Raw genomic sequence first — 56,798 nt, forward strand, 5'->3', positions numbered from 1 at the left:
ATCGGGAGGTGGGCGCCGTGTTCCTGGGCACTCACTACCCGAGGCTGGACGACAAGGGCCGACTGACGCTGCCTGCGAAGTTCCGGGACGCGCTAGCGGGGGGTCTCATGGTCACCAAGGGCCAGGACCACTGCCTCTACGTGTTCCCTCGGGCCGAGTTCGAACAGATGGCGCGCAAGGTGGCGGACGCTCCTTTCACCAACGAGGCCGTCCGCGCCTACCAGCGCTACCTGTTCGCGGGGACCGACGAGCAGCGGCCGGACGGCCAGGGTCGGGTGTCGATCGCACCGGAACTGCGCCGTTACGCGGGGCTGACCAAGGAGTGCGTGGTCATCGGCGCGATCAACCGGCTGGAGATCTGGGACGCGCAGGCGTGGCAGAGCTACCTCGACGAGCACGAGGACAGCTACGCGACGGCCCGCGAGGAGGTGCTGCCCGGCGTCTTCTAGACAGGCCGTTGTTTCGAGGTTTCGGGTGCCGTGAGGCCTCGGTCCGCTCGGCTATCGGCCCTGGCGCACCTTCCCCGGCGCCAGGTCCGACGGGCGGGCGGGGACCTGACGACACCCGAATTTCTTGTCTTGCCAGAATTTCTTCATCGTGTTGAGGGGGGACCATCCAGGGAGGGGGCGTGGTGGAGCGAGCGCGGCACGTGCCGGTGCTGCTCGACCGCGTCCTGGACCTGCTGGCCCCGGCGTTGGCCGATCGGGACGCCGTGTTCGTGGACTGCACGCTCGGCCTGGGCGGGCACTCCGAGGCGGTGCTCCGGGCACACCCCAAGGTGCGGTTGATCGGCCTGGACCGCGATCCGCAGGCCATCGAGCTGTCGCGGGAGCGGTTGGCGCCGTTCGGCGACCGCGTGGAATTCGTCCAGACCACCTATGACGGGATCGCGTCGGCGGTCGGTGGCGCGAAGGTCGACGGGATTCTGATGGACCTCGGGGTGTCCTCGCTGCAACTGGACGCCGAGGACCGCGGGTTCGCCTACTCCAAGGACGCGCCGCTGGACATGCGGATGAGCGCGGGCACCGGGATGACGGCGGCCGACGTGCTGAACACCTACGCGGTCGAGGACCTGACCCGCATCCTGCGCGACTACGGCGAGGAGCGGTTCGCCCGCAAGATCGCCGGCGCCGTGGTGCGGGAACGGGAGCGCGAGCCGTTCACCACCAGCGGTCGGCTGGTGGAGCTGCTCTACGACGTGGTGCCGGCCGCGACGCGGCGCACGGGTGGTCACCCGGCGAAGCGGACGTTCCAGGCGTTGCGCATCGAGGTGAACGAGGAGCTGGAGTCACTGCGGTCGGCGTTGCCGGCCGCGCTGTCGGTGCTGGCCGTCGGCGGGCGGATCGTCGTGGAGGCCTACCAGTCCCTGGAGGACCGGATGGTCAAGCGGGCGTTCACCGCGCTGGCCACGTCCACGTCGCCGCAGGACCTGCCGGTCGAACTGCCCGGCCACGGCCCCCAGCTGAAGCTGGTGACCAGGGGCGCGGAGCAGGCGAACGAGCAGGAGATCGAGGAGAACCCCAGGGCCGCCTCGGTGCGGTTGAGGGCGGCGGAACGCATCCGGGAGGCGACATGACCGCACCGGCACGGACCGGCGGCGGTGTGCCGTCCCCGGCCAGGCCCGCCAAGCCCCGTGAACGCGCGCTGAAGGCCGTGCCGGCGGAACGCCGCCGGTCGCCCGCGGCGGAGCGGGCCTACGCGCGGCGTGCGCAGCGGGCTTCGGCGTCACGCGGTCCGGCGGTGACCCGTCAGCCCGTGGTGGCGCCCAAGGCGCCGTTCGTGGTGATGGTGATGGTCGTGCTCGGCGCGGGCATCGCGGCGATCATGTGGCTGTCGACCCAGGCCACCGCGGACTCGTACCGGCTGCAGGACGCGCGGGCCGAGGAGACCCGGCTCGCCCGGCAGGTCGAGCAGCTGCGGCAGGAGGTCGCGCTGGCCGAGTCGCCGCTGGAGCTGGCCGAGGCCGCGGCGAAGCTCGGGTTGGTCCCGGCCGGCGACCCGGCGCGGTTGCGGCAGCTGCCGGACGGGTCGGTCGAGGTGTACGGGAAGCCGTCGGCCGTCCAGCCGCCCACGCCGTCCACCACGCCTTCCGCCGCGCCGCAGACCCAACAGCAGACGACACCGCCCGCCCAAGGCCAGACCGCCCAAGGCCAGACCGCGCAGTCGGGCCAGCCGTCGGGTCAGGGCGGACAGCAGGTCACGGAACAGCCGGTACCAGGAGGTCAGTGATGCCGGGGCCCAGCCGGGGCAGGCCCGTGCGACGCCCGTTGTCCGTCCGGGGGCCCGCCCCCAAGCGACGGCGCGGCGGCAACAGCCGGGTCCGCCTCACGGTCGGCCGGCTGCTGCTGGTCGGCGCGCTGCTCGCCGCGGGCGTCAAGTTGGTGCAGGTCCAGGGCTTCCAGGCGGAGGCCCTGTCCGCGCAGGCCCAGCAGCAGCGCGCCACCAAGATCGACATCCCGGCGGCGCGCGGCTCGATCCTGGACCGCAACGGCAACCAGCTGGCGTTCAGCGTGGAGGCGCGCGCGCTCTACGCCGTGCCCCAGAAGATGCGCAAGGACTGGGCGGCGGCGCTGGAGGCCGACCCGGACATCGGCAGCTTCGAGGACCGCATCGCGGACATCGCGGCGTTCATCGAACAGACGCTGGGCAAGGAGGTCGCCGGGCAGAAGACCGACCGGGACACCATGCTCGCCAAGCTCTCCCAGGACACCACGTACATCAAGTTGGTCGACGACGTCGACCCGGGCAAGGCCGCCGTCATCACGGACAAGTACTACGACATCGGCTCCGAGTACCGGGCCGTCCGGGTGTACCCGAACGGCGAGCTGGCGTCGAACATCATCGGCGCGGCGAACTGGCGCGAGGACCAGCAGCCCCCCGCGACGCACGGCCTGCTGGGGTTGGAGATCGCGCAGGACAACCTGCTCGCCGGCCGCAACGGGCGGCGGGTCGTGGACACCATGCAGGGCAACGACAACGTCGTCATCCCGGGACCGGGCCGGTCGCAGGAACTGGCCGCCGCCACACCCGGCAAGAGCCTCGAACTGACGCTGGACGTGGACACGCAGTACGCGGTGCAGCGCATGGTCACCGACTACACGACCAGGTCGGCGGCGCGCAGCGGGTCCGCGGTGGTGCTCGACACCCGGACCGGCGAGATCCTGGCGATGGCCAACGACAAGACGTTCGACCCGAACGACTTCGGCAAGTACACCGAGGACCAGTTGCGCAACATCGCGGTCACCTCGGTGTTCGAGCCCGGTTCGGTGAACAAGATCGTGACCGCGGCGACGGCCGTCGAGGACGGTATTTACCAGCCGGACAGCGTGCTGGAGGTCGACGGCAGCATCAAGGTCGCCGACCGGGTGATCAGCGACTGGTGGGCGCACGGCCCGCTGGACATGACGTTCACCGGCGTGTTCGCGAAGTCGTCCAACGTGGGCACGCTGATGACGGCGCAGAAGATCGGGCAGGACCGGTACGCCGACATGCTGGCGAAGTTCGGTCTCGGCAAGCGCACCCAGTCCGGTCTGCCCGGCGAGGAGCCGGGATATGTGCCGCCGCTCAACCAGTGGTCCGGTTCGACGTTCGGCAACCTGCCGATCGGCCAGGGCCTGAACATGACGTTGCTCCAGATGACCGGGATGTACCAGGCGATCGCGAACGACGGCGTGCGCATCCCGCCGCGCATCGTGCGGGCCGAGGTGTCGGCCGACGGCAGCCGCAAGGAAGCGGAGCAGCCGGAGAGCGTGCGGGTCGTGTCGCCGCAGACGGCCAAGACGGTGCGTGACATGTTCCGCGCGGTGGTGCAGAGCGCGCCGGGACAGAGCGGGACGGGCACGCCGGCGGCGCTGCCGGGGTACCAGATCAGCGGGAAGACCGGGACGGCGCAGCAGATCGACCCGAAGTGCAAGTGCTACAGCAGCTCGGAGTACTGGATCACGTTCGCCGGCATCCTGCCCGCCGACAACCCCAGGTTCGTGGTCGGCATCATGCTCGACAACCCGACCGCGAACGGCCTCCAGTCCGCCGCGCCGCTGTTCCACGACATCGCGTCGTACCTGTCGCAGCGCTACCAGGTGCCTCTGTCGGCCGAGCAAAGCCCCGTTGTGCCTCTCGTGCGCTGACGATCGCGCTACCGTCGCGGGATGTCTTTCACGCGGTGCGGTTCAATCCAGCGCCCCTGCGATAACACGACGGTTTTCCGGAATCCATCACTCTCCGCTTCCTCCGCCCCCGCCTCCTTCTGAGAATCTCGGTCCGGTTTCATCGCCGAACCCGTAGTACCGGCTGCCGTCGTCGCTGCCGCCCCTGCTGCCGTGCGCGCGCGAACGGCGGTGCGGGTCGGGGATCTCCACGTCGCGTCGGACCTCGTCGTACGTCCTGTGCAGGCGTTCGGCGATCTGGTCGACGTCCCACTTCCACTCCCAGTGCAGGCGCCGGCTCACCTCCCTCATCACCATGTCGGCGGCGTGTTTGAACTCGTTCTCCTCGTCCCACAGGAGGTGGAGTTTTCGCCGGGCATCTTTGACGAGGTCTTCCGGGTCGACGCCGTGGGTCAGCCGGAACTGTTCGCGGTACTCCCGCACCGCCTTTTCGGCGGCCTGTCGGCAGGATTCCAGCAACCCCTCGTCCCACCGGTGTTGTTTCGTCCGGCGGCGCAGTCGGCCGCCTCCCCACTCCAGCACCCGATCCGGCACCAGCCGGGGTGACGTCGGCCTCGGCTGATTCCGGACCCACTCGTCGTGCGCCTGTTGTCTCGCGGCCTCGCGCACCTGCTTCACGGGCTCGGTCAACGCGTGCAGTGCGGCTTCCGCGGCTGCTACCCGATCCTTGGTCGGCGGCTGGGCCTTCGCAACGCGCGCGGCTTCGCCGCGCCGCAGTAGCTCGTCTTCTCCCCAGGATTCCGGTGAATCCTCAGGTGGTCTGGCCGCCATGTGCCCGACTCTGCCGGCTGTGGACCGCGCCGCGGTAGGTAAAACCGGTCCCGAGTGGACGTGCCGGGCGAACACTCTCCGTGCGCCGGTAGCCTTCCGCGCGTGCCTGCCAAGCTAGAGGGCAAGGTCGCGACCGCTCCGCCTCGCCCTTCCCGCACCCAGCCCGTCGCCGTGGCCGAGCTCGCCACGACCATCGACGCGCACCTGACCGCCCCCGACCGGGCACACGTCCAGGTCGGCGGCGTGACGTTGCGCGCCCAGCACGTCCGGCCCGGTGACCTCTTCGCCGCACTTCCGGGCACGCGGGTGCACGGGGCCGACTTCGCCGCCCAGGCCGTCGAGAACGGCGCGGTGGCCGTGCTGACCGACGCGCAGGGGGCCGAGAAGGTCCACGGTGTGCCGGTGCTGGTGCACCCGGACCCACGCGGAGTGCTCGGCCGACTCGCCTCCCACGTCTACGGCGACCCCTCGACCAAGCTGAACGTGTGGGGGGTGACCGGGACGTCCGGCAAGACCACCACGAGCTACATGATCGAGTCGGTGCTCCGCGCGGCCGGTCGCCGCACCGGGCTCATCGGCACGGTCGAGACGCGGGTCGGCGGCAACCGGCTGGACAGCGCCCTCACCACCCCCGAAGCCCCTGACCTGCAAGCCCTGCTGGCCGTGATGCTCGAATGCGGCACCACGGACGTCACCATGGAGGTCTCCAGCCACGCGCTGCGCCTGGGCCGCGTCGGCGGCGTGGGGTTCGCGATCGGCGCGTTCACCAACCTCTCCCAGGACCACCTGGACTTCCACCCCGACATGGAGGACTACTTCCGGACCAAGGCCGAGCTGTTCGACGGCCGGGCCCGCACCGAGGTGGTCTGCGTGGACGGCGAGTGGGGTCCCCGCCTGGTCAAGGACCACACGGTCACGGTGGCCACGACCAAGCCCGCCGACTGGACGGCCGCCGACGTCACCGTGTCCGCCACCGGTGAGCAGACCTTCACCGCGCACGGCCCGGACGGCGTCACGATCGACGTCGAACTCCGCATCCCCGGTGACTTCAACGTCGCCAACGCCCTGCTCGCCATCGCCTGCCTGCACACCCGGCAAATCCCGCACGAAGCCATCCGCGAAGGCCTGAGGAACGTCCAAGTCCCCGGACGCATGCAGCGTGTCGACGAGGGCCAGGACTTCACCGCCGTGGTGGACTACTCGCACAAGCCCGTCGCCGTCGCCCTCGCCCTCGACGCGGTCCGCGCCCGTGCCACCGGCCGGATCATCACCGTCCTGGGCTGCGGCGGGGACCGGGACCGGGGCAAGCGGCCCCTCATGGGCGAGGAAGCCGCACGGCGCAGCGACGTCCTGGTCGTCACCGACGACAACCCGCGCAGCGAGGACCCGGCGGAGATCCGGGCCGCGATGCTGGGCGGCGCGCTGGCCGTGCCGGACGACGAACGCGGCGAGGTGGTGGAGATCGGCGACCGCCGCCGTGCCATCGAGCACGCGGTGTCCCTCGCGCGCACCGGCGACGTCGTCGTCGTCGCGGGCAAGGGCCACGAGACCGGCCAGGAGATCGCGGGCGTGGTGCACCCGTTCTCCGACGTGGACGCACTGACCGAAGCCATCAGAGGAGCCTCGCGGTGATCGAGCTGAGCCTGGCCGAGATCGCCGAAGTGGTCGGCGGCAGGCTGCACAACGCCACCGGTGCCGAGGTGGTCACCGGCAGCGTCGAGTTCGACACCCGCAAGCTCACGCCCGGCGGCCTGTTCCTGGCACTGCCCGGTGAACGGGTCGACGGCCACGACTTCGCCGCCCGGGCCGTGGCGAGTGGCGCGGTCGGCGTGCTGGCGGGCCGGGAGGTCGACGCGCCCGCCGTCATCGCGCCGCCGGTCGACAAGCTTTCGGGCGGGACGGACGGCGGCAACGCCTACGTCCTGTCCGGCGACACGGACGGCGTGGGCGCGGCGGTGCTGGCGGCGCTGGCCAAACTCGCCCGCCACGTCACCGACCGGCTGGAGAACCTGACCGTCATCGGCGTGACCGGCTCGTCCGGCAAGACGTCCACCAAGGACCTCATCGCGGAGGTGCTCGCCCCGCTCGGCCCGACCATCGCGCCGCCCGGCTCGTTCAACAACGAACTGGGCCACCCGTGGACGGCCCTGCGCGCCGACGAGAACACCCGTTTTCTGGTGCTGGAGCTGAGCGCACGCGGAGTCGGGCACATCGCCGAGCTGTGCCGGGTCGCCCCGCCGCGCGTCGGCGCGGTCCTCAACGTCGGCAGCGCGCACGTGGGCGAGTTCGGCTCCCGGCAGGGCATCGCCCAGGCCAAGGGCGAGCTGGTCGAGGCGCTGCCCGAGGACGGCATCGCCGTGCTGAACGCCGACGACCCGCTGGTCGCGGGCATGGCCGACCGGACCAAGGCGCGCGTCGTGCTGACCGGCGAGAACAGCACCGCGCACGTCCGCGCGAAGGACATCGAGCTGGACGAGCAGGCCCGCGCCCGCTTCACCCTGGTCACCCCGCAGGGCGAAGCGCAGGTCAAGCTCGCCGTCCACGGCCCGCACCAGGTCGGCAACGCCCTCACCGCCGCCGCGATCGCCCTCGAACTCGGCGCCACGCCCGAGCAGATCGCCCAAAGCCTCGGCAACGCCGAACGAGTCTCCGCGCATCGCATGGCGGTCTCAGAACGTCCTGACGGTGTGACGATCGTCAACGACGCGTACAACGCCAACCCGGAGTCGGTGCGAGCGGCACTGAAGTCGCTGGCCACCATCTCCCGGGCCGCCACGCCCGCCCGCCGCAGCTGGGCGGTGCTCGGTCCGATGGCCGAATTGGGTGCGGATTCCATCCGCGCGCACGACGAGATCGGACGGCTCGCGGTCCGCTTGGACATCAACAAGCTGGTCGTGGTCGGTCAGGACGCCCGGGCGATGCACCAAGGGGCGCACCTGGAAGGATCATGGGGAGAAGAAGCGATTTTGGTGCCCGACGTGACGGCGGCCGTCGAGCTGCTGCGCGACCAGGTGCGGCCCGGTGACGTCGTCCTGGTGAAGGCATCCAACTCATACGGCCTGTGGCGGGTTGCCGAGGCTCTCCTGGAGGCGGTCAGCAAGTGAAGAGCATCCTCATCGCGGCGGCCATCGCGCTGATCGCGTCGATCATGCTGACGCCGTACCTGATCAAGATCTTCTCCCGGCAGGGTTTCGGCCAGGAGATCCGCGAAGAGGGACCGCAGAGCCACAAGACCAAGCGCGGCACGCCCACCATGGGTGGCGTCGCGATCCTGGTCGCGATGTGGGCGGGCTACCTCGGCGCGCACCTGGTCAACTCCATGTCGGCGTCGGCGTCCGAGCAGACGCCCAGCGCGTCCGGCCTGCTGGTGCTGATGCTGACCACGTCGCTCGGCGTGGTGGGCTTCCTGGACGACTTCATCAAGATCCGCAAGCAGCGCAACCTGGGCCTGAACAAGACCGCGAAGCTCGTCGGCCAGTTCCTCGCCACGATCATCTTCGCCGTGCTGGTCATGCAGTTCCCGAACAAGGACGGGCTCAACCCCGCCTCGGTGAACCTGTCGTTCGTGCGTGACATCACCGTGGTGTCGTTCGGCGTCGTCGGGTTCGTGGTGTTCTGCTACGCCGCGATCAGCGCCTGGTCGAACGCGGTGAACCTGACCGACGGCCTGGACGGTCTGGCCGGCGGCACGTCCGCGATGGTGCTCGGCACCTACGTGGTGATCAGCTTCTGGCAGTTCCGCTACAACTGCTCCAACCTGCTCGTGGCCGGCTGCTACGACGTGCGCGACCCGCTGGACCTGGCGGTGGTCGCCGCCGCCGCGATGGCCGGCTGCATCGGTTTCCTGTGGTGGAACGCCGCGCCCGCCAAGATCTTCATGGGTGACACCGGCTCGCTGGCGCTGGGCGGTCTGGTTGCCGGTCTGTCCATCGCGACCCGCACCGAGCTGCTGATGGTCGTCATCGGCGGTCTGTTCGTGGTCGAGGCGCTGTCGGTGGTGCTGCAGGTCGCGGTCTTCCGCACGTCGCGACGGCGGTTGTTCCGCATGGCGCCGTTCCACCACCACTTCGAACTCGCCGGGTGGGCGGAAACCACGGTGATCATCAGATTCTGGCTGCTCGCGGGCATGTGCTGCATGCTCGGGCTCGGCCTGTTCTACAGCGAGTGGCTGACCGCGGTCGAGAGCTGACATGGGATTCCTCGCAGGTCGTCACGTCCTGGTCGCCGGTGCCGGGGTGACCGGCCGCTCGGCGGCGGAGGCGTTGCTGGCGGCGGACGCGGTGGTCACCGTGACCGACGGTTCGGCGGATCGTCTGGCCGCGCTGGAACAGCTGCTGCCCGGTGTGACGCTGGTGCCCGGTCTCGTGACGCCGCCTCCGGCGACGGAACTGGTCGTGACCAGCCCCGGCTGGCGTCCGTCCAGCCCGTTGCTGGTAGCCGCCGCGGCGGCCGGGATCGAGGTGATCGGCGAGGTCGAACTGGCCTGGCGGATGGGGCTCGAACTGGCCGACCCGCCGACGTGGCTCGCGGTGACCGGCACGAACGGCAAGACCACGACGGTCGGCATGCTGGAGTCGATCCTGCGTGCGGCCGGTATCGACGCGGTGGCGTGCGGCAACGTCGGGCTGCCCGTGGTGGACGCGCTGTTGGCCGGGCGTCGCGTGCTGGCGGTGGAGCTGTCGAGCTTCCAGCTGCACTGGTCGCCGTCCGTGCGGCCGTTCGCCGGGGTGTTGCTGAACCTGGCCGAGGACCACCTGGACTGGCACGGCACGTTCGAGGCTTACGCGTCGGCGAAGGCCGGTGTGCTGACCGGCGAGGTTGCGATCGGCGGGGTGGACGACCCCGTGGTGGCCGAGCTCCTGACCTCCTCGCCCTCGCCCGCGCACGTCGGGTTCACGCTGGGGTCGCCCGAGGAGGGGCAGCTCGGCGTCCACGAGGGGCAGTTGGTGGACCGGGCGTTCGGGCCGGACACGGTGTTGCTGCCGGTGGCGGATGTCCAGCCCGGCGGGCCTCCGGGGATCGCCGACGCGTTGGCGGCGGCGGCTCTGGCCCGGGCGCACGGCGTTTCGGCTTCGGCGGTGGCGCAGGGCTTGCGCGCGTTCCGGCCGGGTGCGCATCGGGCGGTGCTGGTGGCGACGGCCGATGGGGTTTCGTACGTCAACGACTCCAAGGCCACCAATCCCCATGCGGCGGCGGCGTCGTTGCGGTCGCACGAGAGTGTGGTGTGGGTGGCCGGTGGGCTGCTCAAGGGTGCGTCGGTGGACGAGTTGGTGCTCGGTGAGGCGCACCGGTTGCGTGGGGCGGTGTTGATCGGGGCGGACCGCGAGGTGATCGCTTCGGCGCTGGCCCGGCACGCGCCGTCGGTGCCGGTGGCGGTGCTGGACGACGTCACCGAGACGACCATGCTCGATGCCGTGCGCGCCGCGCGTTCCATGGCGCAGCCCGGGGACGTGGTGGTGTTGGCCCCGGCGGCGGCGTCGATGGACATGTTCAGCGACTACGCCCATCGCGGGCAGGCGTTCACCGAGGCCGTGCTGAGCCTGGTCGGTCAACGCGGGGCGTGACCCAGGTTCTCGAAGACCCGGTCCGGTTCCTTCAGGTAGGTGTGGGCCGCGTCGATCACGGGGCACGGCCACGGGGTGCGGGTGTACCGGCCGTCGGTCCACGTGGGTGCGCAGCCCAGGCTAGAGACCGAAGACGTCGGCGGAGTGGTTGATCAGGGTGCCCCGGAGTGCGGCGACCAGTCGGGGAACTTCGGTGCGGGCCACGGCGAGAACGGTTTGCTCGTCTGATTCGTGCTCGTTGGTCAGCAGTTCGACCGTGTCGAGGTAGCCGAGCATGTCCTGGTCCAGCAGGTGGAAGGCGCGAGACAGCGCGTCGGAGTTCATGCCTCTACCGTGCTCCAGCGCGAGTCAATCTGCAATATGCCGTATCGGTATATCCCGAAGTTCACCCGTTCGGGAGGGCATATTGCCGATAGGGTCGTGTCATGACGCAAGGCAACACCGGCCCGGGCATCCGGAGGCGACTGCTGGCCAAGGCGCTGATCCAGCTCCGCGAGCAAGCCGGCAAGAACTTCGACGACGTGGTCGAGGCGCTGGCCTTCTCGAAGTCCAAGATCAGTCGCATCGAGGCCGGCGGCACCGGTGTGTCCATAGTGGACGCCAGGGCGCTGGGGCAATTGTACGGCGCGGATGCCGACACCCTGGCTTGGCTGGAGAGGCTTGCGAGGATCGCGAAGCAGCGCGGTCGTTGGCACGTGTTCGGCGATGGCTTGGTCGACTGGTTCTCGGACTTCGTGGTGCTGGAGTCCGAGGCCACGATGATCAACACCTTCGAGATCGACCTCATCCCAGGGCTGTTCCAAACCGAGGAATACGCGGCGATGGTGCTGCGGGCCTACTCGCCGGATGTCCCGGATGAAGTGGTCCAGCGCAAGGTTGCCCTGCGGCAGACCAGGCAGCGCCGGGTTACCGATGGCTCGCTGTCGGTGTGGGCGATCGTGGATGAGTCCGCGCTGCGCCGCACCACCGGCGATCGCAAGGTGGACCGGCGTCAACTGGAGCAGTTGCTCGCGGTCTCGCTCATGACCAATGTCGTGGTGCAAGTACTGCCGTTCGACAAGGGTTTGCACATGGCGATGGGGACCGCCTTCTCGCTGCTGCGGTTCCAGGGCTACCCGAGCATCGTCTACGTGGACAACCTGACCGGCGGTGTCTATCTGGACGAGGCTTCGGACCTGGAGCGGTATAGCCTGGTGTTGGATCACCTCCGGGCCACCGCTCTCGACGTGCGGGAGTCGGCGGAGTTCATCAAGAGGATGATCGCTGATCTCTAGCTCGTCCTGGGAGCGCGTTATGTGGTCGGAGTGGCGTAAGGGCAGCCGCAGCAACGGTGCGGGTGGCAACTGCGTGGAGATGGCGTCGTCCGCTGACGCGTTCCGGGTCCGGGACAGCAAGAACGCCTCTGGTCCCGTCCTCCGGTTCACCGGCCGGGCGATGGAAGCCTTCCTGGCGGGGGCCAAGCGGGGCTGAATATCAGCTTGATCACTGGCGCATCGCGCGACACGCGGTCGATTTTCACCTTTCGTGGCCTCTGGCGGGAGACGATGGGTGCATGACTGCGGTGGACCGGGGCCCGGTGGAGCGACCGCCAAGAGCGCAGCGACGTACCGGACGTGCCAAACGCGTGGTCGTGGTGCGGACGTCGTTGACCGCGTGGCTCGGGCGTCCCCTGGCGGATTTCCACCTGCTGTTGGCGATCTTCGGCATGTTGACGGCCATCGGGCTGATCATGGTGCTGTCCGCCTCCGCGCCGGGTGAGGTGGCCGAGGGTGCGTCGGCGTACAGCGTGTTCAAGAAGCAACTGCTCTACGTCGGTGTCGGCGCCGTCATGTTCCTGATCGTGTTGCGCATCCCGCTGCGCAAGATCCGGGACGGCAGCACGATGGCGATGCTCGTCTGCGTGATCCTCCTCGTCCTCGTCCTCACTCCACTCGGGACGGTCGCGGGCGGCGCGCAGTCGTGGTTCACGGTGGGGCCGGTGTCGTTCCAGCCGATCGAACCGGCGAAGCTCGCGCTGGCGTTGTGGGGCGCGCACGTCCTGGTGACCAAGCGCGCGTTGCTGGACCAGTACCGGCACCTGCTGGTCCCGGTCGTGCCGGTGGCGATGCTGTTGTTCGCGCTGGTGATGCTGCAACCCGACCTCGGCGGCACGATCACGCTCGCGGTCGTGCTGATGGGCCTGCTGTGGTTCGTCGGCGCGCCGATGCGGATCTTCGGCGTCATCGCGATCGCCGCGGTGACCGGCGCGCTGGTCCTGGCGCTCACCGCGGTCTACCGGTTGAAGCGCGTGCAGACGTTCCTGGACCCGTGGTCGGACCCGCAGGGCGATGGACTCCAGGCGCTGCAAGCGCTGTACGCGTTGGCTGAAGGCGGTTTCTTCGGCAAGGGCCTCACCAACGGCAGCTCGAAGTGGCGTTATCTGCCGAACGTTCACAGCGACTTCATCTTCGCCGTGATCGGCGAGGAACTGGGGTTCATCGGCTGTCTGCTGGTGCTGGGGCTGTTCGCGCTACTGGCGGTAGTGGGCCTGCGGATCGCGGCGCGCAACACCGACCCGTGGATTCGGATGGTGTCGGCGACGCTGACCGTGTGGCTGGTCGCGCAGGCCGCGATCAACATCGGCTACGTCGTGCAGTTGCTGCCGGTCACCGGCATCACGCTGCCGATGATCTCCTCCGGCGGCACGTCGGTCGTCACCACGATGGTGGTGTTCGGCATCCTCGCCAGTTGCGCCCGCCACGAACCGGAAGCGGTCTCGGCGCTGCGGTCCCTCGGCCCCGGTCGGGTCGGCGGGGTGCTGAAGCTGCCGGCGCCCGAGGCGTACAAGCCGCCGCCCAAGCGCCGCCCCTCACGTCCCTCCACGCCGCCGCGTGGTCGCAAGGCCGCGCCGCCGCCGGTGGACGAGCGGAGGATGGCCGGTCGTCACGCTCCGCCGTCGGAGTACCGTCGTCGCGAATCCCGTAAGGCCGGCCAGGACCGGGACGTGCGGTCCAGGCGCCGTGACGGGCGTTAACGGCACCGGGGTCGAGCGGCACCCGGTGAGCGGTACATCTACGCGAGGAGGAAGTGCGTGACCAGGGTTCCCCAGCAGGTCGGTCCGTGTGTGGTGGTCGCCGGAGGCGGCACCGCCGGGCACATCGAGCCCGCCCTGGCCCTGGCCGACGCGGTCATGCGGCTGCGGCCCGACGCGCGCGTGGTCGCGCTGGGCACCGAGCGCGGTCTGGAGAGCAGACTGGTGCCGGCCCGCGGTTACCCGCTGGAGCTGATCCCGCCGGTGCCGATGCCGCGCAAGCCGTCGCCGGACCTGCTCAAGCTCCCGTTGCGGGTGCGCGGCGCCGTCCGTGACACGCGTGCGGTGCTGGAACGGGTCCGCGCGGACGTCGTGGTCGGCTTCGGCGGTTACGTCGCGCTGCCCGCGTACCTCGCCGCACGCGGCCGGGTGCCGATCGTGGTGCACGAGGCCAACGCCAAGGCCGGGCTCGCCAACAAGGTCGGCGCGAAGTTCGCCGAACGGGTCGCCGCCGCCGTGCCCGACTCGGGCCTGACCGACGCGGAGATCATCGGCATCCCGCTGCGCTACTCGATCACCTCGCTGGACCGGGCCGCGCTGCGCGAGCAGGCCCGCGCCCACTTCGGCCTGCACCCGACCGCGCCGACGCTGCTGGTGTTCGGCGGCTCGCAGGGCGCCCGGTCGATCAACAACGCGGTGTCCGGCGCGGCGGCGGCGTTCGCCCAGGCCGGGATCGCGGTGCTGCACGCGCACGGCCCGAAGAACACCGTCGCGGTGCAGTCGGTGCCCGGCGCGCCGCCGTACGTGCCGGTGCCGTACCTGGATCGGATGGACCTCGCCTACGCCGCGGCGGACGCGGTGCTGTGCCGGTCCGGCGCGATGACGGTGGCGGAGGTGTCCGCGGTCGGTCTGCCGGCGGTGTTCGTGCCGCTGCCGCACGGCAACGGCGAGCAGGCGCTCAACGCCGGTCCCGTGGTGTCCGCGGGCGGCGGCATCCTGGTGCCCGACGAGCAGTTGACGCCGGAGTGGATCTCGGCGAACGTGGTGCCGCTGGTCGCCGACCGCAACCGGCTGGCCGCGATGACCACGGCCACGCTGAGCACCGGCCACCGCGAGGCCGACGAGGTGCTGGCCCGCATCGTCCTAGAGGTGATCAAGAAGTGACTCGGGTTGATCAGGAGAAGAGTGGCGTCCTGGACCGGGTGCACCTGGTCGGGATCGGCGGTGCCGGCATGAGCGGCATCGCGCGGATCCTGTTGGCGCGCGGAGCGCAGGTGTCCGGCTCGGACGCCAAGGACTCGCGCACCGTGCTCGCGCTGCGGGCGCAGGGCGCGGCGATCGCGGTCGGCCACGACGGCGCGAACCTCGACCAGCTCGCCGGCGGCCCCACGGCGGTCGTGGTGTCCACCGCGATCCGCGAGGACAACCCGGAGCTGGTGGAAGCCCGCTCCCGGGGCTCGGTCGTGCTGCGGCGGGCCGAGGCGCTGGCCGCGTTGATGCTCGACCACCGGGTGGCCTGTGTCGCCGGCACGCACGGCAAGACGTCCACCACGTCCATGCTCACGGTCGCTCTGCAACATTGCAGGATGGACCCGTCCTTCGCGATCGGCGGTGACCTGAACGAGTCCGGCGCCAACGCCCACCAGGGCACCGGTGGCGTGTTCGTCGCCGAGGCCGACGAGAGCGACGGCTCGTTCCTGTTCTTCTCGCCGTCGGTCGCGGTCGTGACCAACGTCGAGGCCGACCACCTGGACCACCACGGCACCGTCGAGGCGTACGTGGCGGTGTTCGACTCGTTCCTGGAGCGCATCCAGGCCGACGGCGTGCTGATCGCGTGCGCGGACGACCCGGGCGCGGCGGCGTTGGCCGAACGGGCCGGGAAGCTCGGCATCCGGGTCCGCCCGTACGGCCGCACCGCCACCGGCCCCGGCTCTGCCCGCCTGGTCGACTACCAGCCCACCGACTCCGGCGGCCTGGCCAAGGTCGAGCTGGACGGCGAAGTCGTGGACGTGCGGGTGGCCGTGCCCGGCGAGCACATGGCCGACAACGCGATCGCCGCCCTGATCGCCGCGCTGGAGCTGGGCGCGGACCGGGACGGCGTGCTGGCCGGTCTGGCCGCGTTCGGCGGGGTGCGCCGGCGGTTCGAGTTCAAGGGCCAGGCCTCCGGCGTGCGGGTGTACGACGATTACGCACACCACCCCACCGAGGTGGCCGCCCAGATCACCGCCGCCCGGCCCGTCGCAGGTGACGGCAAGCTGGTCGTGGTGTTCCAGCCGCACCTGTACTCGCGGACTCGGCTGTTCGCCGAGGAGTTCGCCGCCGCCCTCGGCATGGCCGACGCGGTCGTGGTGCTCGACGTCTACGGCGCGCGCGAGGAGCCGGAGCCCGGCGTCACCGGCGCGCTGGTCTCGGGCCTGGTGCCGCTCGACGTCGGGCAGGTGTTCTACGAGCCGTCGTTCGACCGGGTGCCCGCGCTGGTCGCGCGTCTGGTCGCGGAGGGCGACCTGGTCGTCACCATGGGCGCGGGCGACGTCACCATGCTCGGCCCGGAGATCGTCGGGGAGCTGGACAAGGCATGACCACACAGGCGGCGCGTCGACGCCCGGCCACCGCCTCGGCGGCGCGTCGGCGCACGTCACGCCGTCCGTCGCGCGACCTCTACCGGCGCAAGGTGCGGCGCCGGCGGATGGTCGCGATCCTCGTCATGCTCGTGGTCACCGCGGTGACGATCACGGTCTGGTTCACGCCCGCGCTCGGCGTCCGGGAGGTCCAGGTGCGGGGCATCGCCAACCTGAGCGCCGACGAGGTCCGCGAGGCCGCCGCGATCGAGCCCGGCACGCCGCTGGTGGAGCTGGACACCGAAGCGGTGACCGCGCGGGTCCGCGAGTTGCCCCGCGTCGCCGGGGTGCGGGTCGAACGGGTGCTGCCCGGCACCGTGCGGCTCACCGTGGACGAGCGGGACCCGGTCGGGGTGGTCAACGCCGCCGACGGCGCGCACCTGGTCGACGCCACCGGCAAGGACTACGCCACCGTCGTGCAGCCGCCGTCCGGGCTGCCGGAGCTGAAGGTGGAGCCGGACGCGGTCGTCGCCGCCGTGGGTGTGCTCACCCAGATCCCCGAAGCGCTGCGCCGGGAGGTGCTGGTCGTCACGGCGGGCTCGCCGTCGGACGTCCGGCTGACGTTGAGCGCCGGACGCGAGGCGCGGTGGGGTTCGTCCGCCGACACCCCGCGCAAGGCGGCCGTGCTGGAGGTCCTGCTGACCCGGCCCGGCTCGGTGTTCGACGTGTCCAGCCCCGAGCTGCCGACCGTTTCCGGAGACGCCGAGTCGTGAGATCGGGGATACTCCGGCGGTGACTCAGACGCCGGTGGACAACCGGATCCAGCTGGACTTCACCGGCGACGAGCGGACCCTGCTCACGGGTTTTCTGGACTTCCTGCGCGGCACGATCGAGCTGAAGTGCGCCGGTCTGTCCGAAGAGGACGCACGGCGTTCGGTGCTCCCGTCGCAGCTCAACACGGCCGCGGGCATCGTCAAGCACCTGCGGTGGGTGGAGGCCTACTGGTTCGAGAGCGCCATCGGCGGTAAGCCCGACGCGGCGCCCTACAGCCGGGAGGACCCGGACGCCGATTGGCGCATCGAGCCGGGCGAGACGATCTCGGGATTGCTCGCCGACTACGCTGAGCAGTGCACGGCGAGTCGCGAACTCGTCGCGGGGCTCGATCTCGACCACGAGGTGGCGTTCCGGGGCGACAAGGTGCTTTCCGTGCGCTGGGTGCTGATCCACATGATCGAGGAAACGGGTCGGCACGCGGGCCACCTGGACGTGGTGCGGGAACTGCTCGACGGGGTGACCGGCGAGTAGGCACTCTCACCCGGTCGGGACACAACACGGCGTGGCTGCTGGACCGAGGCATTTTCGGTGCATAACGTCCAGCAGGAACATACGGGGTTGACATAACTCTGAACCTCTGGTTGAGAGTTTCAATCCGGGTGGAGATCCGTCCGGGCTGTGACACCGGTGGTCATCCACTCCAGCACATGAGCACGGACACGATCAGGAAGGCGGACCGATGACGCCCCCGCACAACTACCTCGCGGTGATAAAGGTCGTCGGCATCGGCGGTGGCGGTGTCAACGCCGTCAACCGCATGATCGAGGTCGGGCTCAAGGGCGTCGAGTTCATCGCGGTGAACACCGACGCCCAGGCGCTGCTCATGTCGGATGCCGACGTGAAGCTCGACATCGGCCGCGAACTCACCCGCGGCCTCGGCGCCGGCGCCAATCCCGAAGTCGGCCACAAGGCCGCCGAAGACCACCGTGAAGAGATCGAGGAAGTCCTCAAGGGCGCGGACATGGTGTTCGTGACCGCCGGCGAAGGCGGCGGCACGGGCACCGGTGGCGCGCCCGTGGTGGCCTCGATCGCACGCAAACTCGGCGCGTTGACCATCGGTGTGGTCACGCGACCGTTCTCGTTCGAGGGCAAGCGCCGCGCCAAACAGGCCGAAGAGGGCATCCAGGCGCTGCGCAACGAGTGCGACACCCTCATCGTGATCCCCAACGACCGGCTGCTCCAGCTCGGCGACATCGGCGTCTCGCTGATGGACGCGTTCCGCTCCGCGGACGAGGTGCTGCTGTCCGGTGTCCAGGGCATCACCGACCTGATCACCACCCCCGGTCTGATCAACCTCGACTTCGCGGACGTCAAGAGCGTCATGTCCGGCGCGGGCAGTGCCCTCATGGGCATCGGCTCCGCGCGGGGCGAGGGCAGAGCGGTCCAGGCCGCCCAGAAGGCGATCAACTCACCGCTGCTGGAAGCGTCGATGGAGGGTGCGCACGGTGTGCTGCTCTCGATCGCCGGTGGCAGCGACCTAGGGCTGTTCGAGATCAACGAGTCGGCCTCGCTGGTGCAGGAGGCCGCACACCCCGACGCGAACATCATCTTCGGCACGGTCATCGACGACTCGCTCGGTGACGAGGTCCGTGTGACGGTGATCGCGGCGGGTTTTGACAGTGGCGGGCCGACCCACAAGAAGTTGGAGCCCCAGGCTCTGTCCAGCCCGCCGCGTGGCACGCCCGTGGCCACGGCCACCGCGGGTCAGTTGAACCACACCCCGCCGCAGCCGGTGCAACCGGTGCAGCAGCAGGTGGAACACCAGCACGTGGAACACCAGCAACAGCCCTCGGTCGTGCCGCCCCGGCCGACCGTGCCGCAGCAGCCGCAGCCCAGCCAGGGCAACGGCCAGGCCCCGTACTCCGCACCGCAGCCGACCATGCCCAGGTCGCTGTCGCCGGGGATGCCGGGCACCAACAGCGGGTCGTTGCCGAACCGGGCCGTGCCGGTGACCGACGACCCCGACGACGAGGTGGACGTGCCGCCGTTCATGCGGCGGTAAGCCCAGGCACGTGACAGCGCCGCGTCGTCCCACTGCGGGACGGCGCGGCGCTGTCGTCTGGGAAGCTGGTGGTGTGCGTATCCGTCGTGTCGTGACCACCCGCGAGGGCGGCGTGTCGAAACCGCCCTACGACTCCTTCAACCTGGGCGACCACGTTGGTGACGACCCCGCCGCCGTCGCCGCCAACCGCCGCCGGCTGGCCGAGGGGATCGGGCTCAGCCCGGACCGGCTGGTCTGGATGGAACAGGTGCACGGCCGGACGGTCGGGGTGGTCGACGGGCCCGTCGCGGAGCCGCTGGAGGCCACTGACGCCGTGGTGACGGCCCAGGAGCGGCTGGGGCTGGTGGTGCTGACCGCCGACTGCGTGCCGGTGCTGCTGGGTGACCCGGAGGCGGGCGTGATCGGCGCCGTCCACGCCGGACGCGTCGGCGCACGGGTCGGCATCGTCCCGGCGGCCCTGGACCGCATGGTCGAGCTGGGCGCCCGGAAGGACCGCATCGAGGTGCTGCTGGGGCCGTCCATCTGCGGCAAGTGCTACGAGGTGCCCGCCGCGATGCGCGCCGACGTGGAGAAGCACCTGCCGGGCAGCGCGTCGAAGACCCGCTCCGGCAAACCGGCCCTCGACCTGCAGGCCGGCATCTGGCAGCAGCTCGCCGACGCGGGCGTCGGCAGGATCGGCGTCGACCCGCGCTGCACGTTCGAGGACAAGACGCTGTTCAGCCACCGCCGCGAACCGGGAACGGGGCGGATCGCGGGCGTCATCTGGATGGAATCGTGAACCGGCGCGAGGAGCTGGCCCTGTCGTTGGCCGAGGTCAGGGAACGCATCGCCAAGGCCTGCGCGGCCGCCGGCCGGTCACCGGACGAGGTGGGCCTGCTGGCCGTCACCAAGACGTTCCCGGCCGAGGACGTGGCGATCCTGAGCGACCTCGGGCTCACCGACTTCGCCGAGAACCGCGACCAGGAGGCCGGCCGCAAGACGGCCGAGTTCGCCGAGCTGCGGCCGGGCGCGCCGGCGAAGTGGCACATGGTCGGCTCGCTCCAGCGCAACAAGGCCAAGTCCGTCCTGCGCTGGGCCGACCGAATCGACACGGTCGACTCGACCCGGCTCGCCGACGCCGTCGCCAAGGCCGCCACCAAGCCGACCGAGGTGCTCATCCAGGTCAGCATCGACGGCGACGAGGCGCGCGGCGGCCATCCGATCGGTGACCTTCCGCGACTGGCCGATCACGTAGCACTACGGAGTGAACTTCTGCTGCGAGGTGTGATGACCGTCGCACCACTGGGCATGTCTCCACAGCAGGCGTTTGCCGCTCTATACCTAGCGGTAACCCGCTTGCGGGACGATCATCCCGATGCCACCGTGATCTCGGCGGGGATGAGCGGTGACCTGGAGGATGCGATCGCGCACGGATCGACGTGCGTGCGTGTCGGAACAGCGTTGCTCGGCAGCCGGAGACTAGCCTCGCCGTAACTGTCGGGAACCTCTGGGACGGCCGCGACGTCCTTGCGGGTAGGGATCGGCGGAGGAAGGGCTCTAGCCATGAGCGGGTTTCACAAGCTGAAGGCCTACTTCGGGATGGTTCCCGCCGAGTACGCCGACGACCCGGCCGCCTACGAGGACGACCGGCGCTACGCGGACTACCGGTCCGAGTACACCGAGTCGGACGACTACGAGTACCCCGAGCAGCGGACCGCCCGTCGCCGCCCGGTCAACGGCTACCGCGCGGAGCTCGACGAGGCGGAGGACTACGAGCCCGAGCGCGGCGCACGCCCGCGTCGTTCCTGGAGCCCGGAGACGCACGGCGCGCTGGCCGTGGAGCCGCAGCGTGAGCCCGTGAACAGGCCGCGACCGACCGCCGAGCCCGCGGCCCACCCGCTGGCCCGCATCACCACGCTGCACCCGCGCAGCTACAACGAGGCGCGGACCATCGGCGAGCACTACCGCGACGGCACACCGGTGATCATGAACCTCACCGATATGAACGACGCGGACGCCAAGCGGCTGGTCGATTTCGCGGCCGGTCTGGCCTTCGCGCTGCGCGGCTCGATCGACAAGGTCACGAACAAGGTGTTCCTTCTCTCACCTCCGAACGTCGACGTGACGGCGGAGGACCGGAGGCGGCTCGCGGAGGGTGGGTTCCTCAACCAGGGCTGAGTGGTGGCACAGTTGACGATGTGGATGCCCTCTGGCTCGTGGTCTACTACGTGTTGTTCTCGTTCTGGCTGCTGCTCACGGCGCGTGTCGTCGTGGAGCTCGTCCGTAGTTTCGCCAGGGGATGGCGGCCTGCGGGCGGTGTCGCGGTGGCGCTTGAGACCGTCTACACCGTGACCGATCCTCCGGTCCGCTTGCTGCGTCGGATCATCCCGACCGTGCGGATCGGGGGCATCGGTCTGGACTTGTCCATTATTGTGCTGTTGCTGGTCGTTATCATTCTGATGCGAGTAGCCGATCCCAGGTGAGGGGACCAGGGATGTCCACAGCCCAGGAGTGCGTGAGGTGATCTGATGCCGTTGACCCCCGCGGACGTGCACAACGTCGCGTTCAGCAAGCCGCCGATTGGCAAGCGGGGCTACAACGAGGACGAGGTGGACGCGTTCCTCGACCTGGTTGAGGGCGAGCTCGCCCGCCTGATCGAGGAGAACAACGACCTGCGCCAGCAGGTCGAGCAGCTCGACCAGCAGGTCGAGACCGCACGTGCCGACCTCGAAGACGCCCGGGCGAAGGTTGCCGCAGGCGTCGGCCCCAGCCGCGTCGTCGACGAGCCACGCAGGCTCGCCCCGGTGCCACCCCCCTCGGCCCTGGAACAGACTTCGCCGGGTGGTGGTGGTGACCACCACGTCCAGGCCGCCAAGGTGCTCGGTCTGGCCCAGGAGATGGCCGACCGGCTCACCGGGGAGGCCAAGGCCGAGGCCGATGGGATGCTCTCGGAGGCCCGGACGAAGTCCGAGCAGCTGTTGTCCGAGGCGCGGTCCAAGGCCGACACCATGGTCAACGAGGCGCGCACGCGTGCCGAGACGATGCTGAACGACGCGCGGACCCGGTCCGAGACGTTGGAGCGGCAGGCCCGTGAGAAGGCCAGCGCGCTCGACCGCGACGCTCAGCGCAAGCACGCCGAGGTGATGGGCAACATCACCCAGGAGAAGAACACGCTCGAAAAGCAGATCGACAAGCTGCAGACCTTCGAGCGCGAGTACCGGACCAGGCTCAAGACGATGCTCGAGTCGTCGCTGCGCGACCTGCAGGACCGCGGCCCCGCCGCACCGTCCGACAGCCGCCAGCAGGGCGGGTACTCCTTCGGTGCACGCGCCGAGGCCGGCTGATCGGCGTCGTTGATCTAGTCTGCCGGACGTGCTCTACATAGTTCTGCTGTTGGTGCTGGTAGCCCTGGGGTTGCTCGTGCCCGCGCTGACCGCCGACCAGACGTTCTGGGCGTGGTTGTCCGTGGGTGCGAGCGGGGCCGCCGCCGTGGTCTTGGTGCTCGACTGGTGGCTTCGCCGCCGGTCGGGCGCCCCGGCTGCGGGCACCGGCACTGTTGATCACCAGGGTAGCGCCGGTGATCAACAGGCTGTACCGGAGGGGGTGGTGGCCACCCCGAGTTCACCCGGTCAGGTGGATGTCGAGCCTGACGAGGAGGACACGGACGCCGCCGACTCCCTGGTCGTGAGCGACCTCACCGACGAGGTGCGGGTGCTGGACGAACGTCCGCGCTACCACTTGGTCGAGTGCACGTGGCTCGCTTCACGGCCGACCTTGGCCCTCCCGGTCGACGAGGCCCGGCAGCTGGGCTTCACCCCGTGCGCGGTGTGCCGCCCGGACTCCGGCCTCGCGGCCCGCAAGCGGGCCGCGGGCCAGTCGGAGCCTGCCTAGCTGCTCAGCGTGGCGTGCGCGGAGAACGCCGGCGCGTCCGGAGCACCGCAGCGCTGCTCCACTTCCACGTCGACATCCGTCAGCCGCCCGGTCACCGGGTCGCGCTCGATGCTGTTGACGGTGAAGGTCCCGTACACCGGGGCGCAGGCGAGGCCGCGCGAGACCACCATCAAGCCCGGGTTGCTCGCGGTCGAACGCATCCGGACGTCGGTGTAGGTGCCGACCTCCAGCGGCACGTTGCCGGGCGCCGTCAGTTCGATCGCGACGTAGTCCGCGTTCGAGACCGTGTCCTCGTCGATCCGGAGCACGTTCACCTCGCGCTCGTAGATCCGTACCTCGTACGCCGGGGTGGACCAGTAGGCCTCCCGGCCGTCCACCGGGAAGGACCCGGCTTCGGCGTGGAACTTGAACGTGGCCACGCGCTCCTCCTGCGCCACGGCCGGTGCGGCCAGGGCCGGCACGGCGGCCACGGCCAGTAAGAGCGCAATCGTCCGCTTCACGGTGTTCCCCCTCGTATCGCGGCCCCGGAGTGATCGGGACCTGCTCTGCCAGCCTCCCGACAGGCCCGGACGGGTCGCATGGGGGAACTACTCAAAGTGGTTTGCGCCGTTCGGCTACCCTGGGTGGTAGCACGGCGTTGATCCGGCCATCACCGGGGAGCCTCCGGAAGAACGGGCGCGTGCCCCAGTGGGACGCGCCTCAGTAGAACCGGACGGGAGCGGCCCGTCACAGCCGTCGAAGAGAGGCCAGAGCCTTCGTGCCCTGGCAAGCGGGGTGGTACCGCGGTGCGCCGTGACCGGCGTGTCGTCCCCGTGAGCCGGTTGACGCACGCGAGGAGCTGCACGATGGCCTACCCGAAGGCAGGCGAGGGGTCCGTTCCCTCCCAGCCGTCCTTCCCCGCCCTCGAAGAGGGTGTGCTCGACTTCTGGAAGTCGGACCAGACCTTCCAGGCGTCGATCGACGCCCGTCCGGCCGGGGACAACGGGTCCAACGAGTTCGTCTTCTACGACGGCCCGCCGTTCGCCAACGGCCTGCCGCACTACGGCCACCTGCTCACCGGCTACGTCAAGGACGTCGTCCCGCGCTACCAGACCATGCGCGGCAAGCACGTCGAACGCCGGTTCGGCTGGGACACCCACGGCCTGCCCGCCGAGGTCGAGGCGGAGAAGCAGCTCGGGTTCTCGTCGAAGAGCGAGATCGAGGCGTTCGGCATCGAGAAGTTCAACGAGGCCTGCCGCGCGTCGGTGCTGCAGTACACCGGCCAGTGGCGCGACTACGTGACCCGGCAGGCCCGCTGGGTGGACTTCGACAACGACTACAAGACCCTCGACCTGGACTACATGGAAAGCGTCATGTGGGCCTTCAAGACCCTCTGGGACAAGGGCCTGGTCTACGAGGGCTTCCGGGTGCTCTGGTACTGCTGGCGCTGCGAGACGCCGCTGTCCAACACCGAGACCAAGATGGACGACACCTACCGGGACCGGCAGGACCCGGCGGTCACCGTCGGCCTGCGCCTGGAGACCGGCGAGCTGGCCCTGGTCTGGACGACGACGCCGTGGACGCTGCCGTCCAACCTGGCCGCCGCCGTGCACCCGGACGTGGACTACGTGACCGTCGAGGCCAACGGCGAGCGCTACCTGCTCGCCGAGGCCCGCGTGCCCGCGTACGCCCGTGAGCTGGGCGAGGAGCCGCCGGTCGTGGCCCGGTACAAGGGCGCCGACCTGGTCGGGCGCAAGTACGCGCCGCCGTTCGACTTCTTCGTCGGCCGGGAGAACGCCCACCAGGTGCTGGCCGCCGACTACGTCACCACCGAGGACGGCACGGGCCTGGTGCACATCGCCCCCGCCTTCGGCGAGGACGACAAGCTCGTCACCGACGCGGCGGGCATCGAGGTCGTCGTGCCGGTCGACGCGCACGGCCGGTTCACCGCCGAGGTGCCGCCGTACGAGGGGCAGCAGGTCTTCGACGCGAACAAGCCGATCATCCGCGACCTGAAGGCAGCGGGCCTGCTGCTGCGCCACGAGACCTACGACCACCCGTACCCGCACTGCTGGCGGTGCGACAACGCGCTGATCCAGCGCGCGGTGTCGTCGTGGTTCGTCGCGGTCTCGCAGTTCAAGGACCGCATGGTCGAGCTGAACCAGCAGATCAACTGGGTGCCCGAGCACATCAAGGACGGCCAGTTCGGCAAGTGGCTGGAGAACGCCCGCGACTGGAACATCTCCCGCAACCGGTTCTGGGGCTCGCCGATCCCGGTGTGGGTGTCGGACGACCCGGCGTACCCGCGGGTGGACGTCTACGGCTCGCTGGACGAGCTGGAGCGCGACTTCGGCGTGCGCCCGGACGACCTGCACCGGCCCACGATCGACAACCTGACCAGGCCGAACCCGGACGACCCGACCGGGCAGTCGGTGATGCGGCGGGTGCCGGAGGTGCTGGACTGCTGGTTCGAGTCCGGCTCGATGTCGTTCGCCCAGGTCCACTACCCGTTCAAGAACGCGCAGTGGTTCGAGGACCACTACCCGGGCGACTTCATCGTCGAGTACAACGGCCAGACGCGCGGCTGGTTCTACACCATGCACGTGCTGGCGACGGCGTTGTTCGACCGGCCGGCGTTCCGCAACTGCGTGGCGCACGGGATCGTGCTGGGTGACGACGGGCAGAAGATGTCCAAGTCGCGCAAGAACTACCCGGACGTCAACGAGGTGTTCGACCGGGACGGCTCGGACGCCATGCGGTGGTTCCTGATGGCGTCGCCGATCCTGCGCGGCGGCGACCTGGTGGTGACCGAGCGCGGTATCCGTGACGCGGTGCGGCAGGCCGTGCTGCCGTTGTGGAACTCCTGGTACTTCCTGGCCCTGTACGCCAACGCGGACGGGGTGGAGGGGACTTGGCGGACTTCCTCGCCGCACGTGCTGGACCGGTACGTGCTGGCGAAGACGCACGACCTGGTGGCCACCGTCACCGGTCAGCTGGACGAGTACGACATCTCGGGTGCGTGCGCGTCGATCCGGGAGTTCCTGGAGGTGCTGACCAACTGGTACGTGCGCCGTTCGCGGGACCGGTTCTGGGCGGGGGAGCAGGACGCGATCGACACCCTGCACACCGTGCTGGAGGTGGTGAGCCGGGTGGCCGCGCCGCTGCTGCCGCTGACCACCGAGTCGGTGTGGCGGGGACTGACCGGCGGCCGGTCGGTGCACCTGACCGACTGGCCCTCCGTCGACGACCTGCCGGCGGACGACGCGCTGGTGGCGGCGATGGACCAGGTGCGGCAGGTGGCGTCCACGGCGTTGTCGCTGCGCAAGTCGAACAAGCTGCGCGTGCGGTTGCCGTTGGCGAAGCTGGTGATCGCTTCCGGTGACGTGGCGCAGCTGGAGGCGTTCACCGAGGTGCTGCGGGACGAGGTGAACGTCAAGGAGGTCGAGCTGACCACGGACGTGGACGCGCACGGCCACTTCCAGCTGGCGGTCAACGCGCGTGCCGCCGGGCCCCGGCTCGGGCCGGACGTGCAGAAGGTCATCAAGGCGGTGAAGGCCGGTGACTGGGAGGAAGTGGACGGCAAGGTCGTCGCGGCCGGGATCGAGCTGTTCCCGGAGGAGTACGAGCAGCGGCTGGTCGCCACCGACCAGGGCGCGACGGCGGCGCTGCCGAACAGCGGCGGCCTGGTCGTGCTGGACACCGTGGTGACGGAGGACCTGGCGGCCGAGGGCATCGCCCGTGACCTGGTGCGGGTGGTGCAGCAGGCGCGCAAGGACGCCGACCTGGACGTCTCGGACCGGATCACCCTGACGTTGCAGCTGCCGCCCGCCGTCGAGGCCGCGGTGCGCCGCTTCGAGGCGTTCCTGAAGGAGGAAACCCTCACCGAGGCGGTCGAGTACGGCGAGGTCGCCGAGGGCTCGGACGGTGTCGTCGGCGAAGGCCAGAAGGTCCGGGTCGCGGTCACCCGGGTCTGATCGGGTCTGATCGCTCGGGGGCTGACCGCCCCGGGGCTGATCGCTCACGCAGGGGTCCCCGCCAAGGGGACCCCTGCTTTTATCCTGCCGGCGAGGTCTGACAATTTCGGGCGGCCGGCCACGCCCTGTGGACAACCGGCAGTCGGCCGGTGGCCCTGTGGACGAAGCCGCCGTGAGACCGGTCGTCACCGCACGTGGTCACAGGACACCGTCGTCTTCCAGGCGTTGGCGCAGGCTGGCCAGGCAGCGGCCGCGGGTGGGGCCGATGGAGCCACGGGGCATGGAGAGGGCTTCGGCGACGGCGCGGTATTCGGCTCGGCCGGCCAGGACGGTGAGGCGGAGGAGTTCCTGGCAGCGGCGGGACATGGTGTTGAAGGCTTGCCAGAGGCGGCGGTCGCGGTCGTCCCGGAGGGCTTCGGGTTCCGGTAGCCAGCGGTCGTCGGGCATGTCCATGGCGGAGTCGGTGGACAGGGCGGGGCGGCCGTTGCGGTCCCGCCAGGCTCGCTGCGATTCGCGGCGGGTGGCGACGATCAGCCAGCCGGCCACGGCACGGGGTTCCGCCAGGCGGTCGAGGTGGCGCAGGAGACTCAGCCAGACGGTTTGCACCACGTCCTCGGCGGTGGCCTGGTCCAGGCCGTTGCCCCTGGCCACGTGCCAGACCAACGGGGTCAGTTCAGCCACCAGGGAGTCCAGCGCGGCCCGTGAACCGGCGCGTGCGGCCACGACCAGGGCGGCCTGGCGCTCGTACTTCGAGGCCTGCGCCATGATCGCCGCCACGCCGAGGTCGTCCGTCCCCGGGTCCTCCGGGACGGCTTCGGTCAGCTCGGCACGCAGGTGGTCCGGTCGAGGGTCCAAGTCGTCCGCCATCACGTCTCCTTCCCGCGCTGGGAGCCCCGCACCCGTCGCTCCCCGTTGCCGACCCGCTCGCTGACGTCCGGCAGGTTCGCCACGGCGGCCGGCGTGCTGATCAGCTCGTGCCACGTCTCGGCGTCCCGCTGCTCGGGCATCAGGATGCGGTACGTGCCGCGCTGCCGGGCGACCACCTCGTCGGTCAGGCCACCCGGCCGCTCCCCGCCGGCGGGCCTGGTCCACCGGCAGGTTGCGGATCGTCTTCACCAGCCAAGCACGTCTGGGCGCGGGCTCGATCACCGGCCAGTTCCGCGACGCGCCGACGAACGCCTCCTGCACGGCGGACCGGGGGTGGAGGAATCCGGTCAAGCGGGTTTCTCGGCGCTCCTCTCGGCCACCGCGCGGAGCAAGCGCACCCACGGGGACCACCTGGCCGGGTGAACGGCGGGTGGCCGGCGGCGCGGGCCGCGTTGTCGAGCAGGTCCTCGACGAGCGCGTCGTGCAACCATCCGGTCGACCAGGTGCGCGCTGTCGGATATCTGCCTGGTGTGCACGTTCTCGATCATCACGACCTCCTCCGTACGGGGCCGTATGGTCCGCTACCGTACGGTAGCGTATGGAGTCGTGGCACGGCGGACGCAGGACGACTGGACCGGGGTGGCGCTGCGGGCGCTGGCCGAGGGCGGGGTGGCGGCGGTCGCGGTGGAACCGCTCGCGGCACGGCTCGGTGCCACCAAGGGCAGCGCCTACTGGCACTTCCCCAACCGGGAAGCCCTGCTCAAGGCCACCCTCGAACGCTGGGAACGCGAGAACACCGAGGCCGTGACCGACATCTTGGACTCGGTGCCGGAACCGCTGGACAAGCTGCGGCTGCTGTTCGCCACCGTGCTGGAGAACGTCGAGGACAGCGCGGTCGAGTTGGCCATGCTCGCGGCCAAGGACCACCCGGCGGTGGCGCCGGTGCTCGCACGGGTCACCGACCGTCGCATCGGCTACCTGGAGGAGCTGTTCGGTCAACTCGGCTTCGCGGCCGGCGTCGCGCGCCAACGGGCCGTGCTGGCCTACTCCGTCTATCTGGGGCAGGCCCAACTGCTGTCGTCCATGCCGAAGGTGTTCAAGACGCGGCGCGCGTTGCTGGACGAGACGCTCGCCGTGGTGATGTGCCGTGCCTGAGGCCGGTACGTTCCGGTTCGCGATCCGGGTCAAGCCGGGCGCGAAGCGCGAGGCCGTCGGCGGCCGGTGGGGTGACGGCGCGTTGGTCGTCGCGGTCGCCGCGCCCGCCGTGGAGGGCAAGGCGAACGAGGCCGTGCGCAAGGCGTTGGCGAAGGCGTTCGGCGTGCGCAAGCAGGACGTCGAGGTGATCGCGGGCGAACGCGGGCGGGACAAGGTCGTGCAGGTGGACCCCGCCCCCGCCGGCGCGTCCGAAGTGTTGGCGCGGCTGCTCGCCGACTGACTGTCCGTTGTGGACAGAAGAGGTGCGTGGTTCCCGTCGGTGACGACTGTGTGTCGTTCCGGATTCGTCCATCTCGGTGTCACCAGGGAGAATGACTCCGTCGGGTGACAACAGTGCCGAAGTGTGGAGGTCGAGTGGGTGGTGTGACGGGCTTCCTCGGCATCGCCGCCGCGGTTCTCCTGCTTTCGGTCATCGCGGTCAGGGTGTCGATCCGGCTCGGCTTGCCGTCCCTCCTGCTCTACCTCGGCATCGGCGTGCTGCTCGGCGAGGCCGTGCTGGGCATCCAGTTCGAGGACGCGGACCTGACCCGGTCGCTGGGCACGGTCGCGCTGGTGATGATCCTCACCGAGGGCGGTCTCACCACCCGGTGGAGTGAGGTGAGACCCGCGCTGGGCGTCGGTCTCGCACTGTCCACTGTGTCCGTCGGCGTGAGCATCGCGGTCACCGGGTTCGCGCTGCACTTCCTGCTGGACATGGACTGGCGCACCGCGCTGCTGTGGGGCGCGGTGCTGTCGTCCACCGACGCCGCCGCCGTGTTCAGCGTGCTGCGCGGGGTGGGCGTGGGCAAGAAGCTCATCGGCCCGCTGGAGTTGGAGTCCGGCATCAACGACGCGCCGGTCTACATCGCCGTCGTGCTGCTCGCCTCACCCGACCCGATCACGTGGACCGCGCCGCTGCTGATGCTCTACGAACTCGTCGCGGGCGCGTTGATCGGCATCGGGCTCGGCTGGCTGGGCGGTGTCGGGCTGCGCCGGGCCGCGCTGCCCGCCACCGGTCTGTACCCGCTGGCCACGGTCGCGGTGTGCGTGCTCGCCTACACCGCGGGCGACCTCGCGCACGCGTCCGGTTTCCTCGCCGTCTACATCTCCGCGCTCGTGCTCGGCAACGCCCGGCTGCCGCACCGGGCCGACACCCTGTCGTTCGCCGAGGGGCTGGGCTGGCTCGCGCAGATCGGCCTGTTCGTGCTGCTCGGCCTGTACGCCTCGCCCGGCAGGCTGCTCGACGCGCTGGTGCCGGCGCTGGTGGCGGGCGCGGTGCTGGTGCTGTTCGCCCGGCCGCTGTCGGTGGTGTTCGCGGCGCTGCCGTTCCGGGTGCCGTGGCGGGAACAGGTGTTCATCTCCTGGTCCGGGCTGCGCGGGGCGGTGCCGATCGTGTTCGCGCTGATCCCGTTGATCCAGGGTGTGTCGGGCGCGCAACAGCTGGTCGACGCGGTGTTCGTGCTGGTCGTGGTGCTGACCGTGGTGCAGGGCACGAGCCTGCCGTGGCTGGCCAAGTGGCTGAAGCTGGTCAAGTCCGGTGAGGCGCAGGAAGTGCAGGTCGACTCGTCGGCGCTGGACGAACTGGGCGCGGAGCTGCTCCAGGTCCGCATCCAGAGGGGCTCCAAGCTGCACGGCGTGTACCTGTCCGAACTGCGGCTGCCGCCGGGGTCGTCGGTGAGCCTGGTGGTCCGCGACGACGCGGGCTTCACCCCGCAGCCGACGACCCGCTTGCAGGAGCACGACCAGCTGCTGGTCGTGTGCACCGAGGCCATGCGCACGGCGACCGAGCAGCGCATCCGCGCCGTGGACCGCGCGGGCCGGTTCGCCCGGTGGAAGGGCGACGTCGGGCTGCCCTGATCCGGGCCTGCCTCCCAGGATGTGAACGCCTCTCGACGTGGCGCGCGCTCTGGGTTAACTTCGAAACGAAGGTCATGAGTGCCAGCGCTAAGCCCGGGTTTGCTGGCCGGCAACCCTCCTACCGCGGTGGGGTGCCCCCGGTGAGGACCTGGCCTGGCGCGCAGGGCGCCCGGCAAGCGCGGGCTCCCTCTCCGGTGGGGTCCCGGACCCCGGAGGGCGTCATGACCGTCGCAGTTCCCCGAATCCCCGTCAGCCTGGAGACCCTTCCCCGGGAAAAGTCGGCCCAGGAAAAGCTTGCCCAGGAAAAGTGGGCACTGCCCCGAGTCGTGGGCGCCGCGCTGCGCGTGCCGCTGGTGACCGGTGAGCGCGTCGAGTACGCCAACCTCGACCACGCGGCCAGCGCGCCCTGTCTGGAGCAGGTCCGCGACGCCGTGGACGAGCTGCTGCCCTGGTACGCCAGCGTGCACCGGGGCGCGGGCTTCGCCTCCCAGGTCAGCACGAAGGTCTACGAGCAGGCCCGCACGTCGGTCCGCCGCTTCCTCGGCGCCCGCGAGAGCGACGCCGTCGTCTTCACCCGCAACACCACCGACGCGCTGAACCTGCTGGCCAAGAGCCTGCCCAAGCACACCGCCGTGATCCTGTTCGACACCGAGCACCACGCCGCGCTGCTGCCGTGGCGCGGCCCGAACGTGCGCCGCCTGCGCACTCCGGCCGCACCCGCCGGGGCGGTGTCGGCGCTGGACCGGGCCCTGGGCGAGGCCCCCGTCGGCCCGCGCCTGGTCGTGGTGACCGGGGCGTCGAACGTGACCGGTGAGGTGTGGCCGGTGGCCGAGCTGGCCCGGGTGGCCCGCCGGCACGGCGCACGGATCGCCCTGGACGCCGCCCAGCTCGCACCGCACCGGCCGGTGGACGTGCGCGCGCTCGACGTGGACTACACCGTGCTGTCCGGGCACAAGATCTACGCGCCGTTCGGCGCCGGTGTGCTGGTCGGCCGGTCCGACTGGTTGCAGGCCGCCGAGCCGTACCTGGTGGGCGGCGGCGCGACGGCCCGCGTCACCGACCACGGCGACCGGCTGGGCGTGGCCTGGTCCGCGGTGCCCGAGCGGCACGAAGCCGGCACGCCGAACGTGGTGGGCGTGCACGCGCTGGCCGTGGCCTGCGACGTGCTGGGCCGGCACTGGGCGCAGACCGCCGCGCACGAGCGCGCGCTCCTGGCGCGGCTGCGGGAGGGGCTCAAGACCGTTCCCGGCGTGCACGAGCTGGCGTTGTTCGGCGCGGACCAGGACCGGGTGGGCGTGGTGAGCTTCACCGTCGGCGGTCAGGACGTCGGCTACCTGGCCGCGGCGCTGTCCGCCGAGCACGGCATCGGCGTGCGTGACGGCGCGTTCTGCGCCCACGTGGCCGTGCACCGACTCGCGTACGGCGAGCGCGCGCTGCGTGCGTCCATCGGCCTGGGCACCACCGAGGAGCACGTGGACCGTTTCGTGGCCGCGCTGCGCACGCTCGTCACCGAGGGCTCGCGGTGGGAGTACGAACTTCAGAACGGTCGTTGGGTCCCGCTGAACGACGAGCGCGCGCTCCCGCCGTTCCTGCGCTGACCCGGATGCTGGACAATGGCCCGGTGAGCACCGATCCCAACACCGAGCCGGACACGCCGGACCAGCCGGACACACCGCTGCCCAAGCGACGGGTCCTGCTGCTGGCCGTCATCGCACCGCTGGTGTTGGCCCTCGACCTGGTCACCAAGATCATCGCGGTGGAGAACCTGGAGGGGCGCGAGCCGATCGAGCTGTTCGGCGGCCTGCTCTACCTGCCGCTGATCCGCAACACCGGCGCCGCGTTCGGCCTGGCCGAGGGCTGGACGGTGATCCTCGCCCTGATCGCGTCGGGCGTGGTCGTGTTCATCCTGTGGATCGCGCGCCGGCTGCGTTCGACCGGCTGGGCCATCGGCCTCGGCCTGGTCCTGGGCGGCGCGATGGGCAACCTCACGGACCGCATCTTCCGCGGACCCGGCCCGCTGCGCGGCGGCGTGGTCGACTTCATCTCGGTGCTCGACCCGTGGGGGAACTTCTTCCCGGTGTTCAACCTGGCGGACTCCGCCATCTGCGTGGGCGGCGGCGTGATCGTGCTGATGGCGCTGCTCCAGCGGGACTACGACGGCACTCGGGTGGAGAAGAAGCCCGTGGCCAAGAAGGCGAGCGAATGAGCGGCTACCGGAGCCTTCCCGTGCCGGATGGACTGGACGGGATGCGGGTCGATGCCGGCCTGGCCAAGCTCCTCGGCCTGTCCCGCACGGTGGTCGCGGCGTTGACCGAGTCGGGTGACGTGGTGCTCGACGGCCACCCCGCGGGCAAGTCGGACCGGCTGGTGGCGGGCGCGGTGCTGGAGGTCACCCTCCCCGAGCCCGAGCGGCCGGTGCAGGTGCAGGCCGTGCCCGTGGAGGGCCTGAAGGTCCTGCACGAGGACGACGACGTGATCGTGGTGGACAAGCCGGTCGGCGTGGCCGTCCACCCCAGCCCCGGCTGGACCGGTCCGACCGTGGTCGGCGGCCTGGCCGCGGCCGGCATCCGGATCTCCACGTCGGGCGCGGCCGAACGCCAGGGCGTGGTGCACCGGCTGGACGTCGGCACGACCGGCGTCATGGTGGTGGCGAAGAGCGAGCACGCCTACTCGGCGTTGAAGCACGCCTTCAAGGAGCGGACGGTCGACAAGCTCTACCACGCGCTCGTGCAGGGGCACCCGGACCCGATCAAGGGCACCATCGACGCGCCGATCGACCGGCACCCGAAGCACGACTACAAGTTCGCCGTGATGGCCAACGGCAAGCCGAGCATCACGCACTACGAGGTGGTGGAGGCATTCCGGGCCGCGTCGCTGCTCGACGTGCACCTGGAGACCGGCCGCACGCACCAGATCCGGGTGCACTTCTCCGCGCTGAAGCACCCGTGCGTCGGGGACATCACCTACGGTGCCGACCCGTCGCTGGCCAAGCGCCTGGGCGTCACCCGGCAGTGGCTGCACGCCCGGACCCTGGGCTTCCACCACCCGGCCGACGGCCAGTGGGTGTCGTACACCAGCGAGTACCCGGACGACCTCGCCGACGCCCTGGAACTGCTCCGGGCCGAGGGTTACTGACGCTGTGTGTTCACTTCGAGGCGATGTCCTACACCCGGACGCGTGACGTAGGACATATCGCTTTTCTCCCGGTCGTTCGGCTTGCGAAGCTTTTGGCACACCAGCCCGGGGGAGTGTCGGATGGACAGCAGGGCAAGACTGATCGCGCTCCTGGGAGCCTTGTGCTGCCTGGGACCCCTGTCGATCGACACCTACCTGCCCGCGTTCCCCTCCATGGCGGAGGAGTTCGGCGCGGCCGAGTCGCAGATCCAGCTGTCCCTGACCACGTTCATCATCGGCCTGTCGCTGGGACAGCTGCTGGTGGGCCCGCTGTCGGACTCGTGGGGCAGGCGGCGGCCGCTGCTGTTCGGCCTCGGCAGCTACGTCGTGATCTCGCTCCTGTGCGCGGTCGCGCCCAGCGCCCTCGCGTTCGCCGGCCTGCGCCTGCTCCAGGGCCTCGGTGTGGCGGCCGGGTTCGTGGTCGCGACGGCGATCGCCCGCGACCGGTTCGAGGGTCTGGCGATGGCGCGGTTCATGTCCTTGTTGATGCTGGTCAACGGCATGGGCCCGGTATTGGCGCCGGTCATCGGCGGCCAGCTGCTCAGGATCACCAGCTGGCGCGGCACGTTCGTCGTGCTCGGCGTCATCGCGTTGGTCCTGCTGGTCATCCTGGCCATCGGCCTGCCGGAGACGTTGCCCGAGGACAAGCGCCGCCCGCCGAACCTGCTGCTCACGCTCAAGGTGTTCGGCAGCCTGCTGGCCGACCGCAAGTTCCTCGGCTACGTGCTGGCCTCCGCGCTGGCCCTCGGTGCGCTGTTCGCGTACGTCGCGGGCGGGTCGTTCGTGCTCCAGGGCGTGTACGGGCTCACCGCGCAGCAGTTCAGCCTGGTGTTCGCGGTGAACTCGGTGGCGATCTTCCTGGCCGGCGTGCTCAACACCAGGCTGACCGGCCGGATCATGCCGCGTCCGCTGCTCAAGATCGGCCTGGCGGGCAGCGCGGTCGGCGGGGTCGGGCTGTTCGTCGGCGGTCTGGTCGGCGGTGGCCTGGCCACGTTCCTGCCGCCGCTGTTCGTGGTCACGATGAGCGTCGGCCTGCTCATGCCCAACGCCGCCACGCTGGCGATGTCCCGGCACCCGGAGGCGGCGGGCAGCGCGTCGGCCGTGCTCGGCGTGATGACGTTCCTGGTCGGCGGTCTGATGGCACCGCTGGTCGGTGCGGGCGGCTCGGCGAGCGTGCTGCCGATGGTGAGCGTGATGGCCGGCGCGACGGTCCTGGCCGTGATCGTGTTCGCCGCCATGACCAGGGGCGACGTCGGCATCACCCGCGACACCGAACCGGCGGCTGTCCCCGCCTGAGCGCGAGGTCACGAACGACCGACTTCCAGGCGACCTCGCCCGCCGTCTGCGGAGCAGCGGCAATCAACACAGCGGCGATCCAACTCAGTCGTCGATGGTCCAGACGAGGGTGTTGAGGTCGGTTTCCGGGCGGGAGCTCCAGCGGACGGAGAACACCACGGTGTCCTCCGGTAGCACGTAGACGGTGTGGCCGCCCGCGGTCTCGCCCGGCTGGACGCCGATCTTGTGCGGCGGCCGGGAGGACAGCGACACGGGCGCCTTGCTGACCGTCTCGCCCTTGTTGGTCATCAGGACCAGGTACATGTCGGGCAGGGCGTTGAACGGCACCTGGCCGATGTTCGCCAGCTCGGTGTGCACGACCACGGCCCGCTCGCCGTCGGCCAGCTTGTAGCCGGCGGCGGTGAACAGGAAGTCCGCCGGGTCGACCACCTCGACCAGCTGGATGGTGAACCGGGCGCCCTCCAGGCCCTCGGTCTCCAACGTGCTGCCGATCTTGCCGGTGCGCGAGCGCGGCGCGGGTGCCTGGTCGCCACGAGCCCAGCCGGACGTGCCGGGCACGCCCCACGTGCTCATCGGCTCCGCCAGGGGCACCGGGCCGGACGGCGGTCCCGTCTGCGGCTGCGCCGGGAACGGCGTGCTGGGCGGCCCTTGCGGGCCGGGGTAACCGGGGTAGGGGCCTGACGGCGTGCCCTGCACCGTGCCCGGCACGGGCGGGTACGGGCCGCTCGGCGTGCCGCGCACGGCCTGCCCGCCGGGGCCCGCGTAGTTGCCCCACGCCACGCTGTTGGCCAGCGCCTTGCGGATGCCGTTCGGGTCGCACTCCACGCCCACGAGCAGCGGCAACCCGCTACCGGACAACGTGATCAGCCGGCTGGCGGCCTCGCGCGGGTCCATGCCGAGCCGGGCGGCCACCTCGTGCACGGCGGCACGGCCCATCTCGGCGATCATGGCCAGGAGACGGGCGTCGACGGGGTCCGGCACTACCACTCCTCGAACGCTACCCGCCTGGGGCGATCTTCGTGTCATCGGCCTGCCGGGGTCGGCCCGACGAGTGGCGGGGTGTCGACGTGAACCGGCCCGAATGGCGTTATAGGGTCAGGTGAGTCTTGCCCGAGCGATTCCAGTCCCGGGCCCGCTGCGATCTTCAGGGGGGTTTGGGTGTCCGACTCGTTTGTGCACCTCCACGTGCACACCGAGTACTCGATGCTCGATGGCGCGGCGAAGCTGAAGGACATGTTCGCCGAGTGCGAGCGGATGGGCATGCCCGCCGCCGCGATCACCGACCACGGCAACATGTACGGCGCGTACGACTTCTACCGGCAGGCGACCGCCGCGGGCATCAAGCCGGTCATCGGTATCGAGGCGTACCTGGCGCCGGAGTCGCGCTTCAACAAGAAGCGCGTGCTGTGGGGCGACCCGGGGCAGAAGGCCGACGACGTCTCCGCCAGCGGCGCGTACACCCACCAGACCATCTGGGCCCGGACGAACGAGGGCCTGCACAACCTGATGAAGATGTCCAGCCGGGCCTCCACCGAGGGCCAGCTGGGCAAGTGGCCCCGGATGGACGCCGAGCTGATCGCCGAGCACTCGGCGGGGCTGATGGCGACGACCGGCTGCCCGTCCGGCGAGGTGCAGACACGGCTGCGGCTCGGCCACGAGAAGGAGGCCCTGGAGGCCGCCGCGAAGTGGCGCGACATCTACGGCGCGGAGAACTTCTTCGTCGAGCTGATGGACCACGGCATCGAGATCGAGAGCCGGGTCCGGGGCGGCCTGTTGGACATCGCCAAGAAGCTCAGCATCCCGTTCGTGGTGACCAACGACTCGCACTACACCTACTCCGAGGACCGCGACGCGCACGCGGCGCTGCTGTGCGTGCAGACCGGCAAGACGCTGCAGGACCCGAACCGGTTCAAGTTCGACGGCACGGGCTACCACCTGAAGTCGCCGGACGAGATGCGCGCGATCGACTCGTCCGACGCCTGGCAGGAGGGGTGCCGCAACACCCTGCTGGTGGCCGAGAAGGTCGACACGACCGGCATGTTCGCGTTCCACAACCTGATGCCGCGCTACCCGACGCCGGGCGGGCAGTCGGAGGCGGAGTACTTCCGGGAAGAGGTCTGGGCGGGCATGCGCCGCCGGTTCCCGGAGGGCGTGGACGAGATCCACGAGAAGCAGGTCGAGTTCGAGATCGACGTCATCCTCCAGATGGGCTTCCCGTCCTACTTCCTGGTGGTCGCCGACTTCATCAACTGGGCCAAGGCCAACGGCATCCGCGTCGGCCCCGGTCGTGGTTCCGCCGCGGGCGCGCTGATCGCGTACGCGATGGGCATCACCGACCTCGACCCGCTGGCGCACGGCCTGATCTTCGAGCGGTTCCTGAACCCGGACCGGGTCAGCCCGCCCGACATCGACATCGACTTCGACGAGCGCCGGCGCGGTGACGTGATCCGGTACGTCACCGAGAAGTGGGGCGTCGACAAGGTCGCCCAGGTGATCACCTTCGGCACGATCAAGGCGAAGGCCGCGATCAAGGACTCCGCCCGCGTGCTGTACGGGCAGCCGGGGTACGCGGTGGCCGACCGGATCTCCAAGGCCATGCCGCCCGCCGTGATGGGCAAGGACATCCCGCTGGCCGGCGTGTTCGACCCGCAGCACAAGCGGTACTCCGAGGCCGCCGAGGTGCGCGCGCTGTACGAGACCGACCCGCAGGTCAAGGAGATCATCGACACCGGACGCGGACTGGAGGGCCTGATCCGCAACGCGGGCGTGCACGCCTGCGCGGTGATCATGTCCGCGGAGCCGCTGACGGACCACATCCCGGTCTGGAAGCGCCCGCAGGACGGGTCGATCATCACCCAGTTCGACTACCCGACGTGCGAGACGCTCGGCCTGCTGAAGATGGACTTCCTCGGCCTGAGCAACCTGACCACGATCGACGACGCGCTGAAGAACATCGCGCTCAACGGCAAGGGCGACGTCGACATCACCACCGTCCCCCTCGACGACCGCAAGACCTACGAGCTGCTGGGCCGCGGCGACACGCTGGGCGTGTTCCAGCTCGACGGTGGCGCCCTGCGCGACCTGCTGCGGCTCATGCGCCCGGACAACTTCGAGGACGTCTCGGCCGTCATCGCGCTGTACCGGCCGGGTCCGATGGGCGCGAACTCGCACACGAACTACGCGCTGCGCAAGAACAAGCAGCAGGAGATCACGCCGATCCACCCCCAGCTGGAAGAGCCGCTGGCCGAGATCCTGGACACGACCTACGGGTTGATCGTGTACCAGGAGCAGGTCATGGCGATCGCGCGGAAGGTGGCGGGCTACACGCTGGCCCAAGCGGACCTGCTCCGCCGCGCGATGGGCAAGAAGAAGAAGGAGATCCTCGACAAGGAGTACAAGGGTTTCGAGGCGGGCATGGTGGCCAACGGCTACTCGCCCGAGGCGATCAAGACCCTGTGGGACATCCTGGTCCCGTTCGCGGACTACGCGTTCAACAAGGCGCACTCCGCCGCGTACGGCCTGATCGCGTACTGGACCGCGTACCTCAAGGCCAACTACCCCGGCGAGTACATGGCCGCGCTGCTGACCACGAACTCGGACAACAAGGACAAGTCGGCCGTCTACCTGGCCGAGTGCCGCCGGATGGGCATCACGGTGCTGCCGCCGGACGTCAACGCGTCCGAGCGGGAGTTCGTCGCGGTCGGCAACGACATCCGGTTCGGCCTGGGCGCGATCCGCAACGTCGGCGCGAACGTGGTCGACGCGATCATCAAGACCCGCAAGGAGAAGGGGAAGTTCGCCGACTTCTCCGACTTCCTGCGCAAGGTCGACGTCCAGGCGTGCAACAAGAAGGTCGTCGAATCGCTGATCAAGGCGGGCGCGTTCGACTCGCTCGGCCACCCGCGCAAGGGCCTGCACATGGTCCACGTCGAGGCGGTCGACGCGATCATGCTGACCAAGAAGGAAGAGGCGCGCGGCCAGTTCGACCTGTTCGGCGACGGCAGCGGCGACGGTGACGGCGCCTCGGTGTTCGACGTGAAGATCCCCGACGAGCACTGGGAGTCCAAGCACCAGCTCACGCTGGAGCGGGAGATGCTGGGCCTGTACGTGTCCGGCCACCCGCTCAACGGTGTGGAACAGGTGCTGGGGTCCTATTCGGACACTTCGATCGCGCGCATCCTGGAAGGCGACGTGCCCGACGGCACGCAGGTCACGCTGGGCGGCATCCTCTCGACGGTCACCCGCCGGGTGAACAAGAACGGCGAGCCGTGGGCGTCGGCGATGCTGGAGGACCTGGCCGGTGGCATCGAGGTGCTGTTCTTCCCCAAGAGCTACATGGTCCACGGCATGCAGGTGGCCGAGGACGCGATCGTGCTGGTCAAGGCGCGGGTGGCGAAGCGGGAGGACCGGATCTCGCTGATCGCCAACGACCTGGTCGTGCCGGACCTGTCGGAGTTGGGCGCGCAGGCGTTGAAGCTGAAAGTGTCGGCGTCGCGGTGCGACCCGAAACTGGTGACGTCGTTGAAGGAAGTCCTCTCCGCGCACCCCGGCACCACCGAGGTGCACCTCAACCTGGTCATCAACAGCAGCCGCAACACGTTGCTGAAGCTGGACGACGCGCTCCGGGTCACGCCCACGCCGTCCCTCATGGGTGATCTGAAGGCTCTGCTCGGACCGGGGTGCTTGGGCTGATCGGGTGACATCGACCCGGTTCGGGGACACGAGGGAGTCTCGGATCGTTTGAGTAAACAGGGTTTACTCAAACGAGGAGGGATTCCCTTGGGGGAACAGATCGCCGGTCTGGACGTGCTGGGCGAGGAGTACTACGCCGACCCGCACTCCTACCACGCCAAGCTGCGCGAGCAGGCGGCGGCGACCGAGATCGTGTTGCCGCGCGGCACGAAGGCCTGGCTCGTCACCCGGTACGAGGAAGGCCGGCTGGCGCTCGCCGACCCGCGGTTCAGCAAGCACTTCGAGCGCTTCCCGGAGGTCATGGAGCGCAACCGGGTCGCGGGCGACCAGCCGATCACGTTCGACCAGTCCCTGGTGCAGCACATGCTGAACATGGACCCGCCGGGCCACACCCGGCTGCGCAAGCTCGTCACCAAGGCGTTCACCGCCCGGCGGGTCGAGCAGCTGCGGCCCCGCATCCAGGAGATCACCGACCGGCTGCTCGACGAGATGGCCGGGCAGTCCGAGGTGGACCTGATCGACGCGCTGGCGTTCCCGCTGCCCATCACGGTCATCTGCGAGATGCTCGACGTGCCGATGGACGAGCGCGACGAGTTCCGCGTGTGGTCGAACGTGCTGGTCGGGGGCGGTCCGGACGTGCAGGCCGTGCAGGAGGCCGGCGCCCAGATGGCGGGCTACCTGTCGCGGCTGGTCGAGCACAAGCGGGCCAACCCCGGTGACGACTTCTTCTCGGCGCTGGTGCACGCCAGCGAGGACGGCGACCAGCTCGACCAGATGGAGCTGATCGCCATGGCGTTCCTGCTCCTGGTGGCCGGGCACGAGACGACGGTCAACCTGATCGCCAACGGCGTCTACCACCTGATGCGCAACCCCGAGCAGCTGGACAAGCTGCGCGCCGACCGGTCGCTGCTGCCCGGCGCGGTGGAGGAGTTCCTGCGCTACGAGAGCCCGGTCAACCAGGCCACGTTCCGCTACACCACCGAGGACGTCGAACTGGGTGACGTGCTCATCCCGAAGGACAGCGTGGTGGTGGTGTCGCTGAGCGGCGGCAACCGCGACGAGTCCCGGTTCCCGGACGCGGACCGGTTCGACATCACCCGGCCCGCCGGCGGGCACCTGGCGTTCGGCCACGGCGTGCACTACTGCCTGGGCGCGCCGCTGGCCCGGATGGAGGGCGAGATCGCGGTCGGGTCGCTGCTGGACCGGTTCGACCTCACCCCGGCGGCGGAGCCGGACTCGCTGCGGTGGCGGTCGGGCGCGCTCATTCGCGGGCTCCACTCGCTGCCGGTTAGCCTGACGCCCCGTGGACCGCGATGAGCTGCTGAAACTGGACCAGGCGCACGTCTGGCACCCGTACGGCCCGATGCCGGGCACCCACCAGCCGCTCGTGGTCTCGTCGGCGGAGGGTGTCCGGCTCCGGCTGGACGACGGGCGCGAGCTGGTCGACGGCATGTCGTCGTGGTGGGCCGCGATCCACGGCTACCGGCACCCGGTGCTCGACGCCGCGGTGCGCGACCAGCTCGGCCGGATGAGCCACGTGATGTTCGGCGGCCTGACCCACGAGCCCGCGGTGGCGTTGTCGGCGCGGCTGGTGGAGATCACGCCCGAGCCGTTGCAGCACGTGTTCCTGTGCGACTCGGGGTCGGTGTCGGTCGAGGTCGCGATCAAGATGGCGTTGCAGTACTGGCGTTCCCGGAAGCGGCCGGAGAAGCGGCGGCTGCTCACCTGGCGCGGCGGGTACCACGGCGACACGTTCCAGCCGATGGCCGTGTGCGATCCGGAGGGCGGGATGCACTCGCTGTGGCGGGGCGTGCTGCCGGACCAGGTGTTCGCGTCCGCGCCGCCGCGCGACCTGGAGACCGCGTACGTCCAGGAGCTGGCGGACCTGATCGAGGCGCACGCCGACGAGCTGGCCGCGGTCATCGTGGAGCCGGTCGTGCAGGGCGCGGGCGGGATGCGCTTCCACGACCCGCGCTACCTGCACGTGCTGCGCGAGCTGACGCTGGCGCACGACGTGCTGCTGATCTTCGACGAGATCGCCACCGGCTTCGGTCGCACCGGCGAGCTGTTCGCCGCCGGCCACGCCGCGGTCAGCCCCGACATCATGTGCCTGGGCAAGGCGCTGACCGGCGGTTACCTGTCCATGGCGGCCACGTTGTGCACCTCGCGCGTGGCGGACGGCATCTCGCGCGGTGAGGTGCCCGTGCTGGCGCACGGCCCGACGTTCATGGGCAACCCGCTGGCCTCGGCGGTGGCGCTGGCGTCCACCGACCTGCTGCTCTCGCAGGACTGGCGGGCGTCGGTGCGGCGGATCGAGGCCGGGTTGCGGTCCGGGCTGGCGCAGGCGCCCGGTGACGTGCGGGTGCTCGGCGCGATCGGCGTCGTGCAGCTCGACCACCCGGTGGACATGGCCGCCGCCACCGCCGCGGCCGTCGACCACGGCGTGTGGCTGCGGCCGTTCCGGGACCTGATCTACACCATGCCGCCGTTCGTCAGCACCGACGACGACGTGGCCGCGATCAGCGCCGCGGTCGTCGCCGCGGCCGAGGCGTCACATGCGCAGCAGGGTTGAGCCCCAGATCAGCAGCAGGGTCGCGTAACCGACGCAGATCCAGCCGAAGGCCTGGTGGCCCAGCTCCTTCTTGTACCCGAACAGCTTGTTGACCAGCAGCCACCAACCCAGCCCGGCCACGATGAGCGCCAACGGCGACATGATCACGCCGTACGCACCCGCGTACACGCCCGCCCAGAAGTCCACCGGCAGCGAGACGTCGTTGGCGTACTCGGTCGGGAAGAGCATCACCGCGACCACCGTCCACGACCAGGCGACGACCTGGAGCCCCGCCTTCGTCCCCGGCTTCGCGGTGGCGTGGTTGACGCCCACCACACCCCAGGCCATGAACGCGCCGCCGCCGAACAGCCAGCCGACCACCGTCGACACGACCGGCACCCGGCCTACCGCCTCGCCCAGGACCGGGAACACCGAGCCCCACAGGACGAAGTGCCCGCCCACCGCCGCGACGACGGCTCCCAGGACGACGAGGACCTGCGTGCCGACCTTCTGCCGCTGGAACCAGTTCGGGTCCGCCTTCGGCTTGGTGGCCGCCCGCGCGGCGCGGCGGGCCTGCTCTTGTTCTGTCCACTGCTCTGCCCACGCTTGGCCGCGCTTGCTCTGGGCCGCCGCCTGCCGCCGCTTGCGTCTGTTCGCCTTGCCCACCTCAGAGCTCCACCGCGGCGGCGAGGTCGGTGTTCGTCGGCTCGACCAGCACCCGGCCGTCGGGCAGCACGATCACCGGGATGTTCTTGCGCCCACCGGCGATCTCGATCGCGCGGTCGCGGGCCGCGTCGTCGTGTTCGACGTCGACCTCCGTGAAGGGCACTTCGTGCTCCCGCAGCCACGCCTTGGCACGCCGGCAGTCACCACACCAGTTCGCGCCGTACAGAACGATCTCACCCATAGCGGTGACTGTAGAACGTGGTCACCCGCCACGCTCCGTACAGGCCTAGGGTGGGTGCCCGTGAGCGTCCTCGTGATCACCGGCACGGGCACCGAGGTCGGCAAGACGGTGGTCGTCGCCGCCCTGGCGGCGCTGGCCGTCGCCGACGGTCGGCGAGTCGCCGTGCTCAAGCCCGCGCAGACCGGTGTCGCCGACGGCGAGCCGGGCGACCTCGCCGAGGTGGTCCGACTCGTGGGTCCGGTCACCACTCGTGAGCTGCGCCGATATCCCGAACCGCTGGCGCCGGCCACGGCCGCGCGCCGGTCCGGGCTGCCCACCCTGCACCCCAGCGAAGTCGCCGCGGCGGCCGTGGCGCTGGACGAGACGCACGACCTCGTGCTGGTCGAGGGCGCGGGCGGGCTGCTGGTCCGGTTCGACGACGCGGGCTCGACCATCGCCGACGCCGCGTGGGCGCTCAACGCCCCGGTGCTGCTCGTCGCGCACGCCGGCCTCGGCACGTTGAACATGACCGCGCTGACCGCCGAAGCCGTGCTCCGCCGCGGCCTGGAATCCGTCGGCGTGGTGGTGGGCCGCTGGCCCGCCGCGCCCGACCTGGCCACCCGCACCAACCTGGTCGACCTGCCCGAGGCCGCGGGCGCGCCGCTGCTGGGCGTGCTGCCCGACGGCGCGGCGGCGCTGGACCGGTCGGAGTTCGTGGAGATGGCCCGCGAAGGCCTGTCGCCGTGGTTCGGCGGCACCTTCGACCCGGAGAAGTTCGCCGCTCCGCACACCTGCTGACCCCATGTGTCGACCGAACCCGTGATGTACGTCGCTGGGTCGGCCCCGGGTCCGTGCGGCAGACTGCACGGCGGATGACCGCCGGAGTTCCCCGAGGAGAAGTCGTGACCGCAGCCCCTGAACAGCTCGATGTCCTCAGCGTCGCCCGCGCGCAGGTGCTGGAGCAGGGCGTCGGACTGTCCGAGGAGCAGGTGCTCGAAGTCCTCCAGCTGCCCGACGAGCGGATTCCGGACCTGCTGGAGCTGGCGCACGCGGTGCGCATGCGCTGGTGCGGCCCGGAGGTCGAGGTCGAGGGCATCGTGTCGCTGAAGACCGGCGGCTGCCCCGAGGACTGCCACTTCTGCTCCCAGTCCGGGCAGTTCCCCTCGCCGGTGCGCTCGGCGTGGCTGGACATCCCCGGTCTGGTGAAGGCGGCCCGGCAGACCGCCGAGACCGGCGCCACCGAGTTCTGCATCGTCGCCGCCGTGCGCGGACCGGACAAGCGGCTGCTGTCGCAGGTGCGGGACGGCATCAAGGCCATCCGCGAGGACGGCAACGACATCCAGATCGCGTGCTCGCTCGGCATGCTCACCCAGGAGCAGGTGGACGAGCTGGTGGACATGGGCGTCCACCGCTACAACCACAACCTGGAGACGGCCCGCTCGCACTTCCCCAACGTGGTCACCACGCACTCGTGGGAGGAGCGGTGGGACACGCTGAAGATGATCCGCGCCGCGGGCATGGAGGTCTGCTGCGGCGGCATCATCGGCATGGGGGAGACGCTGGCGCAGCGCGCCGAGTTCGCCGTGCAGCTGGCCGCGCTGGAGCCCGACGAGGTGCCGCTGAACTTCCTCATCCCCAACCCCGGCACCCCGTACGAGAACTACCCGGTCGTGGAGGGCCCCGACGCGCTGCGGGCCGTCGGCGCGTTCCGGCTCGCCCTGCCGCGCACGATCCTGCGCTTCGCCGGCGGCCGTGAGCTGACCTTCGGCGACCTCGGCGCCAAGCAGGGCATGCTCGGCGGCATCAACGCGATCATCGTCGGCAACTACCTGACCAACCTCGGCCGCCCGGCCCAGGACGACCTCGACATGCTGGACGAGCTGTCCATGCCGATCAAGGAACTGAGCAAGACCCTGTGACCACCGAGGTGGATTCTGTCGGGCTGGATGCTGTGGCGTATTGCGGATATTGCGGCAAGGCGCGCGCCGAGGGAGACCATTCGGCGTGCGCCTCGCGGCTCGGTGTGATCGACCCGCCGAGGTTCTGCGGGGAGTGCGCGCGCCGGATGGTGGTGCAGGTGACGCCCGCCGGCTGGACCGCTGCGTGCAGCCGTCACGGCGAGATCACCTCAGCGCGGTAACCTGCCCTGCATCTGGTCACGGGTGCAGGGAGGTCGTCGGGTGGCGGAGCAACCGGTGGACGAGCGGGCGATGCCCGTTCGGGTGCCACCCGCGCCGGACTTCGACTACTACTACGTGGTGCAACGGCCACGGGTAGTGGTGAAGCGCGACCTGCTGCCCGCGTTCTCCGTGCTGTCCGCGATCTCGCTGTTCGGGCTGCCCGCGGGGTGGTTGTGGGCGTGGCTCGCGCCGCCGCAGAACGTGGTGGTGCAGCAGGACGGGGCGATGATCCCGGTGACCGGTGAGAGCTACCACCGGCTCGACGGGCTGATGCTGTTCGTGCTGATGGGGCTGGCCGCCGGGGTGATCACCGGTATCGCGGTGTGGATGCTGCGGGAACGGCGCGGGCCGGTGGTGATGCTGGCGGCCGCACTCGGTTCGGTGGTGGCGGCCTACCTGGCCCAGCTGACCGGCACCGGGTCGGCCGCCGGCAGGTACGCCGTCGGCGCCGCGCCCGAGGTGGGTGACGTGCTCGCCTTGGCCCCGGTGCTGGAGACGTGGTGGGGCTTGCTGGCGTGGCCCTTGGGCACGGCGCTGGCGTACGGCTGCCTGGCCGCGTGGAACGGGTTGGACGACCTCGGCCGTCGGCTGGGTTAGAGCCGGCCGGTCAGAGCTGGTACTGCGTGTCGGGCACGTCGGTGACGAACATGTGCCCCGGCGCGTGGGTGATCGCGAACGGCGGTTTCGACGCCATCACCGCGGCCTGCGGTGTCACGCCGCACGCCCAGTAGACCGGCACGTCGCCCTCGTGCGGCTCGGTGCGGTCGCCGAAGTCCGGCTGGTCCAGGTCCTCGATGCCCAGCGCCCGCGGATCGCCCACGTGCACCGGGGCGCCGTGGACGGCGGGCATGCGGGCGGTGACCCGGATCGCCGTGTCCACCAGGTCGGCGGGGATGTAGCGCATCGACACCACCATCGGGCCGTGCAGGCGGCCCGCCGGGCGGCACTCGCGATCGGTGACGTACATCGGGACGTTGCGCCCCTGCTCGACGTACCGGAGCGGGACGTCCGCCTGCTTCAGCGCGGACTCGAACGTGAAGCTGCACCCGATGAGGAACGCGACCAGGTCGTCCTGCCAGTACACGGACGCGTCGGGCGGCTCCTCCTTCAGCTCGCCGTGCTCCCAGATCCGGTAGCGGGGCAGGTCGCGCATGAGGTCGGCGTTGCCGGCCAGGACCGTGCTGGTGCTGCCCACGTCGGTGACGTCCAGGACCGGGCACGGTTTCGGGTTGCGCTGGGTGAACAGCAGGACGTCGTAGGCCCAGTCCTGCGGGACGGCGATCAGGTTGGCCTGGGCGTAGCCGGGCGCGAGCCCGGCCGTCGGGCCCCGGTGGTTCCGGCGCACCTGTTCCGGTGTCATCGCTGCGGTCAATTCAGCTCCACACCCTTCGTCTCCGGGAGGCCGAGGAGGGCCACGACGGCGATGCCGTAGCCCGCCGCGCCGAAGATCATCGCGCCGCCGACGCCCATGCTCTCCGACAGGAATCCCACCAGGGTGGGGAACAGCGCGCCGACCGCGCGGCCGAAGTTGTAGGTGAAGCCCTGGCCGGTGCCGCGCAGCTCCGTCGGGTACAGCTCGGCCAGGAACGAGCCGAAGCCGCTGAAGATCGCCGACGTGGTGAACCCGAGCGGGAACGTGACCAGCAGGATCAGCCCGTTGGCGCCCGCCGGTATCTGGGTGTACAGCACGATGAGGATGGCGCTGAGCACCGCGAACAGGGTGAACGTGCGCTTGCGGCCGAGGCGGTCGGTCAGGAAGCCGCCGGTGATGTAGCCCGCGAACGCGCCGCTGATCAGCAGGGCCAGGTAGCCGCCGGTGCCGACGACGCTGAGGCCGCGTTCGGTCTTGAGGAACGTCGGCACCCAGCTGGCCAGCGTGTAGTAGCCGCCTTGGACACCGGTGGCCAGCAGCGCGGCGAACATCGTGGTGCGGCCCAGGTCCCCTCGGAAGATCTCCTTGAAACTGCCTTTGCGCGCGCTGGTCTTGAGCGCCCGCTCGGCCTTCGGGGCGTCCTTGACGTTGCGGCGGACGTAGAAGATGAGCAGCGCGGGGATCGCGCCGGTCCAGAACAGCACCCGCCAGGCCATGTCCTGGGGCACGAAGCTGAACACCACGGTGTAGACGATGACGCTGAGGCCCCAGCCGACGGCCCAGGAGCTCTGGATGAACGCGACGGTCCGGCCGCGGTACTGGGGTTTGCAGTACTCGGCGACGAGGATCGCGCCGGCTGCCCACTCACCGCCGAAGCCCAGGCCCTGGAGGGCGCGGAAGACCATCAGCATCTCGTAGCTGGTGGCGAAGCCGCACAGCACCGTGAAGACGGCGTAGGTGATGACGGTGAGCATGAGAGTGCGGACCCGGCCGATGCGGTCCGCGAGGATGCCCGCGATCGCGCCGCCGAGGGCGGAGACCACGAGGGTGACGGTGTTGAGCAGGCCCGCTTCGCCCTTGGTGATGCCGAAGTAGGCGGTGATGGCGAACAGGCTCAGGGGGAGGACCTGGAAGTCGTAGGAGTCCAGGCCGTAGCCGCCGAACGCGCCGACGAAGGCCCGCTTGCCGTTGCGGCCCAGCGTGTGGAACCACGCGAACGGGCCTGTCCTGGTGCTGTCCGTAGTGCTGTCCGTGGTGCTCATGTCGGAGATCACCTCGCAGCCGTGAGGGGGTGCCGTCCGCACACCGTAGAGGATTGTTGAACAATCCCACTAGAGGGCAATGGGACGAATCAACAGGTGAACACCCCCGTCACCTCACCGTCATGAGAGCGCTCTCACCTCCTTCGCCGGTCGTAGTACGGGTAGAACTTGCGCAGCAGGTCGACGGTCTCGGCGAAGTCGAGTTGTCCCGACGTGGGCTGGTGACCGATGAACGTGTAAGTCAACCGCGAACCGAGAGCGGGAAAGAAGATCCGCGACGCCGTGCCGATCGCGCCCATTGCGATGACGATCATCTCCGTGTCGTCCGCGTCCAGCAACAGTGACGCCAGGACTTTCACATCGGCACCGGTCGTCGCCATGGTCGAGACTTTGACGATATCCGCTCCGGCCTCTTTGGCGTCACGCACGACCGCTTTGAGCTCGTCGAGCTCCGGCGTGTTGTCGAAATTGTGGTGGGAAACGATCGCCAACGCGCCGTGCTCGTGCGCGGAATCGATCACATCGGCGAGGATCCGGCGCGACGACAGTTCCACGTCCACCGCGTCGACCAGCGACGCGACCGCCCTGAACAGCTCAAGCCGCTCCTCCTCGGCGCCGTTCCACCCGCCGCCCTCGTGGGCCGAACGCACGGTCGCCAGAATCGGCAGACCCCGGAAAGCGTGAACCTGTTCCAGGACGTGGCCCACATCGGTTCGGGAGAACCGGTCGATGCGCAATTCGGCGATATCGACCCCGAGAGACAGTGCTTCCTTGGCGGCCTGCTCGCTGTCGTCGTCACCGAAGCTGACCGCGACAAGAGGGGCGCCACTGTCCAGCAATGCGCGCATGGTATTCATGCGCGATATCCTACACCGCGATTAAAGCCGGTCAATTGCGATGCGGCAGGTGTCCCAATTCGGACAACGGCGCGGGCACGGCGCCCAGCGCGTCCAGAATGCCCGCCTCGCGGTGCAGCACTTTCCGCACCAGGCGCAGCCGACGGGCAGGCGAGGTCTCCTCCAGCAGTCGCTGCCGGTCCTCCAACGTCAGCAGGCAGTCGCCCGCCAACGCGTACGCCAGGTCGGCCACCGCGGTGTCCACCGCCGGCGGCCGAGGCCCCTCGCTCTGGTGCGCCGCCTCCCGGTACCTGCCGTGCGCCGCCCGCGCGCTGTCCGCCAGCAACGGCAGCACCGCCTCGATCTCCGGCGGCGCGGGGGTGTCCGGCAGCCACTCCACCGACCCGACCAGGTAGGGCGCGCTGTCCTCGTCCACCGCCAGCAGCCGGAACCGCCGACCGCCCGTGGTGGTCAGGTCGAACCGCCCGTCCGGCAGCCGCCGCGCTTCCTGGAGCACCGCCGTGCACCCGATCTGGTGCAGCGCCTCGATGTTCTCCGCCCCGACCTCCCACCCCTGCTTGATCGACACCACGCCGAACGTCCGCTCGGGCACGGCCCCCGTCACCAGGTCGACGGTCAGCTGCCGGTACCTCGGCTCGAACACGTGCAACGGCAGGGACGCCCCGGGCAGCAGCACGGTGCTCAGCGGGAAAAGGGGGAGCGTCGCGGTCACGAACTCAAACTACGGGTGGACGGTGGCCGCAGCACGGCGAAGGGATCGGTCACCCGCATCTCGCCCGACACGAACCGGAACAGCGCCGCCGGCCGGCCACCGGACGGTCCGGGCTGCACGGTCCCGCCCGTCGGCTCCAGCAGTCCCCGCCGCGACAGCACCCGTTGCAGGTTCGTCGCGGACACCTTGTACCCCAAGGCCGCCGAGTACAGCGAACGCAACGCGGAGATGGTGAACTCCGGTGGCGCCAACGCGAACCCCAGGTTCGTGTACGACAGTTTCGACGCCAACCGGTGCCGCGCACGGCGGCAGATCGCCTCGTGGTCGAACGCCGTCGCGGGCAGCGCGTCGACCGGGTGCCACGCCGTGTCCGACGGCACCACCGGGTCGATGTGCGACGGCACCAGACCGAGGAACGCGGTCGCCACGACCCGCGGTCCGGGGACCCGCTTCGGGTTGCTGAACACGGCCAGCTGCTCGACGTGTGACAACTGTCGCACGTCGACTTTTTCCGCCAGCTGACGGCGGATCGAGGCCTCGACGTCCTCCAGGTCGCCCAGCCCGCCACCGGGCAGTGACCAGCGGTGAGCGTGTGGTTCCCGGGCGCGCTCCCACAGCATGACCTGGAGTGATCCGGCTCTCACCTGGAGCACCGCGGCCAAAACCTCATGTCCCGCCAGTCCCACTCGGCTGATACTATCGGCCGTGTTTTCGCCCGGTAGGCGAAAACCTGGCTCAAGGGAGGAACCCATGGTCGCGACCGCCTACGTGGAGCGAACCTCGGACGGTGCCTACGACGGGATCGCGCCGGATGCCGCCTGGCGGGACGAGGTGTTGGAGCTGGCGCGCAAGCGGGACGCGGTCATCCTCGCGCACAACTACCAGCTGCCCGAGATCCAGGACATCGCCCACCACACCGGTGACTCGCTGGCGCTCAGCCGCATCGCGGCCGCGAGTGACGCCTCCACCATCGTGTTCTGCGGCGTGCACTTCATGGCCGAGACCGCCAAGATCCTCGCGCCGCACAAGACCGTGCTCATCCCGGACGAGCGGGCCGGCTGCTCGCTGGCCGACTCGATCACCGGTGACCAGCTGCGCGCGTGGAAGGCCGAGCACCCCGGCGCGGTCGTCGTCTCCTACGTCAACACCACGGCCGAGGTGAAGGCGGAGACCGACATCTGCTGCACCTCGTCCAACGCGGTGGACGTGGTGCGGTCCATCCCGGCCGACCGCGAGGTGCTGTTCCTGCCCGACCAGTTCCTCGGCGCGCACGTCAAGCGCGAGACCGGCAGGGAGAACCTGCACATCTGGGCCGGCGAGTGCCACGTCCACGCGGGCATCAACGGCCCGGAGCTGGCCGAGCGCGCGGCGGCGAACCCGGACGCCGACCTGTTCATCCACCCCGAGTGCGGCTGCGCCACGTCGGCGCTCTACCTCGCGGGCGAGGGCATCGTGCCCAGCGAGCAGGTGAAGATCCTCTCGACCGGCGACATGATCACCGCCGCGCGGCGGACCAGCGCGAAGTCGGTGCTGGTGGCCACCGAGATCGGCATGCTGCACCAGCTGCGCCGGGCCGCGCCGGAGATCGACTTCCGGGCGGTGAACGACCGGGCGTCGTGCCGGTACATGAAGATGATCACGCCGACCGCCCTGCTGCGCGGGCTGCGCGAGGGCAAGGACGAAGTGCACGTGGACCTGGAGACCGCCAAGCGGGCCCGGGGCGCGGTGCAGCGCATGATCGAGATCGGCCAGCCCGGCGGCGGCGAGTGAATACACCCCTGTGGGAGGCCCGCGCCGACCTTGTCGTGGTCGGCACGGGTGTGGCTGGTCTGACGGCGGCGCTGCGCGCGCGTGAGCTGGGACTGCGGGTCCTGGTCGTGACGAAGGCCTTCGGCGAGGACGGCAACACCCGCTGGGCGCAGGGCGGCGTGGCCGTCGTGCTGCCCGGTGAGCACGACGAAGGCGACACGGTCGACGCGCACGTGCGCGACACGTTGGTCGCGGGCGCCGGGCTGTGCGACGAGGCCGCGGTGGAGGCGATCATCGCGGGTGGTCCGGCGGCGGTGGCCAGGTTGCGTGAGCGCGGCGCGGTGTTCGACGCCGCGCCGACCGGTGGGCTGGCCCGTACGCGGGAGGGCGGGCACAGCGCGTTCCGGGTGGTGCACGCGGGCGGTGACGCGACCGGCGCGGAGGTGGAGCGCGCGTTGTTGGCGGCGGCGTCCGACGGCCGGGTGCCGGTGCTGGAGCAGCACGTCGCCGTGGACGCGGCGCGCACACCGCTCGGTCAGGTCTGCGGGCTGCTCGTGCTGGACGGCAACGGTGTGCCGGGCGTGCTCAGCGCGCCGGCCGTGCTGCTGGCCAGCGGTGGTCTCGGGCAGCTCTACCAGGCCACGTCCAACCCGGAGGTGGCCACCGGCGACGGCCTGGCGCTGGCGTTGCGCGCGGGCGCGGTGGCGGCGGACGTCGAGTTCGTCCAGTTCCACCCGACCGTGCTCTACACCGGGCGCGGCGCGCGTGGCCGGTGCCCGTTGGTCACCGAGGCGGTGCGCGGCGAGGGCGCGGTGCTGGTCGACGCGACCGGCGCGCGGGTCATGCGCGGCGTGCACCCGTTGGAGGACCTGGCTCCTCGGGACGTGGTGGCCGCGGCCATCACCCGGCACATGTCGGCCGCACCCGGAGGTGTGGACGACCACGTGTTCCTGGACGCGACCGGCATCTCCGACTTCGCGCGCAGGTTCCCGACCGTGCACGCGGCCTGCCTGGCGGCGGGCGTGGACCCGGCCGGCCAACCGATCCCGGTGGCGCCTGCGGCGCACTTCGCCTGCGGCGGTGTGGTGTCCGATGTGGACGGACGAACGGGCGTGACCGGCCTGTACGCGGCGGGCGAGGTGGCCCGGACCGGGCTGCACGGCGCGAACCGGTTGGCGTCCAACAGCCTGCTCGAAGGCCTGGTCGTCGGCACCCGGGCGGCCGAGGCGGTGGTGGCGGACCTCGCGCTGGGCGTGCTGGCCCGCTGCTCGGCCTCGGGCGTGGGGTCGGTGGAGCTGCCGACGGCGCCGGTCGCGGCCCGGGACTCGTTGCAGCGCGTCATGTCCCGGTACGCGGCGATCGGCCGTGACGCCGAGGGCCTGGCCGTGGTCGGCTCGGTGCTCGACTTGTCCACAGTGGACCGCAAGTTGGACACCCGGGAACTGGTGGAGGACGCGGCGCTCACCGTGGCCGCGCGGGCGTTGATCGCGGCGGCGGCGGAACGCGAGGAGTCGCGCGGCTGCCACGTCCGCACCGATTTCACCGAGCGGGACGACGTGTGGTGGCCGCGCAGCCAGGTGGTCCGGCTCAATCCGTCCGGCCAGCCGGTGCTGGCCGACCCCGTGGTGGCGAGGGGAGTGGCATGACCGAGCTCGACATGGACGACGTGCGCCGCGTGATCGCGACCGCGTTGGAGGAAGACCTGCGGTACGGCGCGGACGCGACGACCGAGGCCACCGTGCCCGCCGACGCGGTGGCGGTGGCCGAGTTGACGCCGCGCGCGGCCGGTGTGCTCGCGGGCATCCCGGTGGCGCTGGAGGTGTTCCGCCAGGTCACCGACGTGGAGGTGCTGGAACGGCGGGAGGACGGCGACAAGGCCGTGCCCGGCGAGCCCGCCCTGGTCCTGCGCGGACCGGTGCGCGGCCTGCTCACCGCCGAGCGCACCGCGTTGAACCTGCTGTGCCACCTGTCCGGCGTGGCCACGCTCACCGCGGCCTGGGTGGACGAGATCGCCGGCACCCGGGCGCGGGTGCGGGATTCCCGCAAGACCCTGCCGGGCCTGCGGCTGCTGGAGAAGTACGCGGTGCGCCGCGGCGGTGGCGTCAACCACCGGCTCGGCCTCGGCGATGCCGTGCTGATCAAGGACAACCACGTGCGGGCCGCGGGTTCGGTGCGGGCGGCGTTGGCCGCCGTGCGCGCCCACGCGCCGCACCTGGCGTGCGAGGTCGAGGTCGACTCGCTGGACCAGCTCGACGAAGCCGTGGTCGAGGGCGCGGAACTGGTGCTGCTGGACAACTTCACCGTCGCCGACTGCGCGGAGGCGGTGCGGCGGGCCGGGGGTGCCCGGGAGGGTGGGGTCCGACTGGAGGCGTCCGGCGGGCTGACGCTGGACGTGGCCCGGGCCTACGCCGAGACCGGCGTGGACTACCTGGCCGTCGGCGGCCTCACGCACTCCGCCCCGGCGCTCGACCTGGGGCTTGACCTGCGCTGACCTGTCGAGGACAGGGGACGTACCCGCGCCTGGGGCATGAGGCGCGGGCACGTCCTGTTCAGGAGTCGCGACGCCTGGTCCGGTCGTCGCGCTCCACGTCCACCGGTTCCACCGGTTCCATCCCCGGTTCCGTGTCCACCGGCTTCGTCCCCGGTTCCGTGTCCACCGGTTCCATCCCCAGCTCCGTGTCCGCCAGCTCCGTGTCCGCCGGTTCCGTGTCCGCCGGTTCCGTGTCCAGCAGCTCTATCCCCAGCTCCGTGTCCGCCGGTTCCGTGTCCGCCGGCTGCACGTCCGCCGGCTGCACGTCCACCTGTTCCGTGACCAGCGGCTCGATCGCCACCGGCTCCTCCACCACCGGTTGCTGGTCGGGCACGGTCACCTCGGCCTCGTCCTCGACGGGTTCGAGCACGACGCGGACCTCCTCGTGCGTCACCGGCGCGGACGGGTCCTCCCGCTCGGTCACGACGTGCTTGACCAGCCGAACCCGGCCGAACTCCACATCACTGGCGCTGACGTCGAGGTCTTCCAGGTACTGGGTGACCGACTCGTCCGGCGCGGCCTCATGGCGGCCGTGCCGCTCCGGGGTGGCGGTCGGCATGGGCCTGGTGTCGGCCCGATCGCCGTCCGCCGGCTGGTCGGGGCCACCGCCGCGGCGGGACGGGGTCATGCCGTAGTACTCGTAGAGCTCGTCCTGCTGCTTCTTTGACAGGTACTGCTCCGACACGTCGATCCGCGGCGCGTCCTTCACCCGGTGCCGGTCCACCGGCACCATGATCACGCCGTTGGCCATGGTCGCGTCCTGGATCGGCACGAACGACTCCCGGTGGCCGAACAGGCGGCCGGTCCGCACCGAGGCCCAGATCGGCCTGCCGTTCTGTTCGTCGAGCCAGACCTGTTTCACCGAGCCGATGTGCTTGTTGTGCTCATCGACCACTTCGCAGTCGTACAGGAGGTCCACGTCGGCCTCGTTGATCATGGCCAGGGTCCCCTTCGCGTGTGGTGGCACGTCTAGAGGGGGATTCCCGGCGCTCAGGGCACCTATTCGGCTGCCGCCCATTCGTGTGGGGAACGTCCTGCGAAAGAGGTTCAGAGTCGGCGGTTCGCCAGCACCGGCAACGTCTGCCTCGCCCGCGTGACACTGTCGGTGTCCACATCGACCAGGATCTGGCCCGGCTCACCGGCCAACTGCTCGACCACCGCGCCCAGCGGTGAGGCCACCGTGCTGAAGCCGACGCCCGTGGGCGCGCCGCCGTGGTCGACCTGCGGATCGGCCTGGCCGCAGGCCAGCACCCACGACGTGCAGTCCAGCGCCCTGGCCCGCACCAGCAGCTCCCACTGCTCCCGCTTGCCCGGCCCCGCGCCCCACGACGCGCACAGCAGCACGGCCGTCGCGCCCCGGTCCGCCAACGCCCGGAACAGTTCGGGGAACCGCACGTCGTAGCAGGTGGCCAGGCCGAGCGTGACGCCGTCGACCTCCACGGTCACCGGCTCGGAGCCCGGCGCGACCGTGCGCGACTCGGTGAACCCGAACGCGTCGAACAGGTGGATCTTGTCGTAACCCACGTGGTGGCCACCGCCCGTGACCAGCAGGGTGTTCGTCACCCGGCCGTCCGGCGCGGGCGTGAACATGCCCGCCACGATGACCACGGCGTGCTCGTCGGCGATATCGCGCACCACGCTGGCCCACACCCCGTCCAGGGGCTCGGCCACCTGCCCCAGCGGCACGCCGAACCGGCACATCGTGGCCTCGGGGAACACGACCACGCGGGCACCGCCGGCCGCCGCGCGCTTGGTCTCCGAGCGCACCAGGTCGAGGTTCGCCGCCGGGTCCGTGGACGAGTTGATCTGGCAGAGAGCGACACGCATGCAGCCCACTCTAGGTAGTGTCGGGACTCGTGCGCCCCCTCTTGCCCCCGATCGTCGTCGCAGCCGTCCTCATCGCTGCGGGGTGCACGGGCACGACGACACCGAACGCCGAGGGCACGGCGGACAACAGCGCGCTCGTGCTGGCCGATCCGGTCGAACCGGGCACGCTGAACCCGCTGCTCGGCTACGGCCGCGAGGGCGTGTCCAAGCTGTACGACGGCCTGGTGGAGCACCGCGCGGACGGCTCGGTGCGGCCCCAACTCGCGGTCGACGCGCCCACGCCCGGCGCGGACGGGCTGAGCTGGACGGTGAAGCTGCGCGAGGACGTGAAGTTCGCCGACGGCACGGCGTTCGGCCCCGAGGACGTGGTGGCGACCTACCGGGCGTTGCTGGACCCGGCGTCGGGCACGACCGAACGGGCCGCGTACGCGGAGCTGACCGGCGTGGAGCAGCTGGACGTGCGCACGGTCCGGTTCACGCTGGCCCGGCCGTGGGCGGCGTTCCCGCACATGCTGGTGCTCGGCATCCTGCCCAGCGAGGCGCTCGGCGGCCCGCTGGCGGACGTGAAGCCGGTCGGCACCGGCCCCTACAAGCTGGTGGACTGGCGCAAGGGCGACCGGATGGTGCTGGAGTCCAACGCCTCCTACTTCGGCGGCGAGCCGAAGGTCCGCAAGGTGACCGTGGTGTTCGTGCCGGACGACAACACGCGCGCCCAGCGCCTGCAGGCGGGCGAGTTCGACGGCACCGAGCTGCCGCCCCGGCTGGCCGCGTCGTTCGGCTCGGTCAACGGCATGCGGGTGATCACGCACCGCAGCGCCGACCTCCGTGCCATCACACTGCCGGGTGGCCCCGTGACGGGTGACAGCGCGATCCGGGTGGCGTTGAACCACGCGGTCAACCGCAAGGGCATGGTCGACAACCTGCTGGGCGGCAAGGGCCGGCCGGCGAGCACGCCGGTGCCGGACACGCTGCCGGAGTTCGTGGAGACCGGCGCCGGGTTCGCCTACGACAAGGCGCAGGCCGAGCTGCTGCTGGACCAGGCGGGCTGGGTGCGCGGCGCGGAC

The 56,798-nt window shown here is 70.5% G+C and carries 56 protein-coding genes and 1 riboswitch (1 of these 57 cut by a window edge); of the genes, 41 read left to right on the top strand and 15 right to left on the bottom strand.

Annotation, left to right across the window (positions count from 1 at the left end):
- The first annotated feature begins 17 nt into the window (after positions 1–17).
- From mraZ to ALI22I_RS19190, 4 genes are all read left to right on the top strand, one after another.
- A complete protein-coding gene (gene mraZ / locus ALI22I_RS19175) occupies positions 18–449 on the top strand; it encodes a division/cell wall cluster transcriptional repressor MraZ (RefSeq protein WP_033437747.1) in 432 nt (143 codons plus the stop codon).
- 179 nt (positions 450–628) lie between these two features.
- Complete coding sequence (rsmH, locus tag ALI22I_RS19180) at positions 629–1,576, top strand: 16S rRNA (cytosine(1402)-N(4))-methyltransferase RsmH (RefSeq protein ID WP_077006883.1); 948 nt, start codon at positions 629–631, stop codon at positions 1,574–1,576.
- Complete coding sequence (locus tag ALI22I_RS19185) at positions 1,573–2,229, top strand: hypothetical protein (protein ID WP_179118275.1); 657 nt, start codon at positions 1,573–1,575, stop codon at positions 2,227–2,229. Before rsmH ends, ALI22I_RS19185 begins: the two co-directional genes overlap by 4 nt.
- Positions 2,229–4,127 carry a peptidoglycan D,D-transpeptidase FtsI family protein gene (locus ALI22I_RS19190; protein ID WP_077006884.1) on the top strand — a complete coding sequence of 633 codons (1,899 nt, stop codon included), beginning with the start codon at positions 2,229–2,231 and terminating at the stop codon, positions 4,125–4,127. The genes ALI22I_RS19185 and ALI22I_RS19190 overlap by 1 nt, the downstream gene beginning before the upstream one ends.
- Before the next feature lie 87 nt (positions 4,128–4,214).
- Here ALI22I_RS19190 and ALI22I_RS19195 read toward each other — a convergent pair whose 3' ends face one another.
- On the bottom strand, positions 4,215–4,937 hold the full coding sequence (locus ALI22I_RS19195) for a hypothetical protein (RefSeq protein WP_179118276.1): 723 nt from the start codon (positions 4,935–4,937) through the stop codon (positions 4,215–4,217).
- 102 nt (positions 4,938–5,039) lie between these two features.
- On the opposite strand from ALI22I_RS19195, the gene ALI22I_RS19200 reads away from it, so the two are divergent.
- The 4 genes from ALI22I_RS19200 to murD are packed head-to-tail and all read left to right on the top strand — an operon-like array spanning position 5,040 to position 10,501.
- On the top strand, positions 5,040–6,569 hold the full coding sequence (locus tag ALI22I_RS19200; RefSeq protein ID WP_077006886.1) for a UDP-N-acetylmuramoyl-L-alanyl-D-glutamate--2,6-diaminopimelate ligase: 1,530 nt from the start codon (positions 5,040–5,042) through the stop codon (positions 6,567–6,569).
- The gene (locus ALI22I_RS19205) at positions 6,566–8,041 is read left to right on the top strand and encodes a UDP-N-acetylmuramoyl-tripeptide--D-alanyl-D-alanine ligase (RefSeq protein WP_077006887.1); all 1,476 of its coding nucleotides are present in this window, start codon (positions 6,566–6,568) and stop codon (positions 8,039–8,041) included. The genes ALI22I_RS19200 and ALI22I_RS19205 overlap by 4 nt, the downstream gene beginning before the upstream one ends.
- Complete coding sequence (gene mraY / locus ALI22I_RS19210) at positions 8,038–9,126, top strand: phospho-N-acetylmuramoyl-pentapeptide-transferase (protein ID WP_077006888.1); 1,089 nt, start codon at positions 8,038–8,040, stop codon at positions 9,124–9,126. The genes ALI22I_RS19205 and mraY overlap by 4 nt, the downstream gene beginning before the upstream one ends.
- Position 9,127: 1 nt before the next feature.
- The gene (gene murD, locus ALI22I_RS19215; protein ID WP_077006889.1) at positions 9,128–10,501 is read left to right on the top strand and encodes a UDP-N-acetylmuramoyl-L-alanine--D-glutamate ligase; all 1,374 of its coding nucleotides are present in this window, start codon (positions 9,128–9,130) and stop codon (positions 10,499–10,501) included.
- A gap of 120 nt (positions 10,502–10,621) precedes the next feature.
- On the opposite strand, the gene ALI22I_RS19220 is transcribed toward murD, so the two are convergent.
- Complete coding sequence (locus ALI22I_RS19220; protein WP_077006890.1) at positions 10,622–10,825, bottom strand: hypothetical protein; 204 nt, start codon at positions 10,823–10,825, stop codon at positions 10,622–10,624.
- A gap of 101 nt (positions 10,826–10,926) precedes the next feature.
- Here ALI22I_RS19220 and ALI22I_RS19225 point away from each other — a divergent pair, with 101 nt between their 5' ends.
- The 14 genes from ALI22I_RS19225 (at position 10,927) to ALI22I_RS19290 (ending at position 22,775) form a co-directional block, all read left to right on the top strand.
- Positions 10,927–11,775, top strand: a complete 849-nt coding sequence (locus ALI22I_RS19225; protein WP_077006891.1) for a helix-turn-helix domain-containing protein — start codon at positions 10,927–10,929, stop codon at positions 11,773–11,775.
- Between the two features lie 19 nt (positions 11,776–11,794).
- On the top strand, positions 11,795–11,971 hold the full coding sequence (locus ALI22I_RS19230; RefSeq protein ID WP_077006892.1) for a DUF397 domain-containing protein: 177 nt from the start codon (positions 11,795–11,797) through the stop codon (positions 11,969–11,971).
- Positions 11,972–12,053: 82 nt separating this feature from the next.
- Positions 12,054–13,514 (top strand): putative lipid II flippase FtsW, encoded by a 1,461-nt coding sequence (gene ftsW / locus ALI22I_RS19235; protein ID WP_077006893.1) that lies wholly within the window; start codon positions 12,054–12,056, stop codon positions 13,512–13,514.
- A gap of 57 nt (positions 13,515–13,571) precedes the next feature.
- Positions 13,572–14,675 (top strand): undecaprenyldiphospho-muramoylpentapeptide beta-N-acetylglucosaminyltransferase, encoded by a 1,104-nt coding sequence (gene murG / locus ALI22I_RS19240; protein ID WP_077006894.1) that lies wholly within the window; start codon positions 13,572–13,574, stop codon positions 14,673–14,675.
- Positions 14,672–16,090, top strand: a complete 1,419-nt coding sequence (gene murC / locus ALI22I_RS19245; protein WP_077006895.1) for a UDP-N-acetylmuramate--L-alanine ligase — start codon at positions 14,672–14,674, stop codon at positions 16,088–16,090. The genes murG and murC overlap by 4 nt, the downstream gene beginning before the upstream one ends.
- Positions 16,087–16,842, top strand: coding sequence for a cell division protein FtsQ/DivIB (locus tag ALI22I_RS19250; RefSeq protein WP_077006896.1), 756 nt, complete (start codon positions 16,087–16,089; stop codon positions 16,840–16,842). The genes murC and ALI22I_RS19250 overlap by 4 nt, the downstream gene beginning before the upstream one ends.
- Before the next feature lie 19 nt (positions 16,843–16,861).
- Positions 16,862–17,374, top strand: coding sequence for a DinB family protein (locus ALI22I_RS19255; protein ID WP_077006897.1), 513 nt, complete (start codon positions 16,862–16,864; stop codon positions 17,372–17,374).
- 208 nt (positions 17,375–17,582) lie between these two features.
- Positions 17,583–18,905 (top strand): cell division protein FtsZ, encoded by a 1,323-nt coding sequence (ftsZ, locus tag ALI22I_RS19260; RefSeq protein ID WP_077006898.1) that lies wholly within the window; start codon positions 17,583–17,585, stop codon positions 18,903–18,905.
- Positions 18,906–18,978: 73 nt separating this feature from the next.
- Complete coding sequence (gene pgeF / locus ALI22I_RS19265; protein ID WP_077006899.1) at positions 18,979–19,683, top strand: peptidoglycan editing factor PgeF; 705 nt, start codon at positions 18,979–18,981, stop codon at positions 19,681–19,683.
- Positions 19,680–20,378 (top strand): YggS family pyridoxal phosphate-dependent enzyme, encoded by a 699-nt coding sequence (locus tag ALI22I_RS19270; RefSeq protein WP_077006900.1) that lies wholly within the window; start codon positions 19,680–19,682, stop codon positions 20,376–20,378. The genes pgeF and ALI22I_RS19270 overlap by 4 nt, the downstream gene beginning before the upstream one ends.
- 69 nt (positions 20,379–20,447) lie before the next feature.
- A complete protein-coding gene (locus tag ALI22I_RS19275) occupies positions 20,448–21,062 on the top strand; it encodes a cell division protein SepF (RefSeq protein WP_077006901.1) in 615 nt (204 codons plus the stop codon).
- A 20-nt stretch (positions 21,063–21,082) separates the two neighbouring features.
- On the top strand, positions 21,083–21,367 hold the full coding sequence (locus ALI22I_RS19280) for a YggT family protein (RefSeq protein WP_033437765.1): 285 nt from the start codon (positions 21,083–21,085) through the stop codon (positions 21,365–21,367).
- Positions 21,368–21,412: 45 nt separating this feature from the next.
- A complete protein-coding gene (gene wag31 / locus ALI22I_RS19285; protein ID WP_077006902.1) occupies positions 21,413–22,228 on the top strand; it encodes a DivIVA-like cell division protein Wag31 in 816 nt (271 codons plus the stop codon).
- 28 nt (positions 22,229–22,256) lie between these two features.
- Positions 22,257–22,775, top strand: coding sequence for a hypothetical protein (locus ALI22I_RS19290; protein WP_077006903.1), 519 nt, complete (start codon positions 22,257–22,259; stop codon positions 22,773–22,775).
- Here ALI22I_RS19290 and ALI22I_RS19295 read toward each other — a convergent pair.
- Positions 22,772–23,275, bottom strand: a complete 504-nt coding sequence (locus ALI22I_RS19295; RefSeq protein ID WP_077006904.1) for a hypothetical protein — start codon at positions 23,273–23,275, stop codon at positions 22,772–22,774. The two genes, ALI22I_RS19290 and ALI22I_RS19295, sit on opposite strands and share 4 nt — an antisense overlap.
- Before the next feature lie 345 nt (positions 23,276–23,620).
- On the opposite strand from ALI22I_RS19295, the gene ileS reads away from it, so the two are divergent.
- Entirely contained in the window at positions 23,621–26,728 is a 3,108-nt protein-coding gene (gene ileS / locus ALI22I_RS19300) for an isoleucine--tRNA ligase (RefSeq protein ID WP_077006905.1), read from the top strand.
- 198 nt (positions 26,729–26,926) lie between these two features.
- Here the strand turns inward: ileS and ALI22I_RS19305 are convergent, their stop codons facing one another.
- Together ALI22I_RS19305 and ALI22I_RS50960 are read right to left on the bottom strand one after the other, a co-directional pair.
- Positions 26,927–27,493, bottom strand: coding sequence for an RNA polymerase sigma factor (locus tag ALI22I_RS19305; protein ID WP_077006983.1), 567 nt, complete (start codon positions 27,491–27,493; stop codon positions 26,927–26,929).
- Positions 27,494–27,594: 101 nt separating this feature from the next.
- Positions 27,595–27,771 (bottom strand): hypothetical protein, encoded by a 177-nt coding sequence (locus tag ALI22I_RS50960; protein WP_179118277.1) that lies wholly within the window; start codon positions 27,769–27,771, stop codon positions 27,595–27,597.
- Between the two features lie 430 nt (positions 27,772–28,201).
- On the opposite strand from ALI22I_RS50960, the gene ALI22I_RS19310 reads away from it, so the two are divergent.
- From ALI22I_RS19310 to ALI22I_RS19340, 7 genes are all read left to right on the top strand, one after another.
- Positions 28,202–28,750, top strand: coding sequence for a TetR/AcrR family transcriptional regulator (locus ALI22I_RS19310; protein WP_238598444.1), 549 nt, complete (start codon positions 28,202–28,204; stop codon positions 28,748–28,750).
- Positions 28,743–29,030, top strand: a complete 288-nt coding sequence (locus ALI22I_RS19315) for a DUF167 domain-containing protein (protein WP_077006906.1) — start codon at positions 28,743–28,745, stop codon at positions 29,028–29,030. Before ALI22I_RS19310 ends, ALI22I_RS19315 begins: the two co-directional genes overlap by 8 nt.
- A 143-nt stretch (positions 29,031–29,173) precedes the next feature.
- A complete protein-coding gene (locus tag ALI22I_RS19320; RefSeq protein WP_143532300.1) occupies positions 29,174–30,646 on the top strand; it encodes a potassium/proton antiporter in 1,473 nt (490 codons plus the stop codon).
- 70 nt (positions 30,647–30,716) lie between these two features.
- A riboswitch (SAM riboswitch) is annotated at positions 30,717–30,831 on the top strand.
- Positions 30,832–30,867: 36 nt separating this feature from the next.
- Complete coding sequence (locus tag ALI22I_RS19325) at positions 30,868–32,244, top strand: aminotransferase class V-fold PLP-dependent enzyme (protein ID WP_083751853.1); 1,377 nt, start codon at positions 30,868–30,870, stop codon at positions 32,242–32,244.
- A gap of 23 nt (positions 32,245–32,267) precedes the next feature.
- Positions 32,268–32,852: a signal peptidase II gene (lspA, locus tag ALI22I_RS19330; protein ID WP_077006985.1), complete on the top strand. Its 585-nt coding sequence runs from the start codon at positions 32,268–32,270 to the stop codon at positions 32,850–32,852.
- A complete protein-coding gene (locus tag ALI22I_RS19335; RefSeq protein WP_077006908.1) occupies positions 32,849–33,781 on the top strand; it encodes an RluA family pseudouridine synthase in 933 nt (310 codons plus the stop codon). Before lspA ends, ALI22I_RS19335 begins: the two co-directional genes overlap by 4 nt.
- Positions 33,782–33,901: 120 nt before the next feature.
- Positions 33,902–35,116: a multidrug effflux MFS transporter gene (locus ALI22I_RS19340; protein WP_077006909.1), complete on the top strand. Its 1,215-nt coding sequence runs from the start codon at positions 33,902–33,904 to the stop codon at positions 35,114–35,116.
- A gap of 84 nt (positions 35,117–35,200) precedes the next feature.
- Here the strand turns inward: ALI22I_RS19340 and ALI22I_RS19345 are convergent, their stop codons facing one another.
- A complete protein-coding gene (locus ALI22I_RS19345) occupies positions 35,201–36,103 on the bottom strand; it encodes an AsnC family protein (protein ID WP_077006910.1) in 903 nt (300 codons plus the stop codon).
- A 171-nt stretch (positions 36,104–36,274) separates the two neighbouring features.
- On the opposite strand from ALI22I_RS19345, the gene dnaE reads away from it, so the two are divergent.
- The 3 genes from dnaE to ALI22I_RS19360 all read left to right on the top strand — a co-directional run bounded on the left by dnaE (position 36,275) and on the right by ALI22I_RS19360 (position 42,380).
- Complete coding sequence (gene dnaE / locus ALI22I_RS19350; protein ID WP_077006911.1) at positions 36,275–39,808, top strand: DNA polymerase III subunit alpha; 3,534 nt, start codon at positions 36,275–36,277, stop codon at positions 39,806–39,808.
- A gap of 87 nt (positions 39,809–39,895) precedes the next feature.
- Positions 39,896–41,125, top strand: a complete 1,230-nt coding sequence (locus tag ALI22I_RS19355) for a cytochrome P450 family protein (RefSeq protein ID WP_238598445.1) — start codon at positions 39,896–39,898, stop codon at positions 41,123–41,125.
- Entirely contained in the window at positions 41,112–42,380 is a 1,269-nt protein-coding gene (locus tag ALI22I_RS19360) for an adenosylmethionine--8-amino-7-oxononanoate transaminase (RefSeq protein WP_077006912.1), read from the top strand. Before ALI22I_RS19355 ends, ALI22I_RS19360 begins: the two co-directional genes overlap by 14 nt.
- Here the strand turns inward: ALI22I_RS19360 and ALI22I_RS19365 are convergent.
- Both ALI22I_RS19365 and ALI22I_RS19370 read right to left on the bottom strand, forming a co-directional pair.
- Positions 42,360–43,025 (bottom strand): hypothetical protein, encoded by a 666-nt coding sequence (locus ALI22I_RS19365; RefSeq protein WP_077006913.1) that lies wholly within the window; start codon positions 43,023–43,025, stop codon positions 42,360–42,362. The two genes, ALI22I_RS19360 and ALI22I_RS19365, sit on opposite strands and share 21 nt — an antisense overlap.
- Before the next feature lies 1 nt (position 43,026).
- Entirely contained in the window at positions 43,027–43,266 is a 240-nt protein-coding gene (locus ALI22I_RS19370; RefSeq protein WP_077006914.1) for a glutaredoxin family protein, read from the bottom strand.
- A 60-nt stretch (positions 43,267–43,326) separates the two neighbouring features.
- Here ALI22I_RS19370 and bioD point away from each other — a divergent pair, with 60 nt between their 5' ends.
- The 4 genes from bioD (at position 43,327) to ALI22I_RS19390 (ending at position 46,022) form a co-directional block, all read left to right on the top strand.
- The gene (bioD, locus tag ALI22I_RS19375; protein ID WP_077006988.1) at positions 43,327–44,043 is read left to right on the top strand and encodes a dethiobiotin synthase; all 717 of its coding nucleotides are present in this window, start codon (positions 43,327–43,329) and stop codon (positions 44,041–44,043) included.
- Positions 44,044–44,117: 74 nt separating this feature from the next.
- Positions 44,118–45,164, top strand: a complete 1,047-nt coding sequence (gene bioB / locus ALI22I_RS19380) for a biotin synthase BioB (RefSeq protein WP_443216947.1) — start codon at positions 44,118–44,120, stop codon at positions 45,162–45,164.
- Entirely contained in the window at positions 45,161–45,385 is a 225-nt protein-coding gene (gene bsaP / locus ALI22I_RS19385; protein WP_238598446.1) for a biotin synthase auxiliary protein BsaP, read from the top strand. The genes bioB and bsaP overlap by 4 nt, the downstream gene beginning before the upstream one ends.
- Before the next feature lie 40 nt (positions 45,386–45,425).
- Positions 45,426–46,022, top strand: a complete 597-nt coding sequence (locus ALI22I_RS19390) for a DUF2567 domain-containing protein (protein WP_077006916.1) — start codon at positions 45,426–45,428, stop codon at positions 46,020–46,022.
- Positions 46,023–46,032: 10 nt separating this feature from the next.
- On the opposite strand, the gene ALI22I_RS19395 is transcribed toward ALI22I_RS19390, so the two are convergent.
- From ALI22I_RS19395 to ALI22I_RS19415, 5 genes are all read right to left on the bottom strand, one after another.
- Positions 46,033–46,785: a putative hydro-lyase gene (locus tag ALI22I_RS19395; RefSeq protein ID WP_077006917.1), complete on the bottom strand. Its 753-nt coding sequence runs from the start codon at positions 46,783–46,785 to the stop codon at positions 46,033–46,035.
- An 8-nt stretch (positions 46,786–46,793) separates the two neighbouring features.
- Positions 46,794–48,059 (bottom strand): MFS transporter, encoded by a 1,266-nt coding sequence (locus ALI22I_RS19400; RefSeq protein WP_077006990.1) that lies wholly within the window; start codon positions 48,057–48,059, stop codon positions 46,794–46,796.
- Positions 48,060–48,193: 134 nt separating this feature from the next.
- Positions 48,194–48,916 carry a type I 3-dehydroquinate dehydratase gene (gene aroD, locus ALI22I_RS19405; protein WP_083751839.1) on the bottom strand — a complete coding sequence of 241 codons (723 nt, stop codon included), beginning with the start codon at positions 48,914–48,916 and terminating at the stop codon, positions 48,194–48,196.
- A 31-nt stretch (positions 48,917–48,947) separates the two neighbouring features.
- Positions 48,948–49,628 (bottom strand): LON peptidase substrate-binding domain-containing protein, encoded by a 681-nt coding sequence (locus ALI22I_RS19410; protein WP_077006919.1) that lies wholly within the window; start codon positions 49,626–49,628, stop codon positions 48,948–48,950.
- Entirely contained in the window at positions 49,625–50,281 is a 657-nt protein-coding gene (locus ALI22I_RS19415; RefSeq protein WP_083751855.1) for an NUDIX hydrolase, read from the bottom strand. Before ALI22I_RS19415 ends, ALI22I_RS19410 begins: the two co-directional genes overlap by 4 nt.
- 97 nt (positions 50,282–50,378) lie before the next feature.
- On the opposite strand from ALI22I_RS19415, the gene nadA reads away from it, so the two are divergent.
- Genes nadA through nadC form a run of 3 tightly spaced genes read left to right on the top strand, consistent with a single transcriptional unit; the run spans position 50,379 to position 53,868 of the window.
- Complete coding sequence (nadA, locus tag ALI22I_RS19420; RefSeq protein WP_077006921.1) at positions 50,379–51,398, top strand: quinolinate synthase NadA; 1,020 nt, start codon at positions 50,379–50,381, stop codon at positions 51,396–51,398.
- Positions 51,395–53,023, top strand: a complete 1,629-nt coding sequence (locus tag ALI22I_RS19425) for an L-aspartate oxidase (protein ID WP_077006922.1) — start codon at positions 51,395–51,397, stop codon at positions 53,021–53,023. The genes nadA and ALI22I_RS19425 overlap by 4 nt, the downstream gene beginning before the upstream one ends.
- Positions 53,020–53,868 (top strand): carboxylating nicotinate-nucleotide diphosphorylase, encoded by an 849-nt coding sequence (nadC, locus tag ALI22I_RS19430; RefSeq protein ID WP_077006923.1) that lies wholly within the window; start codon positions 53,020–53,022, stop codon positions 53,866–53,868. Before ALI22I_RS19425 ends, nadC begins: the two co-directional genes overlap by 4 nt.
- Positions 53,869–53,926: 58 nt before the next feature.
- Here nadC and ALI22I_RS19435 read toward each other — a convergent pair whose 3' ends face one another.
- Together ALI22I_RS19435 and ALI22I_RS19440 are read right to left on the bottom strand one after the other, a co-directional pair.
- Positions 53,927–54,844 carry a PRC-barrel domain-containing protein gene (locus ALI22I_RS19435; RefSeq protein WP_077006924.1) on the bottom strand — a complete coding sequence of 306 codons (918 nt, stop codon included), beginning with the start codon at positions 54,842–54,844 and terminating at the stop codon, positions 53,927–53,929.
- Between the two features lie 110 nt (positions 54,845–54,954).
- Positions 54,955–55,734, bottom strand: a complete 780-nt coding sequence (locus ALI22I_RS19440; protein WP_077006925.1) for a carbon-nitrogen hydrolase family protein — start codon at positions 55,732–55,734, stop codon at positions 54,955–54,957.
- A 29-nt stretch (positions 55,735–55,763) separates the two neighbouring features.
- Between ALI22I_RS19440 and ALI22I_RS19445 the strand changes: the two genes are divergently transcribed.
- Positions 55,764–56,798, top strand: the 5' portion of a protein-coding gene (locus ALI22I_RS19445; RefSeq protein ID WP_238598447.1) for an ABC transporter substrate-binding protein. 510 nt of this gene lie beyond the right edge of the window; 1,035 of the gene's 1,545 nt are visible here — the first part of the coding sequence; it begins with the start codon at positions 55,764–55,766; the stop codon falls past the right edge of the window.

Origin of the sequence: Saccharothrix sp. ALI-22-I (assembly GCF_001984175.1) — a bacterium.
Classification (GTDB): Bacteria; Actinomycetota; Actinomycetes; order Mycobacteriales; family Pseudonocardiaceae; genus Actinosynnema.

Coding starts and splice junctions, on each gene's coding strand:
- ALI22I_RS19185 (WP_179118275.1), top strand. CDS start 1,573: ATGACCGCACCGGCACGGACCGGCGGCGGTGTGCCGTCCCCGGCCAGG.
- ALI22I_RS19190 (WP_077006884.1), top strand. CDS start 2,229: ATGCCGGGGCCCAGCCGGGGCAGGCCCGTGCGACGCCCGTTGTCCGTC.
- ALI22I_RS19195 (WP_179118276.1), bottom strand. CDS start 4,937: ATGGCGGCCAGACCACCTGAGGATTCACCGGAATCCTGGGGAGAAGAC.
- murD (WP_077006889.1), top strand. CDS start 9,128: ATGGGATTCCTCGCAGGTCGTCACGTCCTGGTCGCCGGTGCCGGGGTG.
- ALI22I_RS19220 (WP_077006890.1), bottom strand. CDS start 10,825: ATGAACTCCGACGCGCTGTCTCGCGCCTTCCACCTGCTGGACCAGGAC.
- ALI22I_RS19225 (WP_077006891.1), top strand. CDS start 10,927: ATGACGCAAGGCAACACCGGCCCGGGCATCCGGAGGCGACTGCTGGCC.
- ALI22I_RS19230 (WP_077006892.1), top strand. CDS start 11,795: ATGTGGTCGGAGTGGCGTAAGGGCAGCCGCAGCAACGGTGCGGGTGGC.
- ftsW (WP_077006893.1), top strand. CDS start 12,054: ATGACTGCGGTGGACCGGGGCCCGGTGGAGCGACCGCCAAGAGCGCAG.
- ALI22I_RS19250 (WP_077006896.1), top strand. CDS start 16,087: ATGACCACACAGGCGGCGCGTCGACGCCCGGCCACCGCCTCGGCGGCG.
- ftsZ (WP_077006898.1), top strand. CDS start 17,583: ATGACGCCCCCGCACAACTACCTCGCGGTGATAAAGGTCGTCGGCATC.
- ALI22I_RS19275 (WP_077006901.1), top strand. CDS start 20,448: ATGAGCGGGTTTCACAAGCTGAAGGCCTACTTCGGGATGGTTCCCGCC.
- wag31 (WP_077006902.1), top strand. CDS start 21,413: ATGCCGTTGACCCCCGCGGACGTGCACAACGTCGCGTTCAGCAAGCCG.
- ileS (WP_077006905.1), top strand. CDS start 23,621: ATGGCCTACCCGAAGGCAGGCGAGGGGTCCGTTCCCTCCCAGCCGTCC.
- ALI22I_RS19305 (WP_077006983.1), bottom strand. CDS start 27,493: ATGGCGCAGGCCTCGAAGTACGAGCGCCAGGCCGCCCTGGTCGTGGCC.
- ALI22I_RS19325 (WP_083751853.1), top strand. CDS start 30,868: ATGACCGTCGCAGTTCCCCGAATCCCCGTCAGCCTGGAGACCCTTCCC.
- ALI22I_RS19335 (WP_077006908.1), top strand. CDS start 32,849: ATGAGCGGCTACCGGAGCCTTCCCGTGCCGGATGGACTGGACGGGATG.
- ALI22I_RS19340 (WP_077006909.1), top strand. CDS start 33,902: ATGGACAGCAGGGCAAGACTGATCGCGCTCCTGGGAGCCTTGTGCTGC.
- ALI22I_RS19370 (WP_077006914.1), bottom strand. CDS start 43,266: ATGGGTGAGATCGTTCTGTACGGCGCGAACTGGTGTGGTGACTGCCGG.
- bioB (WP_443216947.1), top strand. CDS start 44,118: ATGACCGCCGGAGTTCCCCGAGGAGAAGTCGTGACCGCAGCCCCTGAA.
- ALI22I_RS19395 (WP_077006917.1), bottom strand. CDS start 46,785: ATGACACCGGAACAGGTGCGCCGGAACCACCGGGGCCCGACGGCCGGG.
- ALI22I_RS19400 (WP_077006990.1), bottom strand. CDS start 48,059: ATGAGCACCACGGACAGCACTACGGACAGCACCAGGACAGGCCCGTTC.
- aroD (WP_083751839.1), bottom strand. CDS start 48,916: ATGAATACCATGCGCGCATTGCTGGACAGTGGCGCCCCTCTTGTCGCG.
- nadA (WP_077006921.1), top strand. CDS start 50,379: ATGGTCGCGACCGCCTACGTGGAGCGAACCTCGGACGGTGCCTACGAC.
- nadC (WP_077006923.1), top strand. CDS start 53,020: ATGACCGAGCTCGACATGGACGACGTGCGCCGCGTGATCGCGACCGCG.
- ALI22I_RS19435 (WP_077006924.1), bottom strand. CDS start 54,844: ATGATCAACGAGGCCGACGTGGACCTCCTGTACGACTGCGAAGTGGTC.
- ALI22I_RS19440 (WP_077006925.1), bottom strand. CDS start 55,734: ATGCGTGTCGCTCTCTGCCAGATCAACTCGTCCACGGACCCGGCGGCG.